This window comes from Micromonospora sp. WMMD1120 (assembly GCF_029626235.1).
Lineage (GTDB): Bacteria > Actinomycetota > Actinomycetes > Mycobacteriales > Micromonosporaceae > Micromonospora.
The window spans coordinates 1,107,924-1,165,594 of record NZ_JARUBO010000005.1; the positions used below are offsets into that span (position 1 = coordinate 1,107,924).

The window sequence follows — 57,671 nt, forward strand, 5'->3', positions numbered from 1 at the left end:
GGTACCCTTCTTGATCTTGATCGTGAAGACCTTGGAGTCCTTGGTGTCGATGGACTCGGCCAGCGCGTTGCGCGGGGCCCCACCGTCGTTCGGGTACTCGACCAGGCCGGTCCACAGCCAGTCGACGACCTTGCCGCCGCCGGTCTCGGTGGTGTTCGACGGGACCAGCGGGTTCTCCGGCTGGACGCCGTGGATGACGATCGCGCCGTCCTTGCTGGCGGCGGCGTCGCCGTCGCTGTCGCCGCTCGAGCAACCGCTCGCGACAAGCGCGGCAGCCGCGCTGAGCGCGATCGCGCTCGTCGCCCGCTTCGAGACTCTCATTACGAGGGGCCTCCTCTTTCTAACCAGGTTCCGTCGTGGGTTTCACGCACGTTTGGGGGGTGACACCGCCCGACCACCCCGGGGCGCGGGTCGCCGGGACCACAGGGAGGTCGGGGACACCCCTGAATGTTCCGATCCGCCGGGCTCCCCCACCAACGAGGCGTGACACGACGCAGCCGACCCGGCCACGGACCGCCGGGACCGGCGAAGTCGTGGTCGTGGGCGTACGGAGTGCCACACACCGATGGTGAGGTGCTGCCACTGTGACACCCACTGGCCGCTTCCGTGAAGGTGCCGTTATCAAGCCGTTAGTTGCCCGCCACGTTGCCGATACTTGAAAAATGATCATAAAACGGTCGCCGCACGCGCCGCTGACCAGGAAATACGTTGCGGCCCTCGGACAGCGGGCCCCGACCCGCGCGCCGGTCCGCGCTCATCCTCGCCCGATGGGACGCCCGTCACCCTCGGTGTTTCGACCCGTCCGGATGAGGGCGACCACGGCTAACGGACACGATCACCCGGCTGGGTGGCCGAGGCGCGACGGATGTTTCTCTGATCTACGCCCGGACGACCCCGTCAGACCAGCCGGCGGTCCGCGGCCCAGCGGGACAGCTCGTAACGGTTGGACATCTGGAGCTTGCGCAGCACGTTCGATACGTGCGTCTCCACCGTCTTGATGGAGATGAACAGCTCCTTGGCGATCTCCTTGTACGCGTACCCCCGGGCCAACAGCCGCAGCACCTCCCGCTCCCGGTTGGTGAGCTGGTCCAACTCCGGGTCGGCCACCGGGGCGTCCGGCCGCGCCGCGAAGGCGTCCAGCACGAACCCGGCCAGCCGCGGGCTGAACACCGCGTCCCCGTCCGCCACCCGGCGGATCGCCGCCGCCAGCTCGTCCGGGGAGATGGTCTTGGTGACATACCCCCGGGCGCCGGCCCGGATCAGCCCGATCACGTCCTCCGCCGCGTCCGAGACGCTCAACGCCAGGAACTTGACCTGCGGGTGGGTACGCCGCATCGCCTCCAGCACCGCGCGGCCACCCCCGTCGGGCATGTGTACGTCGAGCAGCACCACGTCCGGCCCGACGGCGGCGATCCGGGTCACCGCCTCGGCCACCGTGCTCGCCTCACCCACCACCTCGACGTGGGCGCCCAACTCCGCACGGACCCCGGCCCGGAACATGGCGTGGTCGTCCACCAGGAACACCCGCAACCGCTCGGGGCGGGCGCCCGCCGGGTCGAGGTGCTCGGTCGGCTGCTCGGCCATGGTCATCTGTTCCTCTCCGCTGCGGACGAGTCCCGGGAGATCGGCAGGATCAACCGGACCTCGGTCCCCTCCCCCGGGCCGGACCGGATCTCGGCCCGTCCGCCGTGCCGCCTCATCCGCCCGATGATCGAGCCGCTCACGCCGTGCCGGTGGTCCTCCACCGTATCGGGATCGAAGCCCTTGCCCCGGTCCCGGACGAAGACACTTACCTGTTCCGGCTCGACCTCGGCGTAGAGCGACACGGTCTGCACGGCGGCGTGCCGGGCCGCGTTCACCAACGCCTCCCGCGCGGCCGCGACCAGCGCCCCGACCTTCTCGTCGGTCTCCCGGTCGCCGACCACCACCGTCTCCACGCTGATCGCGAAGGTGTCCTCGACCTCGGCGGCGGCCTGCTCCAGCGCGGCGGCGAAGCGCTCGCTCGGCGAGGCGGTCGGCTTGTAGAGCCAGTTGCGCAGGGAGCGTTCCTGGCCCCGGGCCAACCGCTGCACCGTCTTCACGTCGCCGGCGTTGCGCTGGATCAACGCCAGCGTGTGCAACACCTGGTCGTGCACCATCGCGGCCAGCTCGGCCCGCTCCTGCTCGCGGATGCGCCCCTCGCGCTCCGAGCGGAGCTGGCTGTACGTCCGCCACAGCACCGGCGCGGCGACCACGCCGACGCCGGCCAGGCCGACCAGCGCGAAGATCACACCGTTGATCACCGCGTCGAAGTTCTGCGCCGGGGAGTAGACGGCCGCGACACCGATGATGCCGACGGCGACCAGCACTCCCCCACCGATGAACCGGAGGACGAAGGCCCGCCGGTCGCTCTCCTCGACCACAGCGCCGAGCCAGGGCACCGGCATCGTGTCGCCCCACTGCCGCCGCCGCTCCGGCGCCGACTGATGCCAGATGACCCCGGCGCCGACCGCGATGATGGCCACCAGCCAGCCGGCGGTGCCCGCCGCGCCAACCGAGTCGAAGACCATCACCTGGATCAGCAGGACGCCCAGCCCGATCCCGACGAACGGCAGGAGTTGGCCGACGTCGCGCCGGGGCGGCACCGCGGTGTCACCGGGTCGCAACGGCACCACCGCCCAGAAGGCCGCGTAGAGCAGGAGGCCGAGCCCGCTCAGCCCGAGCAGCACCATGAAGGCCACCCGCACCCGCAGCACCGAGATGCCGAGGTGGTCGGCGATACCGGCGGCGACGCCGGCGGCCATCCGGTGCTCGGGCGCCCGGTAGAGGCGCGCGGGGGTCACGGTGCTGATCGGAGGCTCCCTGGTCGTGGTGGCGGGCAGGTCGAGGTCGGTGACTCGATCGTCACACGCTGCGGCGTCCACGACCACGGGGACGCCCCCGACATTCCGGCCGCCGGATCTCAGGGTGGGGTCAGGGTCGGGTCCTGAGGTCGCTCGGGCCCGGCGGGCCGCAGGATCGAACCATGACCGAGGAAGCTGCCCCGCCGCCCCGACCGGGGTCGGCACAGCCGGGCGGTTCAGCACCGCCCCCGCCGACCACGCCGTCCGCCGAGCGGACCGAGCCACATGCGTTCGGTCCGCCCGCCCACACCGGCTCGCCCGCCGACACCGCGCCCGGTGCGCCGACCGGTGGCCACGAGCCGACCACGGCGGGGCAGGCCCCGGGCCCCGGGTTCGCGGCGGGTGCCGGCTACGGGCCCGGCGGCGCGCCGCCCGGGCCGGGTGGTCAGGGTCCGTCCCTGCCGCCACCGCCGCTGGGCGGCACCGGCTTCACCTCACGGTACGGGTTGGTCCGGCCCCGCGAGGGGCGCTATCTGGCCGGCGTCTGCGCGGCGATCGGGCGCGCCACCAACACCGATCCGGTGCTCTGGCGGGTGCTGCTCGCGGTGCTCGGCTTCTTCGGGGGCATCGGCATCCTGGTGTACGTCGCCGCCTGGCTGATCATTCCGAACGAGGGCGACACCGCCTCTCCGGTCGAGTCGATGCTCGGACGCGGCCGGTCCAGCATGTCGCCGGTGACCGTGATCGTCCTGGGCATCCTGGTCGCGGCCAGCTTCGCGTACATCGTCACCGACGCCTTCCGGGCGGTGCTGCTCGGCGCGGCCATCCTGGTAGCCGGGGCGCTGCTGCTCAACCGGGACAGCCGTGCCCCCCGGCCCGGCACCCCGGGCGGCCCGCCGCCGGGCGCGCCACCCGGCACCCCGCCCGGTCCGGTCGTCCCGCCGGTGACCTGGCCCGCGCCGTCGTACGGCACTGTGCCACCGACCGGTCCGGCGACGGCCACCGAGCCGGGGTACGCCGCCGCGCCGACGCCGGGCTCGCCGACTGTCACGATCCCGGTGTACGAGGTCCCGCCGACCAGCGGGCCACTGCCACCCGGTCCGGGGCAGCCGGTGTCCGGGGTGGGCCCGGTGTCCGGGCAGCCGGCCGCCACGACGGCTGACCCGACCGCCGCGCCGGTGTCAGCCACGGGTTGGCCGAGCACCGGCACGCCCGGCGCGGGCTGGCCGTCGGCGCCGGTGAGCAGCGCGCCCACCGCCCCGGTCGGCTACCCGACCGCCCCGCCGCCGTCCGGTTACCGGCCACCGTTCGCGCCGCACGGCCCGTACGCCGCGCCGGCCCCGGCCGTGGCCCCCGCCAAGCCACCGAAGCCGCCGAAGCGCCCGAAGGAGCGCTCGCCACTCGGCGCGGTGACCTTCTCGCTGATCTTCCTCGTCCTCGGCTTCGTCGCCCTGCTCGACCTGCTGGACGTCTTCGCCGTCAGCGCCTCGGCGTACTTCGCCGCCGCCCTGGCGACCATCGCGCTGGGGCTGCTGGTGGGCACCTGGTTCGGGCGGGCCCGCTGGCTCATCGCGCTCGGCCTGGTGACGGCGGCGGCGCTGGGCACGGCGACGGTCGCCGAGTCCTACGACCGCATCCGTGGGGTCGACGGGGCGGTCACCTGGGCCCCCACCGACCACCGCGACCTCGCCGACCGGTACGAGAACAGCTTCGGCGACGCGGTCCTCGACCTGCGCGGGATCGACTTCACGAAGCGGGACAGCCAGGTGACCGTCGCCGTCAACTTCGGCAAGGCGACGGTGGTCGTACCGCCGGACGTCGACGTCACCACGGTGGCGGACGTCAACGCGGGTGATGCCACGGTCTTCGGCAACCGCTCGGGAGGCTTGGACGGCCGGCTACGGGAGTCGACCGATCTCGGCGCGGACGGGCCCGGCGGCGGCACCCTGCGTCTCTACATCCACGTCAATGCCGGCAACCTGGAGGTGACCCGGTGAAGGCCCACCGCACGGATCTGGTGTCGTTCGCCTTCGGGCTCGTGTTCCTGGCGCTGTCCGCCTGGTGGCTGCTCGCCCAACTGCTCGGTCTCGCGTTGCCGCCGGTCGGCTGGTTCCTGGCCGGCGCGCTCATCCTGATCGGGGTGTTCGGCCTGGTCGGCGCGCTGCGTTCGGGGCGTCCCCAGCAGCCGGCGCCGACCGCCGGGGCCGAGGCCGCCGGGGCCGAGGCCGCCGGGGCCGAGGCCGCCGGGGCCGAGGCCGCCGAGGCCGCCGGTTCCGCCGGGGCCGTTACGCCGGTCTCCGGTGCGTCCGAGCCGGTCTCCGGCGCCGCCACGTCGACCTCCGGCGCGGCCCTGCCCGTCTGGGAGGCCGAACGGTCCGGCTGGGACACCGTCGCGTCGGACCGGGCACCGGAGACGCCGACCGCAGAGCTGCGGACTCCGGACGCGCCGACCGCGGAGGCGATCCACCCGGCCTGGCTGGCGCATCCACCGGTCGAGCCGCAGACCGAGCCTCTTCCCCACCGCTCCCACGACGAGGACCCCACCGTCGGGTTGACCGCCCGACCGGACGACCCTGACGAACCCACCGGGCTCGAGCACCCCGGCGAGGTCGCCGGCGACCGACCGGGCGACGAACGGGAGGGGCGGCGCGGGCAGCAGTGACCGCCGTACCCCGTGGCGGGCCAGCCACGGCGGTGCGGCTCGCCCGAACGGACGCCTATGCTGGCCGGTGGAGATCTCGCCTCCGCCGGCCGGCCCGTCCCGCCGTGGCGGCCCCGCCGCGATTCCCGTCTCTACCCCCGTCAGGAGCCCGCCCGACATGACCCAGTCCCCCGCCGTGCGTCCCACCGGCCGGTCCGGCCCGGTCCGCATCGGCGAGCGAGCCGCTCGCACCCTCGTCGCCGAGCTGGCCCGGATCAACGACGCCAAGGCCGCCCTGCTGGTCGGGGCGAGCCCGGACTCCGCGGTGCTGGCCGCGGCGATCGAGGCGCTGCTCCCCGGTGACCGGCTCACGGTGGTGCCCCTCGAGCCGTTCGGCGCTGCCGCGCTACGCGAGCACGTCACCGCCCAGGGCCGCTGGGTCGCCGACCGGGTGAGCGTCGTCGACTCGCTGGCCGACGCCGGGACCGCCCGCGTCGTCATCGCCGGCGAGGTGTTCGCCGGGACCGCCGACGACACCCGCGCCGGCATCGAGGGGCTGGCGAAATACCTCGCCGACGGAGCGGTGCTCAGCGTGGCGACCGTCGCCACCCCGGGCAGGACCGAAGGGGCCGCCGCGGAGCTGGCCCGACAGGACGCGCTCTACGGCGTGGGCGCTGATCTGGTGCTGCGTAACTCACCCCCGGTACGGGTCTACCGGCTGCGGTTCACCCCGGCCACCCCGGCGATGGCGGACAGCCTGGCGCCCGCGTACCGGCCGTCGAGTGTGCCGCTGACCCGGGGCATGCACATCGACTCCAACGGTGTGGCTGCGGCGGGCATCGCGCTGGGGCTCGCGGCGCTGGCCCGGGTGGCGCGCCCGTCGTCCAAGCTGTGGCTGCTGCCCGCGCTGGCCGCCGGGCCGGTCGCCGCGTTCTTCCGGGACCCGGAGCGCGACGTGCCCGAGGACCCGTCCGCCGTGGTCGCCAGCGCGGACGGGCAGGTGCTGTCGGTGCAGCGGCTGCACGACGAGCGGTTCGGTGACGGCGAGTGGCTGCGGGTGGCGGTCTTCCTGTCGGTGCTGGACGTGCACGTCAACCGCGCCCCGGTCGCCGGCAAGGTGGTGGACTACTTCGTCGCCGACGGCGGGTTCGTCAACGCGATGAAGCCGGACGCCGAGCACAACGTCGCCGCGTACACGGTGCTGGACACCGCCCGCGGCACGGTGGTGGTCGCGCAACGCACCGGCCTGATCGCCCGTCGGATCGTGCAGCGCGCGCCGATCGGCGCGTTGCTGGCCAAGGGGGAGCGGTTCGGTCTGATCCGCTTCGGCTCGCGTACCGACGTCTATCTGCCCGCCGAGTCCGCCGACCCGCTGGTCGGGCCGGGCGACAAGGTGGTCGGCGGCTCCACCGTCATCGCCCGCTGGCGCTGACCGGCAGACGCGAGAAGGGGGCGCCGCGGACAGCGGCGCCCCCTTCTTCAGGTACGTGGATCAGGCGGTACGGCGCTGCCGCAGCCAGAGGACCGGCCCGCTGACCAGGTAGCCGACCACGATCAGGGCGAACGTGAGCCGGATGTCGACGAGCGCGCCGATCACCGGGGCCAGCCAGAGCCACGGCGGCAGCTTCACCAGCCGGGCGAGCTTGGCGTACGGGAAGCTCGACACCATCGCGAAGGCCAGCAGCGCCACCCCGGCGACGAGCACCGCGCCGGGCACCGGCAGGCCGATCGCCACGGTAACGGCGAGCACAGCGGCCGCCATGGTGGTGGGCACCCCGCAGAAGAACCGGCCGTCCTTCGGCGAGACGTTGAAACGGGCCAGCCGGATCGCGGCACACGCCGCGACCAGCGCACAGGCCACCGCGGCGGCGGCGGTGGAGACGGAGCCGGCGAGCGAGGCGTAGACCACGACCGGCGCGGCGAGACCGAACGAGCACATGTCGGCCAGGGAGTCCATCTGCGCGCCGAACGGGCTGGCCACGCCGAGCCGGCGGGCCAACGCGCCGTCCAGACCGTCGAAGGCGACGCAGGCGATCAGGCAGAGCGCCGCGACCCGCACCTCGCCCTGCATGGCCAGGAAGATGGCCAGCATGCCGAGCATCAGGCTGGCCAACGTGCAGGCGTTGACCACGGCGAACTTCAGCCGGCGCGCGACGGTGCGCTCGCCCGGGAGCAGCGGGATCGGCCGTGTCGACGCCTCGTCGACGTGCGCCAGCGGCGCCATTGCCGGGCTGACCGGCATGACCGCCTCGATCTCCGCCCGGTCCACGCCCAGGGTCGGGCGGCTGAGCCGGTCCAGGCCGTAGCGACGGCGCTGCCGGTCGGCGTACCGGTGCTCGGTCAGGGTCAGGTCGGTCGGATGCAGGTCGCCGTCGCGGCGACCGACCCGGACCAACAGCACCTGGCGGGCGAACGTGCTGCTGCGGCGCAACCGGCCCGCCCAGCGACGCCCTGCGGGGCGCGGACTGTCAGTAGTACGACGCCGGCGCCATGGGGCTCTCGGCACGTTTCCTCCATCACCGGATCTGCTGGCCGCCGGGTGGCGGTTGTCCGGCTGTCTCGTGCCGGACCTTGCTGGCCCGGCAGCCGTTTTGCGGAGTACACCATCGCATAGGGGAACGTGGCTTGGCGATAGCTGCCGGCGGTACTTGTAACTGGGTGAAACCGCTCGAACCGCTCGCTTGTTCCCATCCCGGGCTTCATCGCCCGTTTCCTCCACCATTCCCGACTTTGACTGTACCGGAGGGTCACCAAGTCGGCTCAGCGAGCGGAGTGCTATCCGCCACTCTGTCCGATTGCCACCGTAGCGATGTCACTCAGTGGCAGCTCAAGCGCCTCGGTACGGGTGAACCACCCCGCCCGCGCCGTCGAACCCCCGGCCGATTCGGTGACCACCGCGTCCGTGGGTACGTCCACCAGCACCCGATAGATCACCCGTACGCCGTGCCAGTCCAGGGGCCTGCCCTCCGGGCCGAGCGCGGCGGGGTTGTGCAGGCTGTCCACGCCGAGGAGGGCCACCACCCGACCGTGCTGGCCCCCCTCCTCGACCAGCTCGCGCAGCAGGCCGGTCGCCGGCTGCTCACCGTGATCGGTCCCACCGCCGGGCAGGTGCCACAGGCCGGCGCCCGGATAACCCTCCGAGATCTGCGTGAGCAGGAAGCGCCCGGCCGGGTCGGTGACCAACCCGTACGCGCCGAAGCGCAGCCGACGGTCCGGGTGCGGCGGCGGAAACGGCGCGGGCGAGCGGCGCGGCCCGGCTGGCAGTGGGGTGACCGGCAGGCCGAGCGCGTCGGCGGTGAACGGCGCCAGCGGCACCCGCGCCGCCTCCGCGAGGGTGAGCCACCGAACCAGCGGGCCGGCGCCCAGAGGCCGGTCGGCGTCCTCGGACAGGTCGGCGTCCTCGGACAGGTCGGCGTCCTCGGACAGGTCGGCGTCCTCGGACAGGTCGGCGTCCTCGGACAGGTCGGCGTCCTCGGACAGGTCGAGGTCGAAGAGCAGCCGGTCGGTGTGCAGTGAGAGGTCGTCCTCGGGGTAGGTGGCCACGCCGGCGACCACGTCGCGCAGCCGGTTGACGGTCGCCGTCAGCCCGGTCTCTTCGCCGACCACGCGGACCACGGCACGCTCCGGGTGCTCGGCGTGGGCGACCCCACCGCCCGGCAGCCGCCACATCCCCGGAAACTCATCCCCATCCGAGTCCCGAACAAGAAACACCCGCCCTGAACGCCGCGCAACCCCATAAACCCGCACCTGCCGCGCCAGTTCCACCCCTACCCCATCTTCCCCACCGCCAACCCCGCCTCCCGCCCATACCAGCCGGTCAGCCGGTCAGCCGGTCAGCCGGTCAGCCGGTCAGCCGGTCAGCCGGTCAGCCGGTCAGCCGGTCAGCCGGTCAGCCGGTCAGCCGGTCAGCCGGTCGATCATGAAGTTATCGCCGTCCATCTCGGCGTGTCCTGACAATAACTTCATGATCAACGAGACCAAGGGGCGGAGTCAGGAAAGGATTGAGCGGCAGCACTGGGAGAGCGCAGGGCAGAGAGATGAGGCCGAGCGCCACCTGCAAGGCCAGAACCAGGACCGGGGGCCACGGAACAAGGCCGGACCACGGAACAGGACCGAGGACCGAGGACCGAGGGCCGGGACCGGGGCTCGGGGCCGAGCACCGGGGCCAGGGCCAGGGGCAGGGGCCGAGCACCGGGGCCGAGGGCCGAGCACCGGGGCCGAGGACCGAGCACCGGGGCCGGGGGTCGGGCCGGGGGCCGGGAGCCGGGGGCCGAGCACCGGGGCCGGCCAGGGCCACCGCACGGGGCGAGCCAGGACCGGAGCCGGGCGCACGGGGTGGGCGGTGCGACGATCAACTCGGGTTCAATGAAAGCGTGGTTTCCGGCTGGACAAGTTGCCGCGACTTTCATGAACCCGAGTCGATCACCGCCGAGCGCACATGCGGGCGGCGCGGGGAGGCCGGGGTTAGGTTAGGCGGGCCGCCTGGACCGCCTCGGCTGTCACCTCGGTCAGGCGGTCGTTGGGGAGGGCGCCCAGCTCGTCCCGGGCGAACCAGCGGGCCTCGCACGTCGAGCCGCCGACGTCGGCGACGGTCAGCGGGTTGGGCTGGTCGACGACGACCCGGTAGAAGGCCCGGACGCCGTGCCAGTCGATCGGGTAGCCCTCCGGGCCGAGCGAGGCGGCGTCGCGGTGGCTGGCCACGCCGAGCAGCTCGACCAGGCGACCGGTCTGCCCGGTCTCCTCGACCAGTTCCCGGATCAGCGCCGCGCCGGGCTGCTCGCCGTAGTCGGTGCCACCGCCGGGCAGGTGCCAGCAGCCGGCGCCCGGGTAGCCGTCGGAGACCCGGGTGAGCAGCACCCGGCCGGCGGGGTCGGTGCACACCGCGTACGCGGCGAAGCGCTGCGCCCGGTGCAGCCCGTCGGGGCCGGGGACCGCGTAGAAGGAGGGGAACTCGGGCGCCTCGTCGGGCACCACGTCGGCCGAGGAGGAGGGCAGCCCGAGGGCACGGGCGGTGAACGAGCGCAGCGGCAGCTCGCGCGCCTCGTCGAGGGTGTACCACCGGGCCAGGTCGGTCGGGCGCTCGCCGGCCCGGTCGGCGAGGGTGCCGCCGCGCACCGCGACCCGGTAGATCAGCCGGTCGGTGTGGATGGTGATGCCGCGCTCGGGCAGGGCCCGCATGTCGGCGAGCACGTCGGCCAGGCCGGAGACGGCGACCGAGAGGCCGGTCTCGGCGGCGGTTTCGCGTACGACGGTGTGGTTGGGGTCCTCGCCGTGGTCGACCGCCCCGCCAGGCAGCGACCAGGTGCCGGGGGTGCCGGAGCGCTCGGATGCGCGGACCAGCAGAACTCGGCCTCGTGAATCAGCACAAACTGCGTATGCCGCGATCCTGCGGAGCGGCTCGAGCATGGTGGTCACGGGACCAAATTCTCCCCGGGCCGGGTTACCGGAACGGAAAAGAGTCGGATTCCTGACTGTTCCACACCACTCAGGGATCGGTCAGGGTATTGATCCGGGCGGTCACCGAGGACGGCACCGCCGCCAGCGCGGACCGTTGGGGTATGACATCGACCACCGCTCCCCACGCTCCGTACAAGCAGCTCCGGCGACCCACCACCGACCGCATGGTGGCGGGGGTCGCCAGTGGCGTCGGCCGCTACTTCGCCGTCGACCCCACACTGGTCCGGGTGATCTTCGCGGTCACCGGTCTGCTCACCGGCGGGCTCGCGCTGCTCGCGTACCCGATCATGTGGTTCCTGATGCCGGAGGAGCCGAGCGACGCGCCGGCCTGGCCGCACCCGGCGGGCGTCGCGCCGCAGCCCACCGGCGGGCCCGCGCCGGGAGGGCCCGAGCCGGGGTACGCCCCGACGCCGCCCTACCCGCCGACGACCCCGCCGGGTCCGCCGCCGGTCGGGTGAGCCGCGCTCACTCCCACTCGATGGTGCCCGGCGGCTTGCTGGTCACGTCCAGCACCACCCGGTTCACCTCGGCGACCTCGTTGGTGATCCGGGTGGAGATCCGGGCCACCACCTCGTAGGGCAGCCGGGACCAGTCGGCGGTCATCGCGTCCTCGCTGGAGACCGGACGAAGCACCACGGGATGCCCGTAGCTGCGTCCGTCCCCCTGCACGCCGACGCTGCGCACGTCGGCGAGGAGCACCACCGGGAACTGCCACACACCCCGGTCCAGGCCGGCGGCGGTCAGCTCCTCGCGGGCGATCAGGTCGGCCTGGCGCAGCAGGTCGAGCCGCGCCCGGTCGACCGCGCCGATGATCCGGATGGCCAGCCCGGGGCCCGGGAACGGGTGCCGCCAGACCATCGCCTCGGGCAGGCCGAGCTGGAGGCCGAGCGTACGGACCTCGTCCTTGAAGAGCGTGCGCAGCGGCTCGACCAGGGCGAACTTCAGGTCCTCCGGGAGGCCGCCGACGTTGTGGTGGCTCTTGATGTTGGCGGTGCCGGTGCCGCCGCCGGACTCCACCACGTCCGGGTAGAGGGTGCCCTGGACGAGGAACTCCACGTCACCGTGCGCGGCGATCTCGCGGGCAGCCGCCTCGAAGACCCGGATGAACTCGCGGCCGATGATCTTGCGCTTCTGCTCCGGGTCGGTGACCCCGGCGAGCGCCCCGAGGAACCGGTCGGCGGCGTCGACCACCTTCAGCTTGATGCCGGTGGCGGCCACGTAGTCCTTCTCCACCTGCTCGGCCTCACCGGCGCGCAGCAGGCCATGATCCACGAAGACGCAGGTGAGCTGGTCACCGACCGCCCTGTGCACGAGCGCCGCGGCGACCGCCGAGTCCACCCCGCCGGACAGGCCGCAGATGACCTCCTTGTCGCCGACCTGCGCGCGGATCCGGGCCACCTGCTCGTCGATGATGTTCTCGGGCGTCCAGGTCGGCTCGATGCCGGCGATGTCGTAGAGGAAACGGGTCAGCATCTCCTGGCCGTGCGCGGTGTGCGCGACCTCCGGGTGGAACTGCACGCCGGCCCGACGCCCGGCCAGGTCCTCGAACGCGGCGACCGGCGCGCCCGCCGACTCCGCGGTGACGGTGAAGCCCTCGGGCGCCTCGGTGACGCAGTCGCCGTGGCTCATCCACACCGGCAGGTCGGCCGGCAGGTCGCGGAGCAGCACACCCGGCTCGATGAGGCGCGGGCGCAGCGGGGTGCCGCCGTACTCACGGTTGCCGGTGTGCGCGACGGTGCCGCCGAGCGCCTGGGCCATCGCCTGGAAGCCGTAGCAGATGCCGAAGACCGGCACGTCGGCGGTGAACACGCCCGCGTCGATCTGCGGTGCGCCCGGCGCGTAGACGCTGGACGGGCCGCCGGAGAGGATGATCGCTGCCGGGTTCTTCGCCAGCATCTCGGCGACCGGCATGGAGTGCGGCACGATCTCGGAGTAGACCTTCGCCTCGCGGACCCGGCGTGCGATGAGCTGGGCGTACTGGGCTCCGAAGTCCACCACGAGGACGGGGCGAGGCAGGCTCATGTGCACAAAGCCTACCGAGTGCCGGACCCCCTCCCGGCACCGGCTCGCCCCGAACGTACGGGTACGTATCGCCCGGTGACGTGCTCGGGGACCGCCAGGGTTGAAATCGCGCACTACCCTCGCCACCGTGGATGCCTGGGTGATGGACGAACAGAGCAAAGGCCTGGTCGACCGGCAACTGAAGACGATCACCGTGAACGCGGAACGTGTTCGGGCGGCGCTCGACGAGTTGCAGGTGCTCCTGCCGGACGACCCGGACCCGGTCGACGGCAGCCGGCGACGGTGGCGGATGGACGAGGTCGAGCTGACCGTGGAGTTGACCGGCGAGGGGGGCGTCAAGCTGCTGGGCAGCGCCACGGTCGGCGTCACCGGCGGCATCCGGGTGCTCTTCAAGCGGGCCGAGTAACCGGATGCGGCGGGCGCTCCTCATCGGCATAGCCCTCTACACCGGCGGCTATCGCGATGCCATCGGCCCGGCCGTCAGGGCAGATGTCCAGAAGCTCAGACGTGGCCTCGGCGACAGCGGGGTGACAGTGTCGAAGACGCTCCTGGCCGACACCGCCGAGGTCGGCTCGGACGCCATCCGCTCGGCGATCGCCGAATTCCTGATCGACTGCGACGTCGACGACGACCTGATCGTCTATTTCAGCGGGCACGGCCGCTACTTCGACGGGGTCAGCTACCTGGTGCCGTCAGCCGTCAATCCGCGCCTGCCGGACCAGCGCAGTTACCTGGTGCCGGTGCGCTTCGAGTCGGAGATCGCGGTCAGCCCGGCCCGCTCGGTCACCTTCCTGGTCGACGCCTGCCGGGACGGCGAGTCCGGCGACGAGCCGCACGATCCACCGATGCCGTCGCGCACCGCTACCACGTTCGTCTTCGCCACCCAGGCTTCGGCGGTGGCCCACACCGTCGCGGGGGCCGACGCGTGCAGCGTGTTCACCCGGGCGCTGGTGGAGCTGCTGCCCAGCCTTCCACCGGAGGTACGCCTCTCCCGGGCGGCCGCGCTCGTGCAGGACCGGATGAAGCTGATCTGCGACCAGGAGGGTCTACCCCCGCAACGGCTGGACGTGGTCAGCAACGTCAACCCTGACACGGCCGCGTTCCCCCTGTTCGCGTTCAGTCCCGCCATGCTCGCCGAGGACCGGTGGAGCCGACTGCTGCGCAACGAGCTTCCGGACATCCTGGGCGAGACGCCGCACGGCCCGCCGGAGCCGTCCCCCGCCCAGGTCGAGCGCCTGCTGACGATCGCGGACGAGCTGGAGGCGGCGGCGTCGGCCACGTCGGTCCTGGCCGGCCAACCGGTGAGCCCGTGGCTGCAACCCGGCCTTGTCGATCGACTCGCCCGCACCGTGAAGGAACTCGCCCCCGCCATCCTCGCCACCCCGCTCGAACGCCTGGTGCTGGTCGGGTTGGCGGCGGTGGTCGACGGGGCCTTCCGCCGCGCCGAGGTGGGCTTGCTGGCCCGGCAGGACTCGTGCTGGTCGTTGGATTGCGTCGTCTCCGCCGAACCCGGCTTGCGGCGAGCCATCGACTGGGACGACCCCGCGTCGCCACTTCGGCAGTGGGCTGCTCATCTCGCCGCGGTACGGGAGTGCGCTCTCGACACCACGGGTCACCTCCGCGAGGGCATCGCGGACGTCGTCCGCGGGATCGAGCCTGATCTGCCGGCGGCCAGTGTCGGTCGCACGGTCAGCTACCTCGTCGAGGCCGTCCGGTACGCCTTCGACCCGTCCCGCAGTCTGACCGAATTCGACCCGGTGGAGCTGGAGATCAACCTGGACCCGGTCCGGTCGAGTGTCAACGGCTGGCGGTTGGCTGCCGCACTACAACTGCTCTGGCGCCTGAGTCTCGACACCCGCTTCTTCGAACCAGCCAGCGGCATCCATCTGGTGCACGACAACCTGCCCCTCGCCGAGGCCCTGGCAGGGCTTCAGGAGGCCCGCTGGCACCGGGTGCAGAACCTGTTGGACCTCAGTCTCTGGACCCGGAGCGCGCCGATCGACCTGGCGGTCCGGCAGTTGGTGGCGGAGACGAACGAGGTTCTGCTCAACCACCGCCAACCGGGTGGTCCGCTCCACCAGACGAAGACACCCCACCTGATCGCCACCAGCCGGCTGCAACCCGAGCGGGCGTCGTTCCGCCTGCCGCACGTCACCTTCCGGGTCTCCACCTCGGAGACCCGGCACCTGCTGATGGGCACCAACCTCTACCAGGACCCGTCGCTCGCGGTGCGCGAGCTGTACCAGAACGCCGTGGACGCCTGCCGCTACCGGGAGCGCCGGCTCCAGCACCTCCAGGGCGACGAGTACGACTGGAGCCCCGCGATCAAGTTCCGCGTGGGCGTCGAGGGTGGCCGCCGGTTCATCGAGTGCCGGGACAACGGCATCGGCATGTCGCACCACGAGATCAGGGAGGCGTTCGCGAAGGCCGGACGCCGGTTTCGGGATCTTCCCGAGTTCATCCAGGAGTCCGCCGAGTGGGCTACCGACGGCGGCCCGGAGTTCCAGCCGATCTCGCAGTTCGGCATCGGGGTGCTCAGCTACTTCATGATCGCCGACGAGTTGGAGGTGCGGTCGACGCGCGTCGACCGCCGACTGGGTCTGCAGCCGCCGGTCCGGGTCCGGGTCCGTGGCGGGTCGGACCTGTTTCAGATCAGCGACGGCGGCCAGGTCGAGCCGACCGGGGGCGGAACCGTCGTACGCCTGTTCCTCAATCCCGAGTCCCAGGAGTTCGACCTGGCGGAGGCGCTGAACCGGACGGTCCGGGCGCCCACCATCCCGGTGTTCTTCGCGGGTCGGCGGTGGGACGCGGACCGGTTGTACGACCGGAACGGCAACGAGGTGACGCCCTGTTTCCGGGCCCCGGACCTCGCCGTCTTCTTCCACGAGGGGCCGGGTGAGATCCTCGTCAACGGCATCCCGATCAGCGTCTCCCAGCGCTTCCGGTTCAATGGCTGCACCGTCTCGCTCGGCGGGTGGGCCCAGCCGAACCTCAGCGTGGACCGTCGGACACTGCTGGGGTACGACCATCGGGCGGTGAGCGAACGCGTTCAGCGGGCCGCCACCAGGGTGGGCGACTGGCCCGACGCGTCCGGCAACTGGCTGTTGAGTCTGTTCAGCATGGACACCCCGGCAGCACGCCTGGCCTGGCAGCGGCTGCGCGACCGGCCGTTGACCGTTGTCCCGGTGGTCAGCCACACCGAGCTTCCCGACTCGGCGGCATACCGGACCAAACCGCTCGCACTGGTGCCGGAACGGGACGGGCTGTATCTGCGGGACCCGGATCTGCTGCACCACCGAGGAGACCCACGCAGCGCCCTCGACGCCGCCCGCGTCGCCGTCATCGTGGATGGCGAACGACCGACCCCACCCCCGGGGATACCGCCCTTCGACGACCGGTTGGCCGCCGTCCTCAACGGATACCGTCACCTTCCCACCGACTTCGGCCCCGGGGCACGTACCCGGAGCGGCGGCGAGGACGCGATCAGTGGGACGTTCGGGCGGGATCGGTTCCTCGGCGAGCTACAGGCGCTGGCAGAGTTTCTCCAGGTCAGCCTGGGCGCGGTAGCGGTCTATGGATGGACGTTGGCGCTGCTCGAACAGCCGGCGTCGCTCAGCCTGACCCCGGCGGCAGCCGGTCTGTCCGCGCGGCGTAACGCGGAGACCTGGCGCTCACTTGCCGACTCGCCCCTGCGTAACCTCCCGATCATCCTCCGCGACCTGACCTTCGCGGTGCTCAGCACGCGAGCGGTGGAGGATGACGTGCCCGATTGGCCGGCCACCCGCATCGCGCCCGCGACGGCATGGCTTCCCGTTCCGACCCTCGATCGGGAAACCGCGATGAGGCGGATCGCCAAACTCATCAATCCATCCCTCGGCGACCTCGGGACGGAGGCCCGGCGCATCCTGTTCGGCGACCCCCAGCCGACAACCCAGGTCCGGTACACGAACGTGACACCGCACCTGAGTCATCACGCGCTGCTGGCGGCATCCCGCGACTCTGACCGGGTAGCTCCGTTTCATCGCACTGTCATTCCCGCCCTCAACGTGGCCTACGCCGCCTACGCCGCCTCCTGGGAGGACGACGGACCAGACCGCGAGCAGATCATGGCCGAGCTGGCCGGTGCGGGCTTCCGGATCGAGCCGCAGGTCGAGGATTGGTCCCTGGTGATGGCGGCCGTCGAAGCCTGCCCCGCGCTGGCGCAGGGCAACGGATTCTCACTCGACGAGACGGTCGACGATCTGGCGGGGCTGATCTCGATCCTGGACGGGGCCGAGTGGGATGACCTGTCCCGTGCCCTCGACCTGCTGGTGAGAGCGGGGGTCGGGAGTGAACGGCTGACCGCGACGGCCCGTCTCGAACCACCGTGGAGAGGCCAGATCAGACGGCATGCCGAGGTCCTCGACACCCCACTCTCCCAGGCCGTCGTCACCATCGACACGGTGGTGGCACTCGCCACCCTGGAGGGTGTGACGCTCGGCCAGGCGCTCACCGACCTGGAACGGTACCGAGACCTGACCCGCCGCTTCGACCTGCCCGCAGGCCTTCCCACCGGCCTCGCCGACCGGACCCCGAGCAAGCTCGTCCAGCAGTTCTTCGCCGAGTCTCCCTGGCACCGGTTCGCCCGCAGCGGCGCGAACTGGGCGCTGCGGGCGGTCCGCATGTCGGCGCTGACCGGCACGTCACTCCGGGACATCGCGGCCGAGGTCCGCCCCCTGCTCGATGCCGGCGGCGAGGACGTCGCGCCGCTCGACCAACTGACGTCGGTGGTGGACCGGCCAGTCGTCTTCGACGACCTGCTCGTGCTCGGCACGCAACAACTGGAGCCACCGCTCACCGACCCGGCGGAGATCGCCGCCCTGTGCCGTCCGTTCGCCGTCGACCCCGACGGGCTGGCCGACCGCGCGACGCCGTGGCTCGCCGCACCCCGCCTCAAGATCGACGAACGTGGCTGGACCGCGGTGCGGTGGCTCCTCCAACTCGACGCCGAATAGGTGCGGCTCAGGGGCGGAGCGCTCCCGGGGCGCCCGGGGGGACCGCCGGGTTTCGCGGGGGTACGGCCGGGATTCTCCGGTACGGGGAGCCCAGCGGCGGGCGGGGATCCTCTTCGCCCCTGTTCGGCCAGAAGGACATCGCCCGTTCCGCCTGCGCGGTGATCGTCAGCGCCGGGTTCACGCCCAGGTTGGCCGAGACCGCCGCGCCGTCGACCACGTGCAGCCCGGCATGCCCGTACACCCGGTGCCACGGGTCGATCACCCCGTCGGCGGGGGTCGCCCCGATGACCGCCCCGCCCAGGATGTGCGCGGTCACCGGAACGTCGAACGGCTCGGTGACCGAGCCGCCCGGTGTGCCGCCGATCTCGTCGGCGAGCAGCCGGACCGCGGTGTTGCCGGCCGGAATCCAGGTCGGGCTCGGCGTACCGTGGCCCGGGGTGGTGACCAGCCGACGCCCGAGCGGACCGCGCCGCCACCGGGTGGTCAGCGAGTTGTCCACCGACTGCATGACCAGGGCGATCACCGTCCGCTCCGACCAGCCCCGCACCGACGCCATCCGCGCCGCCAACCGGGGCTGCCGCAGCATGCCGCCGAGCCAGCGGCGCACCCGGTGTGGGCCACCGTCGACCAACAACGACTGGAGCAGGCCCATCGCGTTGGAGCCCCGCCCGTAGCGGACCGGCTCGACGTGGGTCTGCGGGTCGGGGTGGAACGAGCTGGTGATGGCCACGCCCTCGGTGTAGTCCAGCCGCTCGGACCGGGCCTTGCGCCGGGGCACCGACGCGCCGAGGATCGCCTCCGAGTTGGTCCGGGTCAGCTCGCCGAGCCGGGGCGAGAGCCCGGGGAGCACATCGGTTTCCCGCATCGCGTGCAGCAGCCGCTGGGTGCCGAGCGCCCCGGCCGCGAAGACCACCTGCTCGGCGTGGACGACCTGCCGTTTCCTGCGCAGCCAGGCGCCGGTGCGCTCGGTGTGCACCTGGTAGCCGCCGCCGGCGGCCGGCCGGACGGCGGTCACCGTGGTCAACGGGTGCACCGCCACGCCGAGCCGCTCGGCGAGCCAGAGGTAGTTCTTGACGAGCGTGTTCTTCGCACCGTGCCGACAGCCGGTCATGCACGAACCGCAGTGCAGGCAGCCGGCGCGGTCCGGGCCGACGCCACCGAAGTACGGGTCGGCGGCGCGCTGCCCGGGACGGCCGATGAACACGCCCACCGGGGTCGGGTGGAACGTGTGCCCCACCCCCATCCGGTCGGCCACCGCGCGCATGGCCCGGTCCGCGCCGGTGTCCAGCGGGTACGTGGTGACGCCGAGCATCCGCTTCGCCTGGTCGTAGTGGCCCGCCAACTCGGCGCGCCAGTCGGTGATGTCCCGCCACTGCGGGTCGGTGTAGAAGGCGGGCAGCGGTTCGTAGAGGGTGTTCGCGTAGACCAGCGAACCGCCGCCCACCCCGGCGCCGGAGAGCACCAGCACCCCGCTGCCGCAGCGGCGCGCGGCCGGACGGAGCACTGTGAGCCGTTGGATGCCGTAGCAGCCGAGCTTCGGTGCCCAGAGGAAGCGACGGGCCCGCCAGGACGTCTGCGGGAACTCGTCGTCGGCGAAGCGCCGGCCGGCCTCCAGCACCCCGACCGAGTAGCCCTTCTCGGCCAACCGGAGCGCGGTGACGCTGCCACCGAAGCCGGACCCGATGACAAGCACGTCGTACCGCATGGACGCATCATTACTCGCGAGTAGCGCTCGCGCCAGCGGCGGTTTCGCGCGATCATGCACCGGCCGCCCGACCCGCCGCCGGCCGCAACCCGGAGCACCCGTCGGAGCGTTGTTCACCAGACGGGTGGAAGGAATCCAAGATGGTTCTCGGGTCGATGGCGCCGCGCCGACGCTGGCTGCTGCTGGGTTTGACGGCGCTCGTCGCCGTCGCGCTGATCGCGGCCGGCGCGGTGGTGGTGACCCGTCTGACCGGTGACGAGAAGCCGGCCGGCGCGCCGGTGACCGGCTCGCCCACCCCGTCACCGGTCGGCACACCCACCCCGAGCCCCACCGGCCCGCCACCGGGCGCGGACATCACCGGCCCGCTCAACCTGCTGCTGGTCGGAGTGGACACCCGGGTCAGCGTGCCCGGCTGGGAGCCGCACTCGGACGCCGTGCTGGTGCTGCACGTACCCAAGGGGTTGGACCGGGCCTATCTCTTCTCGCTTCCCCGCGACCTGGTGGTGGACATCCCGGCGTTCCCCAAGGCCGGTTACAAGGGCGGCAAGACCAAGCTCACCCACGCGATGAGCTTCGGCAGCCGGGTGCCGGGCAAGCCCAAACAGCCGAACACCGCCCAGGGGTACGAGCTGCTGCGCAGCACCGTCAGCGGTTACACCGGGCTGCGTATCGACGCCGGCGCGGTGCTCACGTTCAACGGGTTCGACCGGCTGGTCGACGCGCTGGGCGGGGTGGACGTCTACGTCGACCAGCGGGTCGCCTCGCTGCACCGTCGGCCCGACGGCAAGTACCGGGAGAGCGCGCCGGGTGGCTACACCGGGCCGCAGCAGGTCTACGAGAAGGGCCAGCGGCACCTCAACGGCTGGCAGGCGCTGGACTACGCGCGACAGCGCTACATCACCGGCGGCGACTACGCCCGGCAGCGGCACCAGCAGCAACTGGTCCGGGCGCTCACCCGCAAGATCCTGGACGAGGGGCTGGCCAAGCAGCCGGAGCGCGTCGACCAGGTGGTCGCCGCGCTGGGCGACACGCTCGTCTACGTCGGCGGCCGACGCATCGTCGACATCGCGTACGCCCTGAGTGGCCTACCGGAGAACACGTTCACACTGGTCGGCCTGCCCGGGTCCGGTGTCGGCAAGGGCAGCGCCTACCGCGGTGAACAGCTCACCGGCGAGGGCAGGAAGTTCCTCACCGAACTCCGAGCGGGTAGGGCCGACGCCTACCTGTCCGCCCACCCCAACCTGGTAGTAAAAAACTGACCCACCCGACCCCAGTTCCCCGCGATCTTGTACTTTCGGACTGTGATTCACGGCCTTTGTCCCCTTTTGCCGGGACAGCAAGTGCAAGATCGCGGGGTGGGGGGCGGGCGGGGACCTGGGTTACAGGGGTTTGGGGCGGGTGGGGCGTTTGGTGTCGTAGAGCCAGGCGTCGAACAGGTCGTCGAGTTGCTTACCGGAGACGCGTTCGGCCAGGGCCACGAAATCGGCGGTGGTGGCGGTGCCGTTGCGCTTCTCCGCCGCCCAGGTCTTGATGATCTCGAAGAACGTCTCGTCACCGACGGCCACCCGCAGGGCGTGCACAGTCATGCCGCCGCGCTGGTAGACCGACTCGCTGAACAGCCCCGCCGCACCGGGCTTGCCCGGCGGGGTCCGCCACGCCTGGGCGGACATCCGGGCGTACCGGTTGTCGAACGCCTGCGCGGCCGTGTACTCGTTGGTGTGCTCGGCCCACAGCCACTCCGCGTACGTCGCGAAGCCCTCGTTGAGCCAGATGTCCTCCCACCTGGCCAGCGCGACGCTGTTGCCGAACCACTGGTGGGCCATCTCGTGGGCGACGACCGCGGTGTTCCCGCGCTGTCGGAAGAAGCTCGCGGCGTAGACCGGCCGGCTCTGCGTCTCCAGCGCGTAGGAGATACGACTGTCCGAGACCACCACGCCGCCGTACGCGTCGACCGGGTACGGCCCGAACACGGTCTCCAGGTAGTCGGCCACCTCGACGGTCTTCGCGATGGAGGTGTCCGCGGCGCCCTTGGCCACCGTCGTGGTGACCGCGTTGTAGACCGGACGGCCCTTGTGCTCACCCGTGGTGATCCGGAACTTCCCGATCACCAGCGTGCTCAGGTAGCTGGCCATCGGTGAGTTCTCCGACCACTTCCAGGTGGTCCACCCGCCGGTGCTGGTCTTGCCGCCCGGAACACCGTTGCTGATCGCGGTCAACCCGTCCGGGACGGTGATCTCGAAGTCGTAGGCCGCCTTGTCGGACGGGTGGTCGTTGACCGGGAACCAGGTGCTCGCCGACTCGGGTTGCCCCAGAGCGATGGCGCCGTCGGTGGTGTGCAGGAAACCGCCGTCGCCGAGCGCCTCGTTCTCCAGCGGCTTCGGCACACCGGCGTAGGTGATCTCGGCGACGAAACCGTTGCCGTTGATCAGGCCGGAGGCCGGCTTGATCACCAACTCGTTCCGCTTCCGCGTGTGGGTCGCCGCCGCGCCGTCCACGGTGACCGCGCTGACGTTCAGGCCGGCCAGGTCGAGGTTGAACGAGGACAGGTCGCTGGTCGCGGTGGCCTGCACCGTCGTCGTACCCGTCAACTGGTCCTTCGCCGGGTCGTAGCGGACCTTCACGGTGTAGCGCGAGACGTCGTAGCCGCCGTTGCCGTAGGTCGGGAAGTAGGGGTCGCCGACCCCGTCGGCCCCGGCCGTGAACGTCCGCGTCGGCGTCGGGGACGCACTGGGTGACAGCCCCACCTCGGGTGCCGTCGAGTCGCAACCGGACAGCGCGAGCGCCCCGGTCACCAGCAGGCCGACGCCCGTTCGCACACTGTGTCGCGTCCCCCGCATGCCCACGCCCCTCCGCACGGTGGCGGTCACGGCCTTCGCCGCTCCGCGCGAACCGGCATCGCCCACCCGTTCGCAGGCGGCAGCATATCGACCGGCGTCCGGGGCCGCGTCAGGGCAGTGTGGGCGCGGCCCCGCCGACCAACCAGGCGTCGAAGAGGGGCCGCAGTTGCCGGTCCGCGACCCGCTCGGCCAGCGCGACGAGATCCGGTGTGGTCGCGTTACCCGCCGCCCGCTCGCTGGTCCAGGCCCGCACGACCCGGAAGAACAGATCGTCGCCGAGGGTACGGCGCAACGCGTGCACGGCGAGCGCCCCGCGCTTGTAGACGGCCCTGCCGAACATCCGCTCCCGACCCGGCTCGACAGACGGCTGCGACCAGTCGGTCGCCGCGTACTCGATCTCGAAGGTGCGCTGGGCGGTCCGACCGCCGTCGTGCTCCTCCCACAGCCACTCGGCGTAGCTGGCGAAGCCCTCGTTCAGCCAGATGTCGCTCCACCTGCTCAACGACACGCTGTCACCGAACCACTGGTGGGCCAGCTCGTGGGCGACGACGGAGAGGTTGGGCCGGTCCGCGCCGAAGAAGGCGGGCCCGTACACCGGGCGGGACTGGGTCTCCAGCGCATACCCGATCCGCTCGTCGGCGACCACGATCCCCCCGTACGAGTCGAACGGGTACGGACCGAATCGGCTGGCCAGGAAGTCCGCTATCGCGCCGGTGCGGGCCAGCGAGCGGGCCGCGCCACCGTTCGGTGGAAGGCTCGCCGGCACCGCTGTGATCATCGGTCGGCCGGCGTGCGTGCCGGTGGTCACCCGGTAGTCGCCGATCACCAGCGTGCTCAGGTAGCTGGCCATCGGGGCGCGCTCCGACCACCGCCAGGTGGTCCAGCCGTCCGCGCTGCTCTTCGGGCGGGGCACGCCGTTGCTCAGTGCGGCCAGGCCGTCCGGGACGGTCACCGCCAGCTCGTAGGTCGCCTTGTCGGACGGGTGGTCGTTGACCGGGAACCAGGTGGCCGCCGAGTCGGGTTGCCCGAGCGCCACGGCCCCGTCGGTGGTGTGCAGGAAGCCACCGCTGCCCAACGGGCCGCCGTCGACGGCGGCCGGCACGCCCGCGTAGTCGACCGCCACCGTGAACGACCGGCCGCGCGGCAGTCCGTCGCGCGGCGTCACCACCAACTCCCCATCGGTACGGCGGTGCGCGGCCGCCGCGTCACCAACGCGGACCGCAGCCACGTCGAGGCCGGCCAGGTCCAGGTTGAAGCGGGACAGGTCCTGGGAGGCGGTCGCCGTGATGACGGCCCGCCCGGTGAGCCGATCGCTGGACGGGTCGTAGCGGACGGACAGGTCGTAGTGCGTGACGTCGTAGCCACCGTTGCCGCGCCCGGGCACGTACGGGTCGCCGGCGTCGGCCCCGCCCGGTCGGAAGCCGCTGCTGTCGTCGCCGGTGCAACCCGTCGCGAGCAGCCCGATGACGCAGGTCAAGGCGACAGCGGCGGCAGCGAGCCGACTGCCGACCGGTGTCCGTCCGGTCTGGACCATGCACACTCCTCCTGCCGCGTCCGTGCCCCCCGCTGCGGCGTCAGCGGTCAGGACGAGCCTAGTCAGCGCCGCCTGCCACGCGGCCGGAATCGACTGTCATCGCAGGTCGAGGAGCGCGACAGCACCGGGTGAACGCGACGAGGGCCGGCCCGTGCGGGCCGGCCCTCGGACGTACGGTTCGGTCAGCGGTCGAGGACCAGGCCGACCTTCTGGAACTCCTTCAGGTCGCGGTAGCCGCACTTGGCCATCGCCCGACGCAGGCCGCCGAACAGGTTGAGCTGACCGTCGGCCTCGTCCGCCGGCCCGAAGAGCAACTGCTCCATCGACCCGAGCGGCTCACCGGCCACCTCGAAGGCGCCCCGGGGCAGCGACGGGTGGCTGGCCGCCGAGTGCCACCAGGCGCCACCGGCGGGCGCCTCCTCGCACAGCGACAGCGGCTCACCCAGCATCACCGCGTCCGCGCCGCAACCGAGCGCCTTGGCGATGTCGCCCGAGGTCTGCATGTCACCGTCGGCGATCAGGTGCACGTACCGGCCGCCGGTCTCGTCGAGGTAGTCGCGCCGGGCCGCCGCCGCGTCCGCGATGGCGGTGGCCATCGGCACCCGGATGCCCAGCACCGACTCGGTGGTGGACCACTCGTCGCCGCCGATGCCCACGATCACGCCGGCCGCGCCGGTACGCATCAGGTGCAGCGCCGTCTTGTAGTCGGTGCAACCGCCGACGATCACCGGCAGATCGAGGTCGGCGATGAACTCCTTGAGGTTCAGCGGCTCGTCGGTGGTCGACACGTGCTCGGCCGACACGATGGTGCCCTGGATGACGAGGATGTCCACCCCGGCGTCCAGGATCACCGGGGCCAACGCGAGGGTGTGCTGCGGGGAAACCCGCACCGCCACGGTGCCGCCGCCGGCCCGCAGCTCACGCACCCGCTCCGCGATCAGGTCCGGACGGATCGGCTCGGCGTACACCTCCTGGAGCCGCTTGGTGGCGCGGGCGTCCTCGCCGAGGCCGGCCAGCTCGTCGAGCACCTTCGTCGGGTTCTCGTAGCGGGTCCAGAGCCCTTCGACGTTCAGCACGCCGAGCCCGCCGAGCTGCCCGAGGCGTACCGCCGACGCCGGGCTCATGGTGGCGTCGGAGGGGTGGCCGACGCAGGGGATGCCGAACGGGTACGCGTCGAGCTGCCAGGAGGTGGAGACGTCGTCGACGTCCCGGGTACGGCGGCTCGGCACGATGGCGATGTCGTCCAGGTGGTAGCCGCGCTGCGCGGTCTTGCCCAGCCCGATCTCGACCACGTCACGCATGGGGGACTCCAGGTGGTTGGGGGTGGAAGGTCAGCGGGTGTGGTAGTTCGGCGCCTCGACGGTCATCTGGATGTCGTGCGGGTGGCTCTCCTTCAGGCCCGCCGCGGTGATCCGGATGAGCTGGCCCCGGTGGTGCAGATCGGGGATGTTCTCCGCACCGGCGTACCCCATGGCCAGGCGCAGGCCGCCGACCAGCTGGTGGGCCACCCGGGAGAGCGGCCCCCGGTAGGGCACCTGGCCCTCCACGCCCTCCGGGACAAGCTTGTCGTCGCTGAGCACGTCCTGCTGGAAGTAGCGGTCCTTGCTGTACGACTTGGCCTGGCCCCGGGACTGCATCGCGCCGAGCGAGCCCATCCCGCGGTACGTCTTGTACTGCTTGCCGTTCACGAAGATCAACTCACCCGGGCTCTCCTCGCAGCCAGCCAGCAGGCTGCCGAGCATCACCGTGTCGGCGCCGGCGACCAGGGCCTTGGCGATGTCACCGGAATACTGGATGCCGCCGTCGCCGATCACCGGCACGCCGGCCGGACGGGCGGCGCGGGCGGCCTCCATGATCGCCGTCACCTGCGGCACGCCGACCCCGGCGACGATCCGGGTGGTGCAGATCGCGCCCGGCCCGACGCCCACCTTGACGCCGTCGGCGCCGGCGTCGACCAACGCCTTCGCGCCGGCGTACGTCGCCACGTTGCCGCCCATGACGTCGACGGCGACGTCGGCCTTGAGCCGGCGGACCATGTCCAGCACCGCCCGCTGGTGACCGTGCGCGGTGTCCACGATCAGCACGTCGACGCCCGCGTCGACGAGGGCACGGGCCCGCTTGTACGCGTCCTCACCCACACCGATGGCGGCGGCGACCCGCAGCCGGCCGGCGTCGTCCTTGCTGGCGTCCGGGTACTGCTCGCTCTTGGTGAAGTCCTTCACCGTGATCAGACCGCGCAGCCGACCCGAGTCGTCGACGATCGGCAGCTTCTCGACCTTGTGCTGGCGCAGCAGCGCGAGGGCCTCGTCCTTGCTCACGCCGACCCGGGCGGTGATCAGCGGGGTGCGGGTCATGATCTCGCGGACCGGGGTGGCCGGCTCGGAGACGAACCGCATGTCGCGGTTGGTGACGATGCCGACCAACTGGCCGTCCCCGTCCACCACCGGCACACCCGAGATGCGGTAGCGACCGCACAGCTCGTCGACCTCGCGCAGCGTGTCGTCTGGGCTCGCGGTCACCGGGTTGGTGATCATGCCGGACTCGGAGCGCTTGACCAGGTCGACCTGGAGCGCCTGGTCCTCCAGGGAGAGGTTGCGGTGCAGCACGCCGATGCCGCCCTGGCGGGCCATGGCGATCGCCATCCGGGCCTCGGTCACGGTGTCCATCGCGCTGGACAGCAGCGGGATGGACAGCTCGACGTTGCGGGTGAGCTTCGTCCGGGTGTTCACCCGGCTGGGCACCACGTCCGACTCGCCCGGCTGGAGCAGCACGTCGTCGAAGGTGAGGCCGAGCGGAACCACCCGGGCGGAGCCGGCCGGCAGCTCGGGCAGGTGGCCGCCCAGGTCGGCGTGCTCGACGCCGGCCGGAAGATCGGTGCTGGGCGAATTTTCCACGATTGCTCCCCTGAGCTGCTCGAATGGGCTTCAGCGAGGTGGCGCGGGCGGGCACCGGAGCGCGCCACGGTGCCGGCACGTCGACTCATCGTACCCAGTGAGCTGGGCGACCCGTCCGTGGCGGGCCGGGCGGCACGGAGGCCGGGGGGCGGACGTTCACGTCGCGTTGGGTCTACGGTGAGGGGGTGCACGACGAGCCCATCGACCCGTTCAACGGCGACCCGGCCGATCCGACAGCGGGTCTGGATGACCCGGGCGATGACGCGACGCCGGATCCGCTGACCGACGTCGAACGGCAGGACGTGTTGGAGGACCTCGCCGACCTGGAGATCTACCAGGCCCTGCTGGCCCCGATCGGGGTCCGTGGGCTGGTGATCGAGTGTGAGGACTGCCGCGAACCGCACTACTTCGACTGGGACCTGCTCCGGGGCAACCTGCGGCACCTGCTCAACTCGGGCCGCCCCCGGGTGCACGAGCCGGCCTACGACCCCGACCCGGACCACTACGTGACCTGGGACTACGCCCGTGGCTACGCCGACGGGGTGCACGACACCCTGACCGAGGGCACCGAAGACGAGCCAGGCACCCCAACCCCCACCCCGTAACCCCCGGCCCCCGCGGGCCCGCCCGTCCCCGCGGGCCCGCCCGTCCCCCGCGGGCCCGCCCGTCCCCCGCGATCTTGCAGTTGCTGTCCCGGCGAAAAGAGCTAAAGACCGCAAAGCGGCGTACCTAAGTGCAAGATCGCGGGGGTGGGGCGGTCAGGCGACGAGGCCGGCGCGGAATCCGGCGGCGACGGCGTGCGCCCGGTCCCGCGCGCCGAGCTTGCGGAACAGCCGGCGGGCGTGCGTCTTGACGGTGTCCTCCGACACGAACAGCTCCCGGCCGATCTCCGCGTTGCTCTTGCCCTCGGCCATGCCGAGCAGCACCTGGAGCTCACGCTCGGTGAGCCCGATCGATGCGCGGGTGGGTCGGGCGTTCGGAGCGGGTCGGGCAGTGTCGGACTGACCTCCGGCCGGCTCACCGGTCGTCGACTCGACCTCGTCGTCGCCCCGCTGCACCGGCACCGACGCCAGACCCGCCGGGCCCTCCCCCGGCTTGGCCGACCAGCCGGGCTCGGCGGAGCCGCGCGGCGACGGGCCGGAGCGGCCGGAGCCGCCGACGGCAGCAGCATCGCGCGCCGGGTCAGTGATCCGTTGCCGGGAGGCCCGGCCGGGCGCGGTGAGCAGCAGGAGCGCCTTCGCCACCGCGCTGGTCAGGTCATGGTCGATGTTCTGGATGAGCCCGCGGGCGCCCGCGCTGATCGTGGCCGCGGCGGCCTCGGACTCCTCGGTGCCGAGCAGCAGCACCGCCGCCTGCGGCGCGCGGGCCAACACCCGGCGGACAAAGCCAGCGCTGTCCGGCCGGGTGAGAGCCGTGTCGGCCAGCACCACGTCGGCCGGTCGCTCGGCCAGCCGCAGCATCACCTCGGGATCAGAGACGGCGGTACGAACGATCGCGGACAACCCCAACCTCGCGGCGGCCGAAGCAAGGTGCTGGGCCGCGAGTGGTGTCCGAACGCACACAAGGACGGTACGCACTGTGGTCTCCTCTCCGCCAACGAGCAGACCATGACGCGGTCTGCTGGGGAGGGGGTTCTCGGCAATCCTTTGAACTTTTCCGACAGATGGGGCAAAAGCCGCAATCTGCCAGACGTTTTCGATCACACACGTGTGAGCTGACGACAGCAGGGGTACCGGGAGATCCAGGCCGGGAACGGTGCGCCTGCGCGGCTCGCCGCCCGGATGCCGGCCACATGGATTCTCGCGGAGCCGCGCGGGAGGAGGGGTGCTGATGTCGAACGTACGTAGACTGCCCGGACCCATCGTCGACCTCTGGGACTGGCAGCGGCTCGGTGCCTGCCGAGGGCGCGACAGCGCCCAGTTCTTCCATCCCGACGGCGAACGTGGTTCGTCCCGTCTGCGTCGCGAGTCCGCGGCCAAGTCGGTCTGTCGCGCATGCCCGGTTCGCGCCGAGTGCGCGGCGCACGCGCTGTCCGTCCGCGAGCCGTACGGCGTGTGGGGCGGCTTCAGCGAGTCGGAGCGCCTTCGGCTCCTCGCCGTCGGCTGGGAGGACCTGGCGGACCGCCGGCACGCCCGGGTCGACGTCGCCCGGCTGGAGGCTCGACTGGGTCGCCCGCACAAGTCGACGGTCCCCGCCCAACGCAACGTCGCCTGACCCGAGACATCGCAAACCGCGCCTTCTGATCCAGGAGGCGCGGTTTTCGTCGTCGCCCCCTGGTCGCCTGGTAGGCCTCGGGCGGGACTTCGTCGCCCGTGGCGGTCGGGTCGCACCGGGCGCGCCGTAGCCGCCCGCTTGGGCGCGCGCCAGACACTTGATCAACACGAGTTCCTCAGATGTCGGGCCATCCAGGGTCCGGGAAGGCCCGACGTCCAAGGAAGACGAGTCGATCAGGCCATGGCCGCCCTCACCGCCGGACGTCCGTCGCCTGCCGCCCTGTCGCCACCCCGCGGTCGGCGGCACGGTCGTTGTGGGCCATTTGTCGGGTTAACCTGCCGCCGGACGTGACCCGCAGGCACCCTGCAGCTTGATCAACACGAGTTCCCTGATGTCGGGGCCAACCAGGGCCCGAGATGCCCCGACATCCAAGGAAGACGAGTCGATCAGGCCGCCGCGCGGTCGGCGGCACGGTCATTGTGGGCCATTTGTCGGGTTAACCTGCCGCCGGACGTGACCCGCCGCACCACGCGGCCGGAATCATGGCCGGGCCAAGACCGTTACACACCCAGACGCCCGCAGGACCAGCAATGGCCGCCCCGGGAATGACCCTGGTCGGCTGGTCGTTGCACAGCCCACGGCCGCAGGTGGGCACCCCCGCCCCCGGGAATGACCCCGGTCGGCTGGTCGTTGCAGACCCCACGGCCGCAGGTAGGCGCCCCCGCCCCCGGGAATCACCCCGGTCAACCGGTCGTTACACACCCCACGACCGCAGGTAGGCGCCCCCGCCCCCGGGAATCACCCCGGTCAACCGGTCGTTACACACCCCACGACCGCAGGTGGCCGCTCCGGAATCACCCCGGTCGGCGGGTCGTTGCACAGCCCACGGCCGCAGGTGGTCGCCGCGGAATGATCCCGGTCGGCCGGTCGTTACACCTGGACCCCGGCGCCACGAGCCCCCGCTCGAAGGCCGCCGACCCCGGCGTGACAGGCCCCCCGGCCTGAACACCGCCATCCCCGGCACACCGGGTGTGCCACCCCCCAGACTTTCGCAGCGCCGGACGAGGTGCTCACACCCCCGCATCGCGCAGGGGTGTCCTTACCCCCGAAGGAGCTCACCCCATGAACACGATCATGCGTAAGAGTGTGCTGTCCGTCGCCGGTCTCGCCTTCGCCGGTGGGATCTTCGCCGGCCCGGTCGCCGCCCACGCCGCGCCGGCCGCGGACGCCAAGCCCGCCACCACCGCCGCGGTGGCCGTGCAGGCGCCGAAGCCGCAGGGCGAGCAGTCGCACATCACCCTCAACGACGAGCAGACCGCCAACGTCAAGGCGATCATCGCCGCGACCAAGAAGGCCGGCCTGCCCGAGCGGGCCGCGGTGATCTCGATCGCGACGAGCCTGCAGGAGTCCAAGCTGGAGAACCTCGGCCACCTGGGTGACGCCAACGACCACGACTCGCTGGGCCTGTTCCAGCAGCGCCCTAGCTCTGGTTGGGGCACGCCGGAGCAGATCACCGACCCGGAGTACTCGACGACGGCGTTCCTGAAGGGGCTGCGTCAGGTCGACGGGTGGCAGGACATGCCGCTGACCGACGCCGCGCAGACCGTGCAGGTCTCCGCGTACCCGGACGCGTACGCCCAGTGGGAGCAGCAGGCCACCGACCTCGTCGCCCAGCACTGGAACAGCTGACCCGCACTGGAACAGCTGACCCGCACCACGGGCCGGCACCCCTGACCGGGGTGCCGGCCCGTCGGCGTTCAGCGGACGGCGACAGGGACGGTGTGCCAGCCGGTGGCACCGTCGGGTGCCACACCCTGCGTACGCTCGGTCTGGGTCTCGCCGGTCGCGTCGGTCGCCCGGACCTGGAGTCGGTGCTCCCCCGGCGTGGCATCCCAGCGCCAGGACCACTGCACCCAGGTGTCCACCGACACGGTCGGCGCCAGTTCCGCCTGCTGCCACTCGCCGTCGTCGACGCGTACCTCGACGCGGCGGATGCCCCGGTGCTGTGCCCACGCCACCCCGGCCACGGTCACCGGACCGGCGGTCAGCCGGTTGCGCCTGCGGGGTGTGTCGATCCGGGACTGGGTCTTGATCGGTCCCTGGGCGGACCAGCCGCGCGGAACCCAGTACGCGTCGAAGTCGGCGAACCGGGTCAGCTCCAACTCGGTCACCCACTTGCAGGCCGACACGTAGCCGTAGAGGCCCGGCACCACCATCCGGACCGGAAACCCGTGCTCGACAGGTAGCGGCTCGCCGTTCATACCGATCGCCAGCAGCGCGTCCCGGCCGTCGCGCAGGGCGGCGGTGGGGGTGCCGCAGGTCCAGCCGTCGACCGACCGACCGACGACCTGGTCGGCGTCCCGGTCCGGCTCGACCTCGTCCAGCAGCTCCCGCAGGGGTACGCCGAGCCAGCGGGCGTTGCCGATCAGGTCCCCGCCGACCTCGTTGGAGACGCAGGCCAGCGTGACGTACCGCTCGACGAGCGGCCGGGCCAACAGGTCCGCGTAGCTGTAGGTGCGCTCGTTGCCGACGCGACCGTGGATCCGCAGCCGCCAGGTGTTCGGGTCGACCTGGGGCACGACCAGCGCGGTGTCGATGCGGTAGAAACCGAAGTTCGGCGTGACGTACGGCGCCAGTTGGGTCAGCGCCAGGTCCGCGCCCGCCGGCACCGCCGGTGCGGGGGCGACCGGCGCGGGCAGGCGGATCGCCTCCCGGGCGGCGGACACCCCGCGCCGACCGGCCAGCCAACGCCCGCCCAGGCCGGCCACCGCGGCCGTGCCGAGCAGCACCCCGCTACCGGTGAGGAACCGTCGTCGCGACTCGGGCGACGGCCCGTCGAGCGCCCCGAGCCCGCCGGACGACACCGGCCCGTCAGCCGGCGGCGGGCCGCCGGGCGACACAGCCCCGCCAGAGGACACCGGCCCAGCAGGCGACACCGGGCCGGTAGCGGGCTCGGGCCCGTCCGCGTTCGACCTCGGGCCGGAACCCGGGAGCGCGCCGGAGGCCAGGGTGGGCGGGGACCAGGGCCAGGGGTCCAGTTCGAGAGGGCCGGCGATGAACAGCCAGAGCACCAGACCGCCGAGACCCGCGCCCACCACCGACGGCAGCGCGTCTGCGGCGTCCGCGCCGGGGCGGGTCAACGCGGCGGCCACGCCGATGACGCCGAACGCGGCGATGCCGGCCAGGCCGAGTGCCAGCCGACGGACGGCCAGTACGCCGAACAGGGCCGCGAACCCGGCCAGCAGCACCGCGGTGCCGATCAGCAGCGCGATCTTGTCGTTGGTGCCGAAGAGGTCGATGGCGAACTGCTTCAGCGACTCGGGTACGGCGTCGACGACGACCCCGCCGACGGCGACCAGTGGCGCGGACCGGGGACCGGTCACCACCGCCACCGGCTCGGCGATCCCGATCGCGACGGCGGCGGCGGTGATCCCGGCCAGCGCGGCGTACCGCCGTGACGTGGTGCTCATCGGCCCAGTGTGCGCGATCATCGCGTCGGGTCGCCAACGTACGGCGGCGTCGGTAATGACCCGGTAAGACGGACCGGGGCGCGCCGCGTACGCGGCGCGCCCCGGAACGGGTGTCGCTGTCGGATCAGAAGCCCGGCCCGTGCTGGTGGCCGTGGCCGTGACCGCCACCGGCGGCGGCCGGCTCGGGCTGCTCCGGCTTGTCCACCACGAGGCTCTCCGTGGTGAGCAGCAGACCGGCGATCGAGGCGGCGTTGGTGACCGCGTTGCGGGTCACCTTCACCGGGTCGATGATGCCGGCCTTGACCAGGTCGACGTACTCGCCCTGGGCGGCGTCGAGGCCGTTACCCCAGTCGAGGTCGGCCACCTTCTGCGTCACGACGTAGCCGTCGTGACCGGCGTTCTGCGCGATCCAGCGCAGCGGCTCGATGAGCGCCTTGCGCACGACCGAGACGCCGACCTTCTCGTCACCGGTGAAGCCCAGGTCGTCGTCGAGCACCGAGAGGATCTGCACCAGGGCGGCGCCGCCGCCGGGCACGGTGCCCTCCTCGACCGCGGCCTTGGTCGCCGCGATGGCGTCCTCGATGCGGTGCTTGCGCTCCTTCATCTCGACCTCGGTGGCCGCGCCGGCCTTGATGACGGCGATACCACCGGAGAGCTTCGCCAGCCGCTCGGCCAGCTTCTCCCGGTCCCAGTCGGAGTCGGAGGCCTCGATCTCCTTGCGGATCTGGGCCACCCGGTCGGCGACGTCGGACTTCTGGCCGCCGCCGTCGACGATCGTGGTGTTCTCCTTGTCGACCACGACGCGCCGGGCGGTGCCGAGCACCTCCAGGCCGACCTGGTCGATCTTGAAGCCCAGCTCCGGGGCGACCAGCTCGGCGCCAGTGGAGATCGCGATGTCCTGGAGCATCGCCTTGCGCCGGTCACCGAAGCCCGGGGCCTTGACCGCGCAGACCTTGAGGGTCTTGCGCAGCGAGTTGACCACCAGGGTGGAGAGCGCCTGGCCGTCCACGTCCTCGGCGATGATCAGCAGCGGCTTGCTGTTCTGCAGGACCTTCTCCAGCAGCGGCAGCAGCTCCTCGATCGCCGAGATCTTCTGGGTGGTGACCAGGATGTACGCGTCCTCGAGGACGGACTCCTGGCTCTCCAGGTCGGTGACGAAGTTCGGGGAGATGAAGCCCTTGTCGAACTGGAGACCCTCGGTCACGTCCAGTTCGGTGGTGAGCATCGAGCCCTCCTCGACGGTGATGACACCGTCGCGGCCGACCCGCTCCATCGCCTCGGCGATCAGGTCGCCGATCGTGGCGTCCTGCGCGGAGATCGTCGCCACGTTCGCGATCGACTCCTTGCCGGTGACCTCCACGGCCCGGCCGAGCAGCGCCTCGGAGACCTTGACGGCCGCCGCGTCGATGCCCCGCTTGAGCCCGGCCGGGTTGGTCCCGGCGGTCACGTTGCGCAGACCCTCGCGGACCATCGCCTGGGCCAGCACGGTAGCGGTGGTGGTCCCGTCGCCGGCGACGTCGTTGGTCTTGGTCGCCACCTCCTTGACCAACTGCGCGCCAAGGTTCTCGTACGGGTTGGTGAGCTCGATCTCCTTGGCGATGGTCACACCATCGTTGGTGATCGTCGGCGCACCGAATTTCTTGTCCAGGACGACGTTGCGCCCGCGCGGGCCGAGGGTGACCTTGACCGCGTCAGCGAGGGCGTTGACACCGTGCTCCAGCAGGTGCCGGGCGTCGTCCGAGAAGCTCAGGATCTTCGCCATGGGTATCCCTTCGAACGCCATTGCCCCGGCCCGGCGAGCCGGACCGGGGCAATGGCACTGATCGGTTGCTTACTTCTCGATGACCGCGAGGACGTCGCGGGCGGAGAGCACCAGGTACTCCTCGCCGGCGTACTTGACCTCGGTGCCGCCGTACTTCGAGTAAAGGACGGTGTCGCCGACCTGGACGTCAACCGGGACCCGGTTGCCGTTGTCGTCGACGCGCCCCGGGCCGACAGCGAGGACGGTGCCCTCCTGCGGCTTCTCCTTGGCGGTGTCGGGGATCACGATGCCCGACGCCGTGGTGGTCTCAGCCTCGTTCGCCTGGACCACGATGCGGTCCTCGAGCGGCTTGATCGCAACCTTGGTCGCGGTAGTCACGGGCATACCCTCCTGGGGTACTGGTTTCGTTGCTGGCCAGCGGGGCTGACCAGCGTCAATCTGCCTCATGCCACCGGGCGGGGCCGTCGTCGCGGGTGCCGGTCCGCCTGGCGTGCGCGCCCGGGTCGCGAGACCCGGAAGCTGGCACCCTCAGGGCGAGAGTGCTAATCGCAGGTTATTCCGTGGCTAGCACTCCGTCAAGGAGAGTGCCAACGCGTCGCGCCCCGCCAGGCATGATTTCCCGATCGACACGGACAATGGGCCGGTGGATCTCGATCAGCTGGCGGCACTGCGTACCCCTGCGGGATCGGCCGCGCTCGCCGCGGCGGGCGAGCTCGCCGGCGGCGATCCGTTGACCGCGGCGTCGGCGCTGCGCGCGGCCGGGGTGCCGCCGACGCTGGCCGCCGCCGCGCTCACCCAGGCGGAGCTGCGCCACCGGGCGGTCGGCAAGTTCGGTGCGGCCGCCGCCGGGATGTTCCTCACCCGTCCCGGCCTGGAGCAGGCCACCCGCCGGGTGGTCGCCGACCGCCGGGCCGCCCGGCTGGCCGCGGCCGGGGTGCGCACCCTGGCCGACCTCGGCTGCGGCCTCGGCGCGGACGCGCTCGCCGCCGCCCGCGCCGGCATCCGGGTGTACGGGGTGGAGGCCGACCCGCTGACAGCGGAGATGGCCGCCGCCAACGCGGCCGCGGCCGGGCTGTCCGAGCTGTTCACCGTGGAGTGCGGGGACGCCACGACGTTCGACGTGTCCGGAGTCGACGGGGTCTTCTGCGACCCGGCCCGGCGCAGCAGCGGCACCGGACGGCGGATCTTCGACCCGCGCGCCTACTCACCGCCGTGGGATTTCGTCACCGGGTTGGCCGAGCGGGTGCGGCACACTGTGGTGAAGGTGGCGCCGGGCCTGGACCACGCGCTCATCCCGGCGGGCGCGGAGGCGGAGTGGGTGGCCGTGGACGGCGACCTGGTCGAGGCCGCGCTCTGGTGCGGCGAGCTGGCCGAGGTGCCCCGCCGCGCCACCGTGCACCGTACGGAGATCCACCAGCTCACCGGCTCGGGTGCCGCCGAGGCGCCGGTCGGGCCGCCGCGCCGCTACCTCTACGACCCGGACCCGGCGGTGGCGCGCGCGCACCTCGTCGCCGAACTGGCCGCCGAGCTGGACGCCACACTGGCCGATCCGAGCATCGCCTATCTCTACGCCGACCGGCCGACGCGCACCCCGTTCGCGCGCTGCCTGGAGATCACCGACGTGCTGCCGTTCTCGCTCAAGCGACTGCGGACGCTGCTGCGGGAGCGCCGGGTGGGCCGGGTGGAGATCCTCAAGCGGGGCTCGGCGCTCGTCCCTGAGCAGCTCCGGCGGGACCTGCGGCTGGCCGGGGACGCGGCGGCGAGCCTCGTGCTCACCCGGGTCGACGGCGCACCGACGGTGCTGATCGGTCGGCCGGTGGACTAGCGTCGTCCCCGTGGCGGGACAGGGCACTCCGGCGACGGCGCTGTTGGTCAAGCGTGGCGTCGCGCACCGCACCCACCCGTATCGGGTGTCGCCGGACGCCCCGAACTACGGCGCGTTGGTGGCTGCCGCGCTCGGTGTCGCGCCGGAGCGCGTGTTCAAGACGCTGGTGACCGAGGTGGACGGCGGGCTCACAGTGGCCGTCGTGCCGGTGACCGGCGAGTTGGATCTCAAGGCGCTCGCGGCGGCGGTCGGTGGCAAGCGGGCGACGCTGGCCGACCGGGTGGTCGCCGAGCGGGCGACCGGCTACGTACGCGGAGGGATCAGCCCGCTCGGCCAGCGTCGTCGACTGCCGACGGTGCTCGACGAATCCGCGCTGGACCTTCCGACGATCTACGTCTCGGCTGGCCGGCGTGGGTTACAGCTCGAACTGGCGGCGGTCGATTTGGTGGCGCTCACCGACGCCGGCACCGCGCCGTTGCAGACCCGCTGACAACGGTCATGACGATCAACTCCTCCTGGATGGCGGGGGAGTAACACTCGCGTTGCTGAATTGTTATCGCTCCCAACAAACTTCGTACCTGGGCGGTCTTGTGGACCCGAGGCGGGGCGCAATACGTTGCCGGGCACAACAAACACACAACACCTCCCCCACCTCCGAAAGGACCCTGCACATGCGTAAGGGGCTCCTCACCATCGCCGCCGTGGGCCTGCTCGCGACCGGCGGATTGACCGCGTGTGGCGACGACGACTCCGGTTCCGGCTCCACCGGCTCCGAGAAGGCCGCCAAGATTGGCGTGATCCTCCCGGACAGCAAGTCCTCCGTCCGCTGGGAGACCGCGGACCGTCGGTTCCTGGAGGAGGCGTTCAAGGCCGCCGGCGTCCAGTACGACATCCAGAACGCCCAGAACGACAAGACCGCCTTCCAGACCATCGCCGACCAGATGATCACCAGCGGCGTCACCGTTCTGATGATCGTCAACCTGGACTCCGGCACCGGCAAGGCCGTGCTCGACAAGGCCAAGTCGCAGGGCGTCGCCACCATCGACTACGACCGGCTCACCCTGGGCGGCTCCGCCCAGTACTACGTCAGCTTCGACAACGAGACCGTCGGCAAGCTCCAGGGCGAGGGCCTGTCGAAGTGCCTGACCGAGAAGGGCGCCAAGAACCCCGTCGTGGCGTACCTGAACGGCTCCCCCACCGACAACAACGCCACCCTGTTCAAGGCCGGCTACGACTCGGTGCTCAAGCCGAAGTTCGACTCGAAGGAATACGTCAAGGGCCCCGAGGACTCGGTGCCGGCGTGGGACAACGCCCAGGCCGCGACGATCTTCGAGCAGCAGCTCACCAAGGCCAACGGCAAGATCGACGGTGTGCTGGCCGCCAACGACGGCCTCGGCAACGCCGCCATCTCGATCCTGAAGAAGAACAACCTCAACGGCAAGGTGCCGGTGACCGGCCAGGACGCCAGCACCGAGGGCCTGCAGAACATCCTCGCCGGCGACCAGTGCATGACCGTCTACAAGGCCGTGCGGGAAGAGGCGAAGGCCGCCTCCGACCTGGCCATCGCGCTCGCCAAGGGCGAGAAGAAGGACACCGGCCAGACCGTGAAGGACCCGGAGGGCAACCGCGACGTCCCCTCGGTGCTGCTCACCCCGAAGGCCATCTACAAGGAGAACGTCAAGGACGTCATCGCCGACGGCTACGTGACCAAGGAAGCGATCTGCACCGCGGCGTACGCCAAGGCCTGCGCCGACGCCGGGATCAGCTGACCGACGCCGCAGTACCCGCCGGGACGACCACCGCCGCCCGGCACGGGAGCACCCTCCCGTGCCGGGCGGCGTCCGCCGGACGGGCCCCGACCCTCCCTTAAGAAGGAGACCCCGTGTCCGCGACCCCTCTGCTGGAGCTCCGCGGGATCGACAAGAGCTTCGGTCCCGTCCAGGTGCTCCGCAACGTCGCCCTGACCGTCCACCCGGGCCAAGTGACCGCGCTGGTCGGTGACAACGGCGCCGGCAAGTCGACCCTGGTGAAGTGCATCAGCGGCATCCATCCCACCGACGCCGGCGAGTTCCTGTTCGACGGCGAACCGGTGCACATCAACAACCCCCGGGACGCCGCCGCGCTCGGCATCGAGGTCGTCTACCAGGACCTCGCGCTCTGCGACAACCTGGACATCGTGCAGAACATGTTCCTCGGTCGCGAGCGGCGCAGCGGCATCGTCCTGGACGAGCCGTCGATGGAACAGTTGGCCGCCGAGACCCTGGCCGGGCTCTCCATCCGCACCGTCACCTCGCTGCGCCAGCACGTGTCCAGCCTGTCCGGCGGTCAACGGCAGACGGTCGCCATCGCCAAGGCGGTGCTCTGGAACAGCAAGCTGGTGATCCTGGACGAGCCGACGGCAGCCCTCGGCGTGGCGCAGACCGCGCAGGTGCTCGAACTGGTCCGCCGCCTCGCCGACAACGGCCTGGCCGTGGTGCTCATCTCGCACAACATGAACGACGTCTTCGCCGTCTCCGACCAGATCGCCGCCCTGTACCTCGGCCAGATGGTCGCCCAGGTGAAGACCACCGACATCACCCACGCCCAGGTGGTCGAGCTGATCACCGCCGGGCGCTCCGGCGGGCTCGGCCTCGCCACCGAGACGGACAGCAACGGCGACGGCCCGCAGCCGGCCGAGTCGACTTCAGGAGGCCACCGATGACCACCACCGCCGTGCGCGAGGACGGCCCGGCGGCCGTCACACCGGCGCCGACCGTCGGGGGGCACGCCCGCAACTACCTGAGTCGGGTACGCGGTGGCGACGTCGGCGCGTTACCGGCCGTCCTCGGCCTGATCGTGCTCTGCACCGTCTTCGCGGTCATGCGGCCGTCGTCGTTCCTGTCCGCCGGCAACTTCGCCAACCTCTTCACCCAGGGCGCGGCGGTGACGCTGATCGCGATGGGCCTGGTCTTCGTGCTGCTGCTCGGCGAGATCGACCTCTCCGCCGGCTTCGCCAGCGGCGTCTGCGCGGCGGTGCTGGCCAACGTGGTCACCGTGCTGGGCTACCCCTGGTGGGTCGCCGTGCTCGCGGCGATCGCCACCGGCATGGTCATCGGCACCAGCCTCGGCCTGCTCGTCGCGAAGATCGGCATTCCGTCCTTCGTGGTCACCCTCGCCGGGTTCCTCGCCTTCCAGGGCATCGTGCTGCTGCTGGTGAAGGAGGGCACCAACATCTCGGTCCGCGACGAGGTGCTGGTCGCCATCGCCAACCGCAACCTCACCCCCGCCCTGGGCTGGGCGCTGACCGTCCTCGCCGTGGTCGGCTACGCGGCGGTGCAACTGCTGCGCCACCGCAACCGGGTGGCCCGCGGCCTGATCACCGACCCGATCGCCGTGGTGGCGCTGCGGATCGCCGGGCTCGCCGTCATCCTCGGCGCCGCCGTGTACGTCCTCAACCTCGAACGCAGCCGCAACGTGCTGATCAGCTCGCTCAAGGGCGTGCCGATCGTGGTGCCGATCATCGCGCTGCTGCTGATCGTCTGGACCTTCGTGCTCCAGCGCACCAGCTACGGCCGGCACATCTACGCCGTGGGCGGTAACCGGGAAGCGGCCCGCCGGGCGGGCATCGGGGTGGACCGGATCAGGATCTCGGTCTTCATGATCTGCTCGTCGATGGCCGCCGTCGGCGGCATCGTCGCGGCCAGCCGGGCCAACTCGGTCGACCCGAACACCGGTGGCAGTAACGTGCTGCTCTACGCGGTCGGCGCGGCCGTCATCGGCGGCACCAGCCTCTTCGGCGGCAAGGGCCGGGTCCTCGACGCCGTGCTCGGCGGCGCGGTGGTCGCGGTCATCGAGAACGGCATGGGCCTGATGGGGTACAGCGCGGGTGTCAAGTACGTGGTCACCGGCGTCGTGCTGCTGCTCGCCGCCAGCGTCGACGCCCTCTCCCGGCGGCGCGCGGCAGCCACCGGCACCCGCTGACCACGCGGGAGGTGGCACCACCATGCGCCCAGGTCCGAGTCAGGACGACGTCCGGCGGCAGAACCTCGGGGCACTGCTCCGGTACGTGCACGTCCACGGGGCGACCACCCGCGCCGAACTGACCACCACGCTGGGCCTCAACCGCAGCACCATCGGCGCGCTCACCGCCGACCTGTCCGCCGTGGGGCTGGTCAGCGAGGGCACCCCGAAGGAGACCGGCCGGGCCGGACGACCATCCCTCGTCGTCCGGCCCGAGTCGGCCCGGGTCTACGCGTACGCGTACTCCGTGGAGGTGGACCGCCTGCGCGCGGCCCGGATCGGGCTGGGTGGCGCGGTGCTGGATCGGCGGGTCCTGCCCAGGCCGCGCGGCCTGCTGGCCGCCGAGGCCGCCCCGCTGCTGGCCGGCGCGGTCAAGGAGATGCAGCAGACGGTGCCGGCCGACGCGATCTGCGTCGGCGCGGGCGTGGCGGTGTGCGGCATGGTGCGCCGCGACGACGGCCTGGTGCGGCTCGGCCCCACCACCGGTTGGGTGGACGAGCCGATCGCCGTCGCCCTCGCCGACGAACTGGGCATCGACGTGCCGATCACGGTGGGGAACGTGGCCGACGTCGCCGTGCTCGCCGAACACGCGCGGGGCGTGGCGGCGGGCTGCGACAACGTCCTCTACCTGTACGGCGACGTCGGCGTCGGCGCCGGCATCATCGCCGGTGGACGCCGGTTGACCGGGCACGGCGGGTACGGCGGCGAGGTCGGCCACATGAAGGTGGTCCGCGACGGCAAGCCCTGTGAGTGCGGCTCCCGGGGCTGCTGGGAGACCGAGATCGGCGAGCACGGTCTGCTGCGGGCCGCCGGACGCTCCGACGCCCGGGGGCGCGACGCGCTGCTGGAGGTCTTCGACGCGGCCGACCGGGGCGACGCCCGAGCGCAGACAGCGGTCCGCCAGGCCGGCGACTGGCTCGGCTTCGGGGTGGCCAACCTGGTGAACGTCTTCAACCCCGAGCTGGTCATCTTCGGCGGGACCATGCGCGACCTCTACCTCGCGGCGGCGGCCCAGATCCGCAGCCGGCTCAACTCCAACGCGCTCGGCGCCTGCCTGGAGCACGTCCGGCTGCGTACCCCGCTGCTCGGCGAGGACGCCGCCCTGCTCGGGGCCGCCGAGCTGGCCTTCGAACGGCTCCTCGCCGATCCCCTCGACGTCGGCTGATCCGGGTCGGCGTGCGGTGAACTGATCGCGCGTTCGGTCCGTACCAGTGGGCGGACGGGCAACCGGCAGCGTACGGGTGCCCGGTCCAGACGCGTTCCGGTCCGGACCGAGGAGGCACCACAGACATGGCACCGCTCAGATCCGCCCGTCGTCGACCGGGCACCCGGACCCACCGAGCGGCGATGCTGCTCATCGCGGTCATCGCGGGGGTCGGCGTGCTACCGGGCGTGGCCGTCGCCGCGCCGGTCGGTCAGCAGCTCAACGCCGCCGACATGACACTGCTCAACGGGGTGCGGCTGGCCGGGCTGTGGGAGATGCCCGCCGGCCAGATGGCCGCCGAGAAGGGGCAGTCCGCCAAGGTCCGGGAGATCGGCGCGGCCATCGCCGGCGAGCACCAGAGGCTCGACGAACTCGTCGTCGAGGCGGCCAACAAGCTGGGCGCGACGATCCCCAGCGAGCCGACGGCGGAGCAGAAGGGCTGGCTCAACGAGATGCAGAAGGCATCCGGGGCCCGCTTCGACCAGATCTTCGTCACCCGGCTCCGGGTCGCCCACGGCAAGATCTTCCCGGTGATCGGCGCGGTGCGGGCCAGCACCCGGGACGCCACGGTCCGCAAGCTCTGCGAGGACGCCAACGGCTTCGTGCAGCACCACATGCAGATGCTGGAGAGCACGGGCCTGGTCCGTTGGCCCGAGCTGCCACCGGCCGCGCTGCCCGCCCCCGGCAACGACGGCCTGCTGGCCGCCGCCTCCGCCAACACCGGCCCGGCGGTCGGGGTCAGCAGCACCGTCGTCTGGTTGGTCTTCCTCGCCGCGCTGGGCACCGGGGGTATCGCCACCTACCGGATGATGCGCCGCAGCTGATCACCGTCGTGGCCGGGTTGGTGGCTCGCGTCAGCGGTCGACCTGGGTGAAGTCCCAGGAGTGCGGGGCGCGGGCCACCAGCAGGGCCGGTGGGTCCGGAAGCGGGCGCGGGTTGCTGCGCCACTTGGAGATGACGACCACACGGTGGTCGGTGGACGAGAACACCTCGCTGGAGACGTGCAACGGGTCGTGCTCCAGCTCGGGCAGCGCGGTGTCGCACACCCAGGTGATCAGGTCGGCCACCCCGTACGCCTCGGCGCGCGCCTCCCACATCCGCACGATCATGCCGCTCCGCCCGTCAGACGCTGACTGTCGTCAACGGCAGCGCCGAGTCGGCCGGCAGGTCCAGTCGGCTCGGCGCAACCCCGGCGGCGACAAGGTGCGAACCGAGCGCGGCCACCATCGCGCCGTTGTCTGTGCAGAGCTTCGGCCTGGGCACCCGGACCTGGATGCCGTACTTCTCCGCCCGCTGCTCGGCGAGCGCGCGCAGCCGTGAGTTCGCCGCCACGCCCCCGCCGATGACCAGGGTCTCGATGCCCTGCGCCCGGCAGGCGGCGATCGCCTTGTTGGTCAGCACGTCGCAGACGGCCTCCTGGAAGGACGCGGCCACGTCCGCCACCGGCACCGGCTCGCCGGCACGCTGACGGGCCTCGACCCACCGGGCCACCGCCGTCTTCAACCCGGAGAACGAGAAGTCGTACCGGTGGGCGGCGAGGTCCTTCGCGGCGGTCAGGCCACGCGGGAAGGCGATCGCCTCGGCGTCGCCGGCCCGCGCCTCCCGGTCGATGGGCGGCCCGCCCGGGAACGGCAACCCGAGCAGCCGGGCGACCTTGTCGAACGCCTCACCGGCCGCGTCGTCGATGGTCGCGCCCAGCGGGGTGACACCACGGGCCAGGTCGTCGACGAGCAGCAGGGACGAGTGGCCGCCGGAGACCAGGAGCGCGACGGCGGGCTCGGGCAACGGACCGTGCTCGAGGGTGTCCACGGCGACGTGCGCGGCGAGGTGGTTGACGCCGTACACCGGCTTCTCGGCGGCGACCGCGTACCCCTTGGCGGCGGCGACGCCCACCAGCAACGCGCCGGCCAGGCCGGGCCCGGAGGTGACAGCTATCGCGTCGATGTCGGCCAGGGTGACGCCGGCCTCGGTCAGCGCCCGGTCCATGGTCGGCACGATCGCCTCCAGGTGGGCCCGGCTCGCCACCTCGGGGACCACACCTCCGAACCGGGCGTGCTCCTCGACGCTGGAGGCCAGCGCGTCGGCCAGCAGGGTGTGCCCCCGGACGATGCCGACGCCGGTCTCGTCGCAGGAGGTCTCGATACCCAGGATCAGTGGTTCGTCAGCCATTGTCGTTCGGTCCGTCCCCGGTCGGTTCGGCGTCGCGCCGCATGACCAGCGCGTCCGTGTTGCTCGGTTGGTAGTAGCCGCGGCGTACCCCGATCGGCTCGAACCCGTACGTCGCGTAGAGCCGCTGCGCCGCCGCGTTGTCCACGGCGACCTCCAGCAGGGTGCTGCGGGCGTCCCGGCGGGCCGCCTCGGCGAGCAGTTCCTCCAGCAGTGCCCGGCCGACGCCACGCCGCTGGGCGTCCCGGCGCACGGCGATGTTCTGTACCCACACCTCGTCCGGCGGGGCCCCGGCGAGTCCGGCGTAGCCGAGCACCTCGCCGTCCGCGCCGACGGCGACGCGGTAGTGGTGCCCGTTGGCCAGCTCGTTCCAGAACATCGCCGGCGACCACCGCTCGGCGCCGAAGAGGTCCGCCTCGATCGGCAGCACGTCGTCGATGTGCCACCAGCGGAAGGGGGCGAGACGTACGCCGGTCACGGCAGGACCGGTTTGTGGCCGGTCGCCGCCACCGCGTCCGGGCGGCGCAGGTAGAGCGGGGTCAGTCGCTCACCGGGCGCCCCGGCCCGGACCCGCTCGGCGGCGAGCAGCGCCAGCGCCGCGGCGTCCGGGTAGCGCGGCTCGACCCGGACCGGCAGGTCCAGGACCTCGGCGTACCGGTGCGCCCCGTCGCCGACCGCGACGCTCGCGCCCAGCTCGCGGGCCCGCGCGGCGGCCACCACCGCAGAGGACACCTCCGGCCCGACCAACCGCTGGCCAGCGCCGTCGTAGACCGCCCAGTACAGCTCCTTGCGCCGGGCGTCGCTGGCGGCCAGGACCGGCGCGCCGGACGCCGCCGGGTAGCCGATGGCGTCCAGCGAGCAGACACCGTACGTCGGGATGCCGAGCACCTGGCCCATCGTCGCGGCGGTGACAAGGCCGACCCGCAGCCCGGTGAACGGTCCCGGGCCGAGCCCGGCGACGATCGCGGTCAGGTCACGCGGGCGCGCGTCGGCGTCGGCGAGGACGGTGTCCACCTGGGGCGCGAGCAGCTCACCGTGCGCGCGCGCGTCGACGGTGCACCGGTGCGCCCGGGACGTCACGTCGTCTGCCGAGACCTCCACCAGCGCCGCGGTGACGGCGGGGGTCGAGCTGTCCACCACGAGTACGAGCACGGTAAGCCAGCCTAGCCGGCCCACCGGATGCCCCGGTCACGCCCCGCCCCGTCCCCGGCGGTACGCCGCCTCCTTACCTCGAACCGCGTCGCCGGAGCGGGCGGCGCATGCTGTGCCGAGCGGTATACCTGTGAGTCATATCTATGACTCACAGGTATACCGTTCAAAGGAGAGTGGCCGACCCCACGGGAAGCTCCGGCACGACGCGAACCGGCACGACGCGCCCCGGTCACTTCGGCGGATACGTCCGGGATCGGCCTCAGCGGTACCCGCTTCGGCTCGGCGTGGCCCATCATGCGGTGATGCCTCCCACACGCCTCGTCACCCTGCTCGGCAAAGCGGTCCGACAACAGCGCCATCTGCGTGAGATGACCCAGGGTCAGTTGGCCGAAGCCGCCGGACTCAGCCAGGCGGCGGTGGCCCGGATCGAGAACGGTGACCGCGCGCCGAGCATCGCCGCCCTGGAGGCGCTGCTCGCCGCCATGGACGTGCAGCTGGTGGTCGGGGTGGAACCCTTGGACGCCCACCTCGACGCCCGGATCGACGAGCTGGCCGCCCGGCCGATCGGCGATCGGGTCAGCGAGCTTGGCCTGGACCGGCTGCTGGATCGGCTCCCCGACCTGCCGCAGGTGATCACCGGGAGCACAGCCGCCCTGTTGCAGGGCGCGCCGGTGCCGGTCGACGCGCTGCAGATCGCGGTGCGGTGGCAGGACTCGACAGTGTTCAGCCGCTGGCTGGACAAGAACCTCGGCCAGCGGTGGGACGCCCGCTGGGGAGTGTTCGGCGGCATCTGGTTGGAGCCCGAGGAGCCGGGCGAGCACCGCTGGCTGACCCGACACGGCGAGATCAGGGCCGTCATGTGCGACGAGTTGCCCGAGACGATCGAGGTGCGCCACGGTGACCGGACATACCGCGTCGTGCCGCTCGTCGAGCTGGAACTGATCGAGCCGCACGCTGGCGAGCTGTTGCGGCGCTACCGGGACCGGCGGCTCGCCAGCGACGGCTGAGCTGGACGAGCCCGTCAGCCGGCGGTGCGCTCCCACTCGATGGTGGGCAGGCCGACGTCGGCGAGCGCCTTGTTGGCCGCGCTGAACGGCCGGCTGCCGAGGAAGCCGCGCGGGTTCATCGGGCTGGGGTGACCGGCCTCCAGGACCACGTGCTGCGGGTTGGTGACCAGTGCGGCCTTCTTGCGGGCGTAGCCACCCCAGAGCAGGAAGACCACCCGCTCCGGCGCGGCGTCCAGCGCGCGGATTGTCGCGTCGGTGAAGTCTTCCCAGCCGGCGTTGGCGTGCGAGCCCGGGGTGGCCTGGCGGACCGTCAACACCGAGTTGAGCAGCAGAACGCCCTGGGCGGCCCAGCCGTCGAGGTTGCCACTGCGCGGCTTGGGCACACCCACGTCCTCGCCCAGCTCCTTGAAGACGTTGCGCAACGACGGCGGCACCGGCACACCCTCGCGGACGCTGAAGCTCAACCCGTGCGCCTGCCCGGCGCGGTGGTAGGGGTCCTGACCGAGGATCAGCACCCGGGTGCGCTGCGGCGGGCAGAGTCGGTAGGCCGAGAACAGGTCCTCCACCGGCGGGAAGACGGTCTGCGTCGCGTATTCCCGGGCGACGAACTCGGCCAGCGCGGCGGTGCGCGCCGGGTCGAGGTGCGGCGTGAGCACCGCACGCCACTGCTCGGGCAGCAGGGCCAACAGATCCAGGGCGGGGGCGTCGTCGGGCATCAGGAACCTCTCACAGCGCGGGTCGGTCCCCCGCACTCTAGGCACCCGGTACGACAGCGTCCCGGCTAGCCCAGGTCGGCGAGCCGCCTCGCCCAGTCGCCACCGACCGGGTCCAGCTCGACGACGCGGGTGTCGTCGTCGTGGCGGTCGATGCGGACCCGCAGGTGCGCGTCGACAAGCTGCTCCACCAGGCCCTCACCCCACTCGACAACCGTCACGGAGTCGTCCACCGAGGCGTCCAGGTCCAGGTCGTCGATCTCCGCGCGCGGGTCGGTGGCGGCCCCGAGGCGGTACGCGTCGGCGTGCACCAGCGCGACCCGACCACCCCGCTCCGGATCGGGGCGGTGCACCCGGGCGATCACGAAGGTGGGGGACGTGATGTCCCCGACGACACCGAGCCCGGCGCCGATGCCCTGGGTGAGCGCGGTCTTGCCGGCGCCCAGCGGACCGGTCAACAGCACCAGGTCGCCGGCGCGCAACAGCCCGGCCAGCCGGGCGCCGAAGTCGCGGGTGTCCTCGACGGTCGGCAGCTTGACGACGTGACTCACCGTTCCTCCACGCTCTGCAATGACTCCAGGAACCGCACCAGCGCGGCGTTGACCTCGTCCGCGTGCTCCAACATCACCACGTGACCGCTGTCCTTGATCTTGACGAACTCGGCGTGCGGCAGCCGCCGGACGATCTCCTCTGAGTGGGTGACCGGAGTGATCATGTCCTTGTCGCCGACCACCACCAACACCGGCGTCGCCGCCAGCGCCGCGAGCGCCGGGAAACGCGAGTGGGTGGCGAGGGTCCGCAGGTAACGGGTCACCGTGTCGGCGGACGTCCGGGAGTTCATCATCTCCACGAACGACACCAGCGAAGGACTCGGCTTGCGGGTGCCGAAGCCGTACCTGCGGGTCAGCAGCCAGGCCACGTTCGACGTCGACCGGCGGGCCTTGTCGATCACCGGACCGCCGTACCGGGTGGCGTTGCTGACCATGTAGAGCACCGGGCCGCCGACCCGCCCGAGCAGCGCGGGCGCGACCAGCTTCGTCTCCGCGACGAGCCCGCCCGAGGTGGCCATCAGGACGGTGCCCACCACCCGGTCACCGAACAGCTCCGGGAACAGCTCGGCGAACGCCATGATGGTCATGCCGCCCATCGAGTGCCCGACCAGCACCAGCGGTCCGTCCGGGGCGGTGCGGTCGATCACCTGGCGCAGCGTGCGGCCGAGCACCGCGAGGTCGTACTCCCCGGTCTCCAGTCGGCCGGAACGACCGTGTCCGGGCTGGTCGTACGCCACGACGCGGTAGTCACCACGGGCGGTGAGCAACTGCCGCTGGAAGTGGAACGTCCCCATGTCCAGACAGAAGCCGTGCACCAGGACCACAGTCGGATGACCCGGCACGGGGTTGGTGGGCTCGACCACCTCGACGTGGATGTCGGTGCCGTCCGGCAGCTCCAGTCGGAACGCCTCGTCGTACCGCTGCCCGTCGAACGTCTCGTGCGCGTAGCGGTCGGCCGGGTCGGCCTTGAGCCGGCGGACCAGGGTCCGTTCGGTCGCGACGCCGGCCGCCAGGCCGGCCGCGGCGACCCCCACCGCCGCGCCGACGATCCCGGCGACGCGCCCGGCGGCCGTGCGGGGTCGTGGGATGCGGTAGCTCATGGCCGCTCACCGTCGTAGACCCGGGGCACCCGGGTGCTGCCGAACCGGGTGACGATCTCGTAGTTGATGGTGCCGACCGCCTCGGCCCAGTCGTCCGCCGTCGGCTCGCCGTCCGCGCCGCTGCCGAAGAGCGTCGCCACGTCGCCGTCGGCCACCGGGTCGTCGCCGCAGTCGAGCACGAACTGGTCCATGCAGACCCGGCCCGAGATGGTCCGGCGGACGCCGCCGAGCTGCACCGGCCCGGTGTTGGAGGCGTGCCGGGGAACCCCGTCGGCGTAGCCGAGCGGCACCACCGCCAGGTTCGCTGCGGTCTCGGTGGTGTAGGTGTGCCCGTAGGACACGCCGGTGCCGGCCGGCACCCGCTTGGTCAGCATCACCCGGGCGCGGGCGGTCATCGCCGGTCGCAGCCCGTACGTCTCGCCGGCGACCGGGGAGAGCCCGTAGACCGCCAGGCCGGGACGGACCAGGTCGAAGTGGGTGTCCGGGCGGGTCAGCGTGGCCGCCGAGTTGGCGAGGTGCCGCCAACGCGGTCGCAGCCCGGCCCGCTCGACCATGGCCAGCCCTTCGTGGAAGACCGCCAACTGACGGTCGATGGTGGGGTGGCCGGGCAGGTCCGCGTACACGAAGTGGCTCCACACGCCGACCACCTCGACGAGACCGTCGGCCTGGGCCTTCGCGGCGGCCTCCAGCAGCGCCGGCCAGTCCGCGACCGTCGCACCGCCCCGGGAGAGCCCGGTATCGATCTTGAGGTGCAGGCTGGCGGGACGCCCGGCGAGTCGGCTCGCCTCGATCATCTCGTCGAGCTGCGAGAGGCTGGCGGCGCTCAGGTCCACCCCGGCGCCGACCCCCTCGTGCAGGGGCAGCCCGGGCGCGAGCAGCCAGGCCAGCACGGGCGCGGTCACACCGGCCCGGCGCAGGGTCAGCGCCTCGTCGAGGGTGCAGACGCCGAGCCAGTCCGCCCCGGCGTCGAGCGCCGCGCGGGCGGCCGGAAGCATGCCGTGGCCGTACCCGTCGCCCTTCACCACCGCCATCAGCTCGGCGGTGGTGGAGGAGCGGAGCCTGCCCACGTTCTCGCGGATCGCATCAAGATCGACACGTACCTCGGCCTGCCACATACGCCCAGCCTACTTTCCGCCGTGATCACCGGGGCGGCGACGCACGTGCCCCGACGCCGCGCCGGCCGGAGAGGGACGATCAGCCCAGCCGGGCGAGGACCGGGCGCAGCGCCGTGGCCACGTCGGGCGCGATCACCGGCCCGCCGCGGTCCGCCTCCCGGCCGGCCAGTCCGTGCAGGTACGCGGCCGCGGCGGCGGCCCGGTCGGCGGGCAGCCCGGCCGCGAGCAGCGAGCCGAGCAACCCGGCCAGCACGTCGCCGGTGCCACCGGTGGCCAGCGCCGGGGTTCCGGTCGGGTTGACGAACGCCCGGCCGTCCGGCGTGCCGATGATCGTACGGTCGCCCTTGAGCAGCACCACGGCGTTCATCCAGGCGGCCAGCCGCAGCGCCGCGCCGACCCGGTCGGCGCCCGGCTCCTCGCCGCAGAGCCGCGCGTACTCCCGGTCGTGCGGGGTGACCACGATCGGCGCGTCCCGGCCCCGCAGCCGGTCGGCGAGCGAGCCGTCCACCAGCAGGGTCAACGCGTCGGCGTCGAGCACCACGGGCACCGGGGCGGCCAGCACGGCACGCAGCTCGGCCGCCGCGTCCGCGCCGGTGCCCAGCCCGGAGCCGCAGACCCAGGCCTGCACCCGGCCCGCCTCGGCGACCCGCCCGCTGGCGATCACCGAGGGATGCTGGTGCAGCACCTCGGCGCGGGCGCTGCCGGCGTACCGGACCAGGCCGGTCGGCCCGGCCAGCGCGCCCCCCACGGAGAGCACCGCCGCGCCCGGGTAGGTCGCCGAGCCGGTCGCCACCCCCACCACGCCCCGGGTGTACTTCTCCGAGGACGGACCCAACCGCGGCCACCAGTGGACCAGGTCGGACCACTCGGTGACCCGCAACGCCGGTGATCCCCGCAGCCACGGCCGCAGCCCGATGTCGACGAGCTCCACCTCCCCGGCCAGCGCGGCGGCCGGCCCGACCACCAGGGCCGGTTTCAGCGCGCCGAAGGCGACCGTCACGTCGGCGCGGACCGCTGTGGGTCGCCCGGACGCGGACAGCGGCACGTGGCCGGTGTCCACCGCGACACCGCTGGGCACGTCGACCGCCAGCACCGTGGCCCGTACGCCGTCGCGACCACGCAGCTCGCCGAGGCGTTGGACCACGTCGTCCGCGTTCGCCCGTAGCCCTCCGGTGCCGCCGATGCCGACGATGCCGTCGAGGACCAGGTCGACCGGGCCGGTCGGAGCCGGCACCAGCCGGCCGCCGGCGGCGCGCAGCGCGGCCAGCCCGGCGGCGTGCGCCCGGCCGGGGGTGAGCAGCAGGGCCGACACCTGGACGCCGCGACGGGCCAGCCGCTCCCCCGCGTACAGCGCGTCGCCACCGTTGTCACCCGACCCCACCAGCAGCAGCACCCGGCCCCCGTAGACCCCGCCCCGCTCGGCGAGCAGCAGCGCGGCACGACGGGCCAGCCCGGCGGCGGCCCGCTGCATCAGCGTCCCCTCCGGCAGCGTGCCCATCAGCCCCGCCTCGGCCGCCCGTACGTCGGCCACCCGCCACACCGCTCTCATGCCACCGTGTCCCATCCCGTCCACGGAAGGGCCGGACCGACCCTCCCGGTCGACCTCATCGTTCCGCGACCACCATCGCCGACGCGATCCCGCCGTCGTGCGACAGCGACAGATGCCAGTGGTTGACCCCGCGGGCGTCGGCCACCGCCGCGACCGTGCCGGAGACGGCCAGCCAGGGGCGACCGTCCGGATCGGGGACGACCTCGCAGTCGTGCCAGTTGAGCCCGGCCGGGGCGCCGAGCGCCTTGGCCACCGCCTCCTTCGCGGCGAACCGGGCGGCGAGCGACTCCGGCGAGCGCGGACCCCCGCTGCGGGTGCGTCGCTCGGCCTCGGTGAAGAGCCGGTCGGCCAGCAGCGGCGTCCGTGCCAGGGCCCGGGCGAACCGGTCGACCAGGACCACGTCGATGCCGACAGCGACGATCACCACACCACCCTACCGGCGGTCGGGGCCGCAGATTAGCCGTCCGGTCCGCGCTGGGCAACGCCTGTGGACAGCCCGGGGTACGCCTCGACGCCGGCTGTCCACAGGGCACCTCCCGGCGTCCGGCACACGCCTAGCGTCACCGGTGTCGATGCCGATCGTCCACGGGGGTGTGGTCATGACCGACGAGTCGTTCGCCGTCCAGCCGGAGGAGTTGCGCGGGGTCGCCGCGGCGCTCGACGACGAGGCGCACCAACTGGCGCGGGGCCTCGCAGGGCTGCCCGGCCTGGTCGTGGCGGCGCCGCAGTGGCGCGCCGGGGCGGCCCTGGTCGGGCTGGAGGCCGCCGGGCACGCCTGGTTCTGCCGATTGGGCGCCGGGGTCGCCACGGCCTCCGCCGGGGTGCGTGCGGCCGCCGAGGCGTACGAGTCGGTGGACGACCGGGTCGCCGACCGGTTCACCGCCCTGCCCCGGTGAGCGGCGTCGGTTACCGGCAGTTGTGGGCAGCCGATCCGGGCGGGTGGCGGGCCGCCGGGGTGGCCTGGGCGGGGCTCACCACGCCGGTCGAGCGGCGTGCCGAGGGTCTGCGCGGGGCCGCCGATCGACTGCGGGTCGGCTGGTCCGGCGCGGCGGCCTCGGCGGCGGATGCCCGGCTCGCCGCGCACCGTGCCGAACTGCTGTCGATCGCACCGGCGCTGATCGAGGCCGACCAGGTGCTGGCCGACCTGTCGGTCCGCCTGACCGTGGCGAAGGCACAGCTCACCGAGGCGGTCGCCCAGGCGGACGCGGCCGGCCTGCTGGTCGACCGTTCGGGCGCGGTGCACGTCGACAGCGCCCGGGGCGGGGCGACCGAGCGCAGCGGCGTGGCGGCGGCGCGGGTCGCCGCGAGCCTGCGGGGCGCGTTGGAAGTGGCGGCCGCCGCCGACCGGGTCGCCGCCGACCGGTTGGACGAGCTGGCCAGGGCCGCTGGCGCCGGCTGGGTGTCGCCGCCCCCACCGGGGCGGCCCGCCCCGGGAGCACCGCCGGCGCTGGTGCGGGCCTGGTGGTCTGGGCTGACACCGGCACAGCGACGCTGGCTGATCGGGCACGAGCCGGCAGTGGTCGGCCGACTGGACGGGGTGCCGGTGGCCGCCCGGGACCAGGCCAACCGGCTGCGGCTCGGTGGCTGGCGGGCGGAGCTGCTGGCCGAGCGGCGGCGGTTGTTGGCCCGGGTGCCGCCGGGGCCGCTCACGGTGCTCCGGCTGCGCGCCCTGGCGGCACGGCTGGCCGGCCTGGACGCGCTGGCCGGGCGGTTGACGGCCGGCGGGGCGCCGCGGGCGTACCTGCTCGGCGTGGACACCGCCGGCGAGGGCCGGGCGGTGGTGACGCTCGGCGATCCCGACCACGCCGAGCGGGTGCTGACCTACGTGCCGGGGATGACAGCGGGTCTGGACGACGCCCCCGGCGAGCTGGGCCGGGCGGCCCGGGTCCTGGACCGGTGCGCCGCGCTCGCCCCGACCGAGCGCAGCGCGGCGGTCCTGTGGTTGGACTACGACGCTCCGGATTTCCTCACCGAGGCGACCTCGGCCGACCAGGCCCGGGACGCCGGCCCGGCGTTGCACCGCTTTCAGGAGGGGCTGCGGGCCAGCCACGAGGGGCCGCCGGCCCGGCAGACGGTGCTGGGGCACAGCTACGGGTCGCTGGTGGTCGGTGTGACGGCCCGGGAGCACGGGCTGGCCGCCGACGCGCTGGTCTTCGTCGGCTCACCGGGTGTCGGGGTGTCGCGCGCCGCCGAGCTGGGCGTGCCACCGGCCGAGGTGTGGGCGAGCAGCGCCCCGGACGACGTGATCCGCGCCGCCCGTCCAGCCGACGAGCTGGGCCGGCGGGCGCTGCTCGGCGCGGTGCCGCTGGCCGCCGTGCTGGGCTGGCCCGACCGGACGGGACACGAGCTGTGGTTCGGCCACGACCCGTCGGACCCGGGGTTCGGCGGACGGGTCTTCGGTAGCGGCCGTGGTGGCCACACCGGTTACTGGGACCCGGGCAATCCCGCGCTGGACGGGATGGCCCGGGTCGTGCTGGGGCGCTGAGGGGCCCTACTCGACGGTGACCGACTTGGCCAGGTTGCGGGGCTGGTCCACGTCGTGCCCCCGGGCCGCGGCGATCTCGGCGGCGAACACCTGCAACGGCACCGTGGTGACGAGGGGAGCCAGCAGTGTCGGCGTCCTCGGCACGTAGATCAGGTGGTCGGCGTACCGGACGACGGCCTCGTCGCCCTCCTCCGCGATCACGATGGTCCGCGCGCCGCGCGCCCGGACCTCCTGGATGTTGGAGACGACCTTGTCGTGCAGCATGCCCCGGCCCACCGGCGACGGCACCACACAGATCACCGGGGTGCCCTTGTCGATCAGGGCGATCGGGCCGTGCTTCAGCTCGCCGGCGGCGAAGCCCTCGGCGTGCATGTACGCCAGCTCCTTGAGCTTCAGCGCGCCCTCCAGGGCCACCGGGTAGCCGACGTGCCGCCCGATGAACAGCACCGTCGGCTCGGACTTCAGGTCCCGGGCCAGCTCGCGGACGGGCTGGATCCGGTCCAGCAGCTCACGCAGCTTGGCCGGCATCTCCTGCAACTGCGACACCACGGCGCCGACCTCGTCGGCGAACTTGATCCCGCGCACCTGGGCCAGGTGCAGCCCGATCAGATAGCAGGCGACGACCTGGGTGAGGAACGCCTTGGTGGAGGCGACGGCGATCTCCGGCCCGCCGTGCGTGTAGAGCACGGCGTCCGACTCGCGGGGGATGGTCGAGCCGTTGGTGTTGCAGACGGCCAGCACCCGGGCCTTCTGCTCCTTGGCGTGGCGCAGCGCCATCAGGGTGTCCATCGTCTCGCCGGACTGCGAGATCACCACGATCAGCGTGGACCGGTCGAGCACCGGGTCGCGGTAGCGGAATTCGCTGGCCAGCTCCACCTCGCAGGGGATGCGGGTCCAGTGCTCGATGGCGTACTTGGCGACCAACCCGGCGTGGTAGGCGGTGCCGCAGGCCACGATGAAGATCTTGTCCACGTCGCGCAGGTCCTGGTCGCTGAGACGGACCTCGTCGAGCGCGATCTCACCGCTCTCGGTGAGCCGACCGAGCAGCGTGTCGGCGATGGCCTGCGGCTGCTCCTCGATCTCCTTGAGCATGAACCAGTCGTAGCCGCCCTTCTCGGCCGCCGAGGAGTCCCAGTCGATGTGGAAGTCCTTGCCGGCGGCGGGCTGGCCCTCGAAGTCGGTGATCTCGATGCTGTCACCGGTGATCAGCACGATCTGGTCCTGGCCCAGCTCGACGGCTTCCCGGGTGTGCTCGATGAAGGCGGCCACGTCGCTGGCCAGGTAGTTCTCCCCGTCGCCCCGGCCGACCACGAGCGGCGAGTTGCGGCGGGCACCGACGACGGCGCCGGGCACCGCGGCGTCCACGGCGAGCAGGGTGAACGCGCCCTCCAGCCGCTGGCAGACCACCCGCATGCCGGCGGCGAGCAGCTGCGGGCCGTCCGGCTGCCCGGCGGCGCGCAGGTCGGCCAGCGCGGCGGCGAGCAGGTGCGCGGCGCACTCGGTGTCGGTGTCGCTGTGGAACTGGACGCCGTCGTCCTCCAGCTCGGCGCGGAGCTTGGCGAAGTTCTCGATGATGCCGTTGTGGATGACCGCCACCCGACCGTCACCGGCGACGTGCGGGTGGGCGTTGCGGTCGGTCGGGCCACCGTGGGTCGCCCACCGGGTGTGCCCGATCCCCGTGGTGCCGTCGCCGATGCCGATCGGGCTGGCCGCGCAGGAGGTCGGGTCGTCGGCGGCCCGCTCGGACAGCACCTTCTCCAGGTTGGCGAGCTTGCCGGCCTTCTTCTCGGTCAGCAGCTGGTCGTCGCAGACGACGGCGACACCCGCCGAGTCGTAGCCGCGGTATTCCAGCCGCCGCAACCCGTCGAGGACGATGCCGAGCGCGGGGCGCTGGCCCGCGTATCCCACGATTCCACACATGGCCCGCAGCCTAACCCAGTTTCACTCACCATGGTTGCTCGAAAGGCGGGTTATCAATCACGGAATCTGAGCGATCAGGGGTTGTCGGGTCGCAACGGGACGAGCGTCACAGCGGGTCGCGTCCCGCCTCCGGTGCGCCAGAGGTGCGGCTGGGGTTCTGCCGGGTGGGACCGTAGGCTGGCGCAGGTGACGACGAGCACGAATGTCGACCCGCTGGTGGCCCGGATGCGGCCGTTCGGCACGACGATCTTCGCGGAGATGTCGGCCCTCGCCGTTCGCACCGGCGCGGTCAACCTCGGCCAGGGTTTCCCCGACACCGACGGCCCACCGGAGATGCTGGCCGCCGCCGCCGAGGCGCTGCGCACCGGGCAGAACCAGTACCCGCCCGGCCCCGGAATCCCCGCCCTGCGCGCGGCCGTCGCGGCCCACCAGCGGCGCTTCCACAATCTGGAGTACGACCCGGACGGCGAGGTCGTGATCACCGCGGGCGCCACCGAGGCGGTGGCGGCGAGCATCCTCGCCCTCTGCGAACCGGGCGACGAGGTGGTCTGCTTCGAGCCGTACTACGACTCGTACGCCGCGTCGATCGCGCTGGCCGGCGCGGTCCGCCGGCCGGTGACGCTGCGGCCGACCGCTGACGGCCGGTACGTTGTCGACCCGGCGGCGCTGCGCGCGGCGTTCGGCCCGCGTACCCGGTTGGTGTTGCTCAACTCGCCGCACAACCCGACCGGCAAGGTCTTCAGCCCGGCCGAGTTGACGCTCGTCGCCGAGCTGTGCCAGGAGTTCGACGCGTACGCGGTCACCGACGAGGTGTACGAGCACCTGGTCTTCACCGACGCCGCGAGCCCACACGTGCCGCTGGCGGCGTTGCCCGGGATGCGGGAGCGGACGCTGCGCATCTCGTCGGCCGGCAAGACGTTCTCCTGCACGGGTTGGAAGGTCGGCTGGGCGAGCGGCCCGGCGGCGCTGGTGTCGGCGGTGCTACGGGTGAAGCAGTTCCTCACCTACGTCAACGCCGGGCCGTTGCAACCCGCCGTCGCGGTGGCGCTCGCGCTGCCGGACGACTATTACACCGGTTTCCGGGACGCGCTCCAGCAGCGCCGCGACCAGCTCGTCGGCGGCCTCACCGACGCCGGGTTCGACGTGCTGGTGTCCGAGGGCACCTACTTCGTCACCGCCGACATCACCGCCCTCGGCGGCCGGGACGGTGTCGACTTCTGCCGTTCGCTGCCGGAGCGCTGTGGGGTGGTGGCGGTGCCGACCCAGGTGTTCTACGACGACGTCGACGCGGGCCGGCGGCTGGTCCGGTTCGCCTTCTGCAAGCGCCCCGAGGTGCTGACCGAGGCGGTCACCCGGCTGCGTGCGCTGCGCCGCTGATCCGCCGCTTGGTAGGAAGGCTGTGGAGCTGATGTCGTAGCCGGTTCAGCTCCACAGCACCCCTGTCGAGCTACGACGTGGCGGGGCTGGCGGAGCGAACCTGTTCGGCGATCCGCTCGGCGGCGGACCGCGCGGTCTGCTCGGTGGCCGCCTCGACCATGACCCGGACCAGCGGCTCGGTGCCCGACGGGCGCAGCAGCACCCGGCCGGTCTCGCCCAGCTCCGCCTCGACGCGCTCGACCTCGGCGCGGACGGCCGGCGCGGCGGCCCCGACGGTCCGGTCGCCGACCGGCACGTTGATCAGCACCTGGGGCAGCTTGGTGACCACCTCCGCCAGCTCGGCGAGGGACTGGCCGGTGGCCGCCATCCGGGCCATCAGATGTAGGCCGGTGAGCACGCCGTCGCCGGTGGTGGCGTGCGCGGGCATGACGATGTGGCCGCTCTGCTCACCGCCGAGCGCCAGGCCGGAGGCGCGCAGCTCCTCCAGCACGTACCGGTCGCCGACCTTGGTCTCGACCAGCCGGATGCCCTGCGCGGACATGGCCAGCCGCAGGCCGAGGTTGCTCATCACGGTGGCGACCAGGGTGTCCTGGGTGAGCGTCCCGGCCTCCCGCATGGCCAGCGCGAGGATCGCCATCACCTGGTCGCCGTCGATCTCGTCGCCGTCGGCGGTGACCGCCAGGCACCGGTCGGCGTCGCCGTCGTGGGCGATGCCCAGGTGGGCGCCGTGCTCGACCACAGCGGCGCGCAGCGCCTCGATGTGGTTGGAGCCGCAGTCGTCGTTGATGTTCAGCCCGTCGGGTTCCGCGTGGATGGCGATGACCTCCGCGCCGGCCTCCCGGTAGGCGACCGGGGCGACCTCGGCGGCGGCGCCGTTGGCGCAGTCGACGACCACCTTGATGCCGTCGAGGCGGTGCCCGATGGTGCCGACCAGGTGCTGCACGTAGTGGTCGGCGCCGTCGAGCAGGTCGTGGACGCGGCCGACGCCCGCGCCGACCGGGCGCTCCCAGGCGGTGGTGGCGTTGGTCTCGACCGCCGCCTCGATCTGCATCTCGATCTCGTCGGGCAGCTTGTGACCGCCGGCGGCGAAGAGCTTGATGCCGTTGTCCGGCATCGGGTTGTGCGACGCGGAGAGCATCACTCCCAGGTCGGCCTT

At 72.4% G+C, this 57,671-nt stretch carries 48 protein-coding genes and 1 pseudogene (2 of these 49 cut by a window edge); 21 read left to right on the top strand and 28 right to left on the bottom strand.

What is annotated here, in order from left to right:
* From O7634_RS05265 to O7634_RS05275, 3 genes are all read right to left on the bottom strand, one after another.
* Positions 1 to 321, bottom strand: partial view of an ABC transporter substrate-binding protein gene (locus O7634_RS05265; protein WP_278149039.1) — the 5' portion only. It extends 1,320 nt beyond the left edge of the window; the window shows 321 of its 1,641 coding nt (coding positions 1-321); it begins with the start codon at positions 319 to 321; its stop codon lies off the left edge, out of view.
* 576 nt (positions 322 to 897) lie between these two features.
* Positions 898 to 1,584, bottom strand: coding sequence for a response regulator transcription factor (locus O7634_RS05270; protein WP_278153879.1), 687 nt, complete (start codon positions 1,582 to 1,584; stop codon positions 898 to 900).
* A gap of 2 nt (positions 1,585 to 1,586) precedes the next feature.
* Entirely contained in the window at positions 1,587 to 2,822 is a 1,236-nt protein-coding gene (locus O7634_RS05275; RefSeq protein WP_278149040.1) for an ATP-binding protein, read from the bottom strand.
* Between the two features lie 182 nt (positions 2,823 to 3,004).
* Between O7634_RS05275 and O7634_RS05280 the strand changes: the two genes are divergently transcribed.
* From O7634_RS05280 to O7634_RS05290, 3 genes and pseudogenes are all read left to right on the top strand, one after another.
* Positions 3,005 to 4,819, top strand: coding sequence for a PspC domain-containing protein (locus O7634_RS05280; RefSeq protein WP_278149041.1), 1,815 nt, complete (start codon positions 3,005 to 3,007; stop codon positions 4,817 to 4,819).
* A pseudogene (locus O7634_RS05285) lies at positions 4,816 to 4,998 on the top strand (hypothetical protein); the annotation flags it as partial. The gene O7634_RS05280 and the pseudogene O7634_RS05285, both read left to right, overlap by 4 nt.
* Positions 4,999 to 5,641: 643 nt before the next feature.
* The gene (locus tag O7634_RS05290) at positions 5,642 to 6,895 is read left to right on the top strand and encodes a phosphatidylserine decarboxylase (protein WP_278149042.1); all 1,254 of its coding nucleotides are present in this window, start codon (positions 5,642 to 5,644) and stop codon (positions 6,893 to 6,895) included.
* Between the two features lie 60 nt (positions 6,896 to 6,955).
* Here O7634_RS05290 and O7634_RS05295 read toward each other — a convergent pair whose 3' ends face one another.
* From O7634_RS05295 to O7634_RS05305, 3 genes are all read right to left on the bottom strand, one after another.
* Positions 6,956 to 7,894, bottom strand: coding sequence for a CDP-alcohol phosphatidyltransferase family protein (locus tag O7634_RS05295; protein WP_278149043.1), 939 nt, complete (start codon positions 7,892 to 7,894; stop codon positions 6,956 to 6,958).
* Positions 7,895 to 8,238: 344 nt separating this feature from the next.
* Positions 8,239 to 9,228 carry an NUDIX domain-containing protein gene (locus O7634_RS05300; protein WP_278149044.1) on the bottom strand — a complete coding sequence of 330 codons (990 nt, stop codon included), beginning with the start codon at positions 9,226 to 9,228 and terminating at the stop codon, positions 8,239 to 8,241.
* A gap of 699 nt (positions 9,229 to 9,927) precedes the next feature.
* On the bottom strand, positions 9,928 to 10,878 hold the full coding sequence (locus tag O7634_RS05305; RefSeq protein WP_278149045.1) for an NUDIX domain-containing protein: 951 nt from the start codon (positions 10,876 to 10,878) through the stop codon (positions 9,928 to 9,930).
* Positions 10,879 to 11,021: 143 nt separating this feature from the next.
* Between O7634_RS05305 and O7634_RS05310 the strand changes: the two genes are divergently transcribed.
* Complete coding sequence (locus O7634_RS05310; RefSeq protein WP_278149046.1) at positions 11,022 to 11,378, top strand: PspC domain-containing protein; 357 nt, start codon at positions 11,022 to 11,024, stop codon at positions 11,376 to 11,378.
* Positions 11,379 to 11,385: 7 nt separating this feature from the next.
* Here O7634_RS05310 and guaA read toward each other — a convergent pair whose 3' ends face one another.
* Positions 11,386 to 12,942 (bottom strand): glutamine-hydrolyzing GMP synthase, encoded by a 1,557-nt coding sequence (gene guaA / locus O7634_RS05315; protein ID WP_278149047.1) that lies wholly within the window; start codon positions 12,940 to 12,942, stop codon positions 11,386 to 11,388.
* Between the two features lie 127 nt (positions 12,943 to 13,069).
* On the opposite strand from guaA, the gene O7634_RS05320 reads away from it, so the two are divergent.
* Both O7634_RS05320 and O7634_RS05325 read left to right on the top strand, forming a co-directional pair.
* The gene (locus O7634_RS05320; protein WP_278149048.1) at positions 13,070 to 13,348 is read left to right on the top strand and encodes a hypothetical protein; all 279 of its coding nucleotides are present in this window, start codon (positions 13,070 to 13,072) and stop codon (positions 13,346 to 13,348) included.
* 4 nt (positions 13,349 to 13,352) lie between these two features.
* Positions 13,353 to 17,936: a caspase family protein gene (locus O7634_RS05325; RefSeq protein ID WP_278149049.1), complete on the top strand. Its 4,584-nt coding sequence runs from the start codon at positions 13,353 to 13,355 to the stop codon at positions 17,934 to 17,936.
* 7 nt (positions 17,937 to 17,943) lie between these two features.
* Here the strand turns inward: O7634_RS05325 and O7634_RS05330 are convergent, their stop codons facing one another.
* Positions 17,944 to 19,641 (bottom strand): GMC family oxidoreductase, encoded by a 1,698-nt coding sequence (locus O7634_RS05330; RefSeq protein ID WP_278149050.1) that lies wholly within the window; start codon positions 19,639 to 19,641, stop codon positions 17,944 to 17,946.
* 140 nt (positions 19,642 to 19,781) lie between these two features.
* Between O7634_RS05330 and O7634_RS05335 the strand changes: the two genes are divergently transcribed.
* Complete coding sequence (locus tag O7634_RS05335; protein ID WP_278149051.1) at positions 19,782 to 20,900, top strand: LCP family protein; 1,119 nt, start codon at positions 19,782 to 19,784, stop codon at positions 20,898 to 20,900.
* Positions 20,901 to 21,020: 120 nt separating this feature from the next.
* Here O7634_RS05335 and O7634_RS05340 read toward each other — a convergent pair whose 3' ends face one another.
* From O7634_RS05340 to guaB, 4 genes are all read right to left on the bottom strand, one after another.
* Complete coding sequence (locus O7634_RS05340) at positions 21,021 to 22,478, bottom strand: M1 family metallopeptidase (RefSeq protein ID WP_278149052.1); 1,458 nt, start codon at positions 22,476 to 22,478, stop codon at positions 21,021 to 21,023.
* 109 nt (positions 22,479 to 22,587) lie between these two features.
* The gene (locus O7634_RS05345) at positions 22,588 to 24,012 is read right to left on the bottom strand and encodes a M1 family metallopeptidase (RefSeq protein WP_278149053.1); all 1,425 of its coding nucleotides are present in this window, start codon (positions 24,010 to 24,012) and stop codon (positions 22,588 to 22,590) included.
* Between the two features lie 182 nt (positions 24,013 to 24,194).
* Entirely contained in the window at positions 24,195 to 25,313 is a 1,119-nt protein-coding gene (locus O7634_RS05350; protein ID WP_278149054.1) for a GuaB3 family IMP dehydrogenase-related protein, read from the bottom strand.
* Between the two features lie 30 nt (positions 25,314 to 25,343).
* Positions 25,344 to 26,906, bottom strand: a complete 1,563-nt coding sequence (gene guaB / locus O7634_RS05355) for an IMP dehydrogenase (RefSeq protein ID WP_278149055.1) — start codon at positions 26,904 to 26,906, stop codon at positions 25,344 to 25,346.
* A gap of 185 nt (positions 26,907 to 27,091) precedes the next feature.
* Between guaB and O7634_RS05360 the strand changes: the two genes are divergently transcribed.
* Positions 27,092 to 27,511 (top strand): DUF5319 domain-containing protein, encoded by a 420-nt coding sequence (locus tag O7634_RS05360; RefSeq protein WP_278149056.1) that lies wholly within the window; start codon positions 27,092 to 27,094, stop codon positions 27,509 to 27,511.
* 153 nt (positions 27,512 to 27,664) lie between these two features.
* On the opposite strand, the gene O7634_RS05365 is transcribed toward O7634_RS05360, so the two are convergent.
* Positions 27,665 to 28,483: a response regulator transcription factor gene (locus O7634_RS05365; RefSeq protein WP_278149057.1), complete on the bottom strand. Its 819-nt coding sequence runs from the start codon at positions 28,481 to 28,483 to the stop codon at positions 27,665 to 27,667.
* A gap of 253 nt (positions 28,484 to 28,736) precedes the next feature.
* On the opposite strand from O7634_RS05365, the gene O7634_RS05370 reads away from it, so the two are divergent.
* Together O7634_RS05370 and O7634_RS05375 are read left to right on the top strand one after the other, a co-directional pair.
* Entirely contained in the window at positions 28,737 to 29,120 is a 384-nt protein-coding gene (locus O7634_RS05370; RefSeq protein WP_091406539.1) for a WhiB family transcriptional regulator, read from the top strand.
* A gap of 1,122 nt (positions 29,121 to 30,242) precedes the next feature.
* Positions 30,243 to 30,809: a hypothetical protein gene (locus O7634_RS05375; RefSeq protein WP_278149058.1), complete on the top strand. Its 567-nt coding sequence runs from the start codon at positions 30,243 to 30,245 to the stop codon at positions 30,807 to 30,809.
* 68 nt (positions 30,810 to 30,877) lie between these two features.
* Here the strand turns inward: O7634_RS05375 and O7634_RS05380 are convergent, their stop codons facing one another.
* From O7634_RS05380 to groES, 3 genes are all read right to left on the bottom strand, one after another.
* Positions 30,878 to 32,590: a molybdopterin-dependent oxidoreductase gene (locus O7634_RS05380; protein WP_278149059.1), complete on the bottom strand. Its 1,713-nt coding sequence runs from the start codon at positions 32,588 to 32,590 to the stop codon at positions 30,878 to 30,880.
* Positions 32,591 to 32,714: 124 nt separating this feature from the next.
* Entirely contained in the window at positions 32,715 to 34,352 is a 1,638-nt protein-coding gene (groL, locus tag O7634_RS05385; protein WP_278149060.1) for a chaperonin GroEL, read from the bottom strand.
* A gap of 69 nt (positions 34,353 to 34,421) precedes the next feature.
* Positions 34,422 to 34,736: a co-chaperone GroES gene (groES, locus tag O7634_RS05390; RefSeq protein WP_030330046.1), complete on the bottom strand. Its 315-nt coding sequence runs from the start codon at positions 34,734 to 34,736 to the stop codon at positions 34,422 to 34,424.
* 259 nt (positions 34,737 to 34,995) lie between these two features.
* On the opposite strand from groES, the gene O7634_RS05395 reads away from it, so the two are divergent.
* From O7634_RS05395 to O7634_RS05425, 7 genes are all read left to right on the top strand, one after another.
* On the top strand, positions 34,996 to 36,177 hold the full coding sequence (locus O7634_RS05395) for a methyltransferase domain-containing protein (protein ID WP_278149061.1): 1,182 nt from the start codon (positions 34,996 to 34,998) through the stop codon (positions 36,175 to 36,177).
* A gap of 10 nt (positions 36,178 to 36,187) precedes the next feature.
* Positions 36,188 to 36,667, top strand: a complete 480-nt coding sequence (gene ybaK / locus O7634_RS05400) for a Cys-tRNA(Pro) deacylase (RefSeq protein WP_278149062.1) — start codon at positions 36,188 to 36,190, stop codon at positions 36,665 to 36,667.
* A gap of 181 nt (positions 36,668 to 36,848) precedes the next feature.
* On the top strand, positions 36,849 to 37,946 hold the full coding sequence (locus tag O7634_RS05405) for a substrate-binding domain-containing protein (RefSeq protein ID WP_278149063.1): 1,098 nt from the start codon (positions 36,849 to 36,851) through the stop codon (positions 37,944 to 37,946).
* A 113-nt stretch (positions 37,947 to 38,059) separates the two neighbouring features.
* Positions 38,060 to 38,878 (top strand): ATP-binding cassette domain-containing protein, encoded by an 819-nt coding sequence (locus tag O7634_RS05410; RefSeq protein WP_278149064.1) that lies wholly within the window; start codon positions 38,060 to 38,062, stop codon positions 38,876 to 38,878.
* Positions 38,875 to 40,137, top strand: coding sequence for an ABC transporter permease (locus tag O7634_RS05415; RefSeq protein ID WP_278149065.1), 1,263 nt, complete (start codon positions 38,875 to 38,877; stop codon positions 40,135 to 40,137). Before O7634_RS05410 ends, O7634_RS05415 begins: the two co-directional genes overlap by 4 nt.
* Positions 40,138 to 40,159: 22 nt before the next feature.
* Complete coding sequence (locus O7634_RS05420) at positions 40,160 to 41,341, top strand: ROK family protein (protein WP_278149066.1); 1,182 nt, start codon at positions 40,160 to 40,162, stop codon at positions 41,339 to 41,341.
* A 125-nt stretch (positions 41,342 to 41,466) separates the two neighbouring features.
* Complete coding sequence (locus O7634_RS05425; protein WP_278149067.1) at positions 41,467 to 42,204, top strand: DUF4142 domain-containing protein; 738 nt, start codon at positions 41,467 to 41,469, stop codon at positions 42,202 to 42,204.
* A gap of 30 nt (positions 42,205 to 42,234) precedes the next feature.
* Here the strand turns inward: O7634_RS05425 and O7634_RS05430 are convergent, their stop codons facing one another.
* From O7634_RS05430 to tsaB, 4 genes are read right to left on the bottom strand one after another with little or no spacing between them, the layout of a single operon-like run.
* Positions 42,235 to 42,489 (bottom strand): hypothetical protein, encoded by a 255-nt coding sequence (locus O7634_RS05430; RefSeq protein WP_053660576.1) that lies wholly within the window; start codon positions 42,487 to 42,489, stop codon positions 42,235 to 42,237.
* Positions 42,490 to 42,502: 13 nt separating this feature from the next.
* Complete coding sequence (gene tsaD / locus O7634_RS05435; protein ID WP_278149068.1) at positions 42,503 to 43,549, bottom strand: tRNA (adenosine(37)-N6)-threonylcarbamoyltransferase complex transferase subunit TsaD; 1,047 nt, start codon at positions 43,547 to 43,549, stop codon at positions 42,503 to 42,505.
* Positions 43,542 to 44,024 (bottom strand): ribosomal protein S18-alanine N-acetyltransferase, encoded by a 483-nt coding sequence (rimI, locus tag O7634_RS05440; protein WP_278149069.1) that lies wholly within the window; start codon positions 44,022 to 44,024, stop codon positions 43,542 to 43,544. Before rimI ends, tsaD begins: the two co-directional genes overlap by 8 nt.
* Complete coding sequence (gene tsaB, locus O7634_RS05445; protein WP_278149070.1) at positions 44,021 to 44,698, bottom strand: tRNA (adenosine(37)-N6)-threonylcarbamoyltransferase complex dimerization subunit type 1 TsaB; 678 nt, start codon at positions 44,696 to 44,698, stop codon at positions 44,021 to 44,023. The genes rimI and tsaB overlap by 4 nt, the downstream gene beginning before the upstream one ends.
* Positions 44,699 to 45,000: 302 nt before the next feature.
* Between tsaB and O7634_RS05450 the strand changes: the two genes are divergently transcribed.
* Complete coding sequence (locus tag O7634_RS05450; protein WP_278149071.1) at positions 45,001 to 45,705, top strand: helix-turn-helix transcriptional regulator; 705 nt, start codon at positions 45,001 to 45,003, stop codon at positions 45,703 to 45,705.
* A 14-nt stretch (positions 45,706 to 45,719) separates the two neighbouring features.
* Here O7634_RS05450 and ung read toward each other — a convergent pair whose 3' ends face one another.
* The 6 genes from ung to O7634_RS05480 all read right to left on the bottom strand — a co-directional run bounded on the left by ung (position 45,720) and on the right by O7634_RS05480 (position 51,157).
* Positions 45,720 to 46,421 (bottom strand): uracil-DNA glycosylase, encoded by a 702-nt coding sequence (gene ung, locus O7634_RS05455; protein ID WP_278149072.1) that lies wholly within the window; start codon positions 46,419 to 46,421, stop codon positions 45,720 to 45,722.
* A 65-nt stretch (positions 46,422 to 46,486) separates the two neighbouring features.
* Positions 46,487 to 46,969 carry a tRNA (adenosine(37)-N6)-threonylcarbamoyltransferase complex ATPase subunit type 1 TsaE gene (tsaE, locus tag O7634_RS05460; RefSeq protein ID WP_278149073.1) on the bottom strand — a complete coding sequence of 161 codons (483 nt, stop codon included), beginning with the start codon at positions 46,967 to 46,969 and terminating at the stop codon, positions 46,487 to 46,489.
* Positions 46,966 to 48,069 (bottom strand): alpha/beta hydrolase, encoded by a 1,104-nt coding sequence (locus O7634_RS05465; RefSeq protein WP_278149074.1) that lies wholly within the window; start codon positions 48,067 to 48,069, stop codon positions 46,966 to 46,968. The genes tsaE and O7634_RS05465 overlap by 4 nt, the downstream gene beginning before the upstream one ends.
* Positions 48,066 to 49,184: an alanine racemase gene (gene alr, locus O7634_RS05470; protein ID WP_278149075.1), complete on the bottom strand. Its 1,119-nt coding sequence runs from the start codon at positions 49,182 to 49,184 to the stop codon at positions 48,066 to 48,068. Before alr ends, O7634_RS05465 begins: the two co-directional genes overlap by 4 nt.
* A 79-nt stretch (positions 49,185 to 49,263) precedes the next feature.
* Positions 49,264 to 50,733 (bottom strand): NAD(P)H-hydrate dehydratase, encoded by a 1,470-nt coding sequence (locus tag O7634_RS05475; RefSeq protein WP_278149076.1) that lies wholly within the window; start codon positions 50,731 to 50,733, stop codon positions 49,264 to 49,266.
* A 55-nt stretch (positions 50,734 to 50,788) separates the two neighbouring features.
* Positions 50,789 to 51,157: a holo-ACP synthase gene (locus O7634_RS05480; protein WP_278149077.1), complete on the bottom strand. Its 369-nt coding sequence runs from the start codon at positions 51,155 to 51,157 to the stop codon at positions 50,789 to 50,791.
* A 175-nt stretch (positions 51,158 to 51,332) separates the two neighbouring features.
* Here O7634_RS05480 and O7634_RS05485 point away from each other — a divergent pair, with 175 nt between their 5' ends.
* Positions 51,333 to 51,629, top strand: a complete 297-nt coding sequence (locus O7634_RS05485; protein ID WP_278149078.1) for a hypothetical protein — start codon at positions 51,333 to 51,335, stop codon at positions 51,627 to 51,629.
* Entirely contained in the window at positions 51,626 to 53,218 is a 1,593-nt protein-coding gene (locus tag O7634_RS05490) for an alpha/beta hydrolase (RefSeq protein ID WP_278149079.1), read from the top strand. Before O7634_RS05485 ends, O7634_RS05490 begins: the two co-directional genes overlap by 4 nt.
* Before the next feature lie 6 nt (positions 53,219 to 53,224).
* Here O7634_RS05490 and glmS read toward each other — a convergent pair whose 3' ends face one another.
* On the bottom strand, positions 53,225 to 55,138 hold the full coding sequence (gene glmS / locus O7634_RS05495; RefSeq protein ID WP_278149080.1) for a glutamine--fructose-6-phosphate transaminase (isomerizing): 1,914 nt from the start codon (positions 55,136 to 55,138) through the stop codon (positions 53,225 to 53,227).
* Positions 55,139 to 55,324: 186 nt separating this feature from the next.
* Here glmS and O7634_RS05500 point away from each other — a divergent pair, with 186 nt between their 5' ends.
* Positions 55,325 to 56,515 carry a pyridoxal phosphate-dependent aminotransferase gene (locus O7634_RS05500; RefSeq protein ID WP_278149081.1) on the top strand — a complete coding sequence of 397 codons (1,191 nt, stop codon included), beginning with the start codon at positions 55,325 to 55,327 and terminating at the stop codon, positions 56,513 to 56,515.
* Positions 56,516 to 56,585: 70 nt separating this feature from the next.
* Here the strand turns inward: O7634_RS05500 and glmM are convergent, their stop codons facing one another.
* Positions 56,586 to 57,671 carry the 3' portion of a phosphoglucosamine mutase gene (gene glmM / locus O7634_RS05505; protein ID WP_278149082.1) on the bottom strand. Its footprint extends 273 nt past the window's final position, so the window shows 1,086 of its 1,359 coding nt (coding positions 274-1,359); its start codon lies off the right edge, out of view — the gene reads right to left on this strand; its stop codon occupies positions 56,586 to 56,588.

Coding starts and splice junctions, on each gene's coding strand:
- O7634_RS05270 (WP_278153879.1), bottom strand. CDS start 1,584: ATGGCCGAGCAGCCGACCGAGCACCTCGACCCGGCGGGCGCCCGCCCC.
- O7634_RS05280 (WP_278149041.1), top strand. CDS start 3,005: ATGACCGAGGAAGCTGCCCCGCCGCCCCGACCGGGGTCGGCACAGCCG.
- O7634_RS05290 (WP_278149042.1), top strand. CDS start 5,642: ATGACCCAGTCCCCCGCCGTGCGTCCCACCGGCCGGTCCGGCCCGGTC.
- O7634_RS05310 (WP_278149046.1), top strand. CDS start 11,022: ATGACATCGACCACCGCTCCCCACGCTCCGTACAAGCAGCTCCGGCGA.
- guaA (WP_278149047.1), bottom strand. CDS start 12,942: ATGAGCCTGCCTCGCCCCGTCCTCGTGGTGGACTTCGGAGCCCAGTAC.
- O7634_RS05325 (WP_278149049.1), top strand. CDS start 13,353: ATGCGGCGGGCGCTCCTCATCGGCATAGCCCTCTACACCGGCGGCTAT.
- O7634_RS05330 (WP_278149050.1), bottom strand. CDS start 19,641: ATGCGGTACGACGTGCTTGTCATCGGGTCCGGCTTCGGTGGCAGCGTC.
- O7634_RS05335 (WP_278149051.1), top strand. CDS start 19,782: ATGGTTCTCGGGTCGATGGCGCCGCGCCGACGCTGGCTGCTGCTGGGT.
- O7634_RS05340 (WP_278149052.1), bottom strand. CDS start 22,478: ATGCGGGGGACGCGACACAGTGTGCGAACGGGCGTCGGCCTGCTGGTG.
- O7634_RS05345 (WP_278149053.1), bottom strand. CDS start 24,012: ATGGTCCAGACCGGACGGACACCGGTCGGCAGTCGGCTCGCTGCCGCC.
- O7634_RS05350 (WP_278149054.1), bottom strand. CDS start 25,313: ATGCGTGACGTGGTCGAGATCGGGCTGGGCAAGACCGCGCAGCGCGGC.
- O7634_RS05370 (WP_091406539.1), top strand. CDS start 28,737: ATGTCGAACGTACGTAGACTGCCCGGACCCATCGTCGACCTCTGGGAC.
- O7634_RS05375 (WP_278149058.1), top strand. CDS start 30,243: ATGAACACGATCATGCGTAAGAGTGTGCTGTCCGTCGCCGGTCTCGCC.
- O7634_RS05380 (WP_278149059.1), bottom strand. CDS start 32,590: ATGAGCACCACGTCACGGCGGTACGCCGCGCTGGCCGGGATCACCGCC.
- groL (WP_278149060.1), bottom strand. CDS start 34,352: ATGGCGAAGATCCTGAGCTTCTCGGACGACGCCCGGCACCTGCTGGAG.
- groES (WP_030330046.1), bottom strand. CDS start 34,736: ATGCCCGTGACTACCGCGACCAAGGTTGCGATCAAGCCGCTCGAGGAC.
- O7634_RS05405 (WP_278149063.1), top strand. CDS start 36,849: ATGCGTAAGGGGCTCCTCACCATCGCCGCCGTGGGCCTGCTCGCGACC.
- O7634_RS05415 (WP_278149065.1), top strand. CDS start 38,875: ATGACCACCACCGCCGTGCGCGAGGACGGCCCGGCGGCCGTCACACCG.
- O7634_RS05420 (WP_278149066.1), top strand. CDS start 40,160: ATGCGCCCAGGTCCGAGTCAGGACGACGTCCGGCGGCAGAACCTCGGG.
- O7634_RS05425 (WP_278149067.1), top strand. CDS start 41,467: ATGGCACCGCTCAGATCCGCCCGTCGTCGACCGGGCACCCGGACCCAC.
- O7634_RS05430 (WP_053660576.1), bottom strand. CDS start 42,489: ATGATCGTGCGGATGTGGGAGGCGCGCGCCGAGGCGTACGGGGTGGCC.
- tsaD (WP_278149068.1), bottom strand. CDS start 43,549: ATGGCTGACGAACCACTGATCCTGGGTATCGAGACCTCCTGCGACGAG.
- O7634_RS05450 (WP_278149071.1), top strand. CDS start 45,001: ATGCCTCCCACACGCCTCGTCACCCTGCTCGGCAAAGCGGTCCGACAA.
- ung (WP_278149072.1), bottom strand. CDS start 46,421: ATGCCCGACGACGCCCCCGCCCTGGATCTGTTGGCCCTGCTGCCCGAG.
- O7634_RS05465 (WP_278149074.1), bottom strand. CDS start 48,069: ATGAGCTACCGCATCCCACGACCCCGCACGGCCGCCGGGCGCGTCGCC.
- alr (WP_278149075.1), bottom strand. CDS start 49,184: ATGTGGCAGGCCGAGGTACGTGTCGATCTTGATGCGATCCGCGAGAAC.
- O7634_RS05475 (WP_278149076.1), bottom strand. CDS start 50,733: ATGAGAGCGGTGTGGCGGGTGGCCGACGTACGGGCGGCCGAGGCGGGG.
- O7634_RS05485 (WP_278149078.1), top strand. CDS start 51,333: ATGACCGACGAGTCGTTCGCCGTCCAGCCGGAGGAGTTGCGCGGGGTC.
- glmS (WP_278149080.1), bottom strand. CDS start 55,138: ATGTGTGGAATCGTGGGATACGCGGGCCAGCGCCCCGCGCTCGGCATC.